Origin of the sequence: Mesorhizobium sp. M0491, from assembly GCF_040321265.1 — a bacterium.
GTDB lineage: Bacteria > Pseudomonadota > Alphaproteobacteria > Rhizobiales > Rhizobiaceae > Mesorhizobium.
Genome location: NZ_JAMYRE010000002.1, coordinates 278,757 through 335,424 on the forward strand (window position 1 = coordinate 278,757; position 56,668 = coordinate 335,424).

52 protein-coding genes, 2 tRNA genes and 2 pseudogenes (2 of these 56 only partly in view) are annotated in these 56,668 nt (G+C 63.0%); 34 read left to right on the plus strand and 22 right to left on the minus strand.

Annotation, left to right across the window (positions count from 1 at the left end; all coding sequences use genetic code 11):
- The 10 genes from NKI69_RS03340 to NKI69_RS03385 form a co-directional block, all read left to right on the plus strand.
- On the plus strand, positions 1-2,660 hold the 3' portion of the coding sequence (locus tag NKI69_RS03340) for a caspase family protein (protein WP_352720053.1). It extends 361 nt beyond the left edge of the window; the window shows 2,660 of its 3,021 coding nt (coding positions 362-3,021); the start codon falls outside the window, past its left edge; it ends in the stop codon at positions 2,658-2,660.
- A 103-nt stretch (positions 2,661-2,763) separates the two neighbouring features.
- Positions 2,764-3,312 (plus strand): histidine phosphatase family protein, encoded by a 549-nt coding sequence (locus tag NKI69_RS03345; protein ID WP_023812259.1) that lies wholly within the window; start codon positions 2,764-2,766, stop codon positions 3,310-3,312.
- A gap of 229 nt (positions 3,313-3,541) precedes the next feature.
- A tRNA-OTHER gene (locus NKI69_RS03350) sits at positions 3,542-3,615 on the plus strand.
- A 2-nt stretch (positions 3,616-3,617) separates the two neighbouring features.
- A tRNA-Asn gene (locus NKI69_RS03355) sits at positions 3,618-3,687 on the plus strand.
- A gap of 352 nt (positions 3,688-4,039) precedes the next feature.
- On the plus strand, positions 4,040-5,182 hold the full coding sequence (locus NKI69_RS03360; protein WP_023812260.1) for a slipin family protein: 1,143 nt from the start codon (positions 4,040-4,042) through the stop codon (positions 5,180-5,182).
- 231 nt (positions 5,183-5,413) lie between these two features.
- The gene (locus NKI69_RS03365; protein WP_006203389.1) at positions 5,414-5,695 is read left to right on the plus strand and encodes an acyl carrier protein; all 282 of its coding nucleotides are present in this window, start codon (positions 5,414-5,416) and stop codon (positions 5,693-5,695) included.
- A gap of 56 nt (positions 5,696-5,751) precedes the next feature.
- Entirely contained in the window at positions 5,752-6,942 is a 1,191-nt protein-coding gene (locus NKI69_RS03370) for a beta-ketoacyl-ACP synthase (protein WP_023812262.1), read from the plus strand.
- 51 nt (positions 6,943-6,993) lie between these two features.
- The gene (locus NKI69_RS03375) at positions 6,994-8,265 is read left to right on the plus strand and encodes a beta-ketoacyl-ACP synthase (RefSeq protein WP_352720055.1); all 1,272 of its coding nucleotides are present in this window, start codon (positions 6,994-6,996) and stop codon (positions 8,263-8,265) included.
- Between the two features lie 37 nt (positions 8,266-8,302).
- Positions 8,303-9,331, plus strand: coding sequence for a zinc-binding dehydrogenase (locus NKI69_RS03380; protein ID WP_352720057.1), 1,029 nt, complete (start codon positions 8,303-8,305; stop codon positions 9,329-9,331).
- A 13-nt stretch (positions 9,332-9,344) separates the two neighbouring features.
- Complete coding sequence (locus NKI69_RS03385) at positions 9,345-10,328, plus strand: lipid A biosynthesis lauroyl acyltransferase (RefSeq protein WP_352720122.1); 984 nt, start codon at positions 9,345-9,347, stop codon at positions 10,326-10,328.
- Between the two features lie 60 nt (positions 10,329-10,388).
- On the opposite strand, the gene NKI69_RS03390 is transcribed toward NKI69_RS03385, so the two are convergent.
- The gene (locus NKI69_RS03390; protein ID WP_023812266.1) at positions 10,389-10,817 is read right to left on the minus strand and encodes a L,D-transpeptidase; all 429 of its coding nucleotides are present in this window, start codon (positions 10,815-10,817) and stop codon (positions 10,389-10,391) included.
- A 222-nt stretch (positions 10,818-11,039) separates the two neighbouring features.
- Here NKI69_RS03390 and NKI69_RS03395 point away from each other — a divergent pair, with 222 nt between their 5' ends.
- The 5 genes from NKI69_RS03395 (at position 11,040) to NKI69_RS03415 (ending at position 17,660) form a co-directional block, all read left to right on the plus strand.
- Entirely contained in the window at positions 11,040-12,320 is a 1,281-nt protein-coding gene (locus NKI69_RS03395) for an acetylornithine deacetylase/succinyl-diaminopimelate desuccinylase family protein (RefSeq protein ID WP_352720059.1), read from the plus strand.
- Positions 12,321-12,483: 163 nt separating this feature from the next.
- Entirely contained in the window at positions 12,484-13,962 is a 1,479-nt protein-coding gene (locus NKI69_RS03400; RefSeq protein ID WP_352720061.1) for an ABC transporter substrate-binding protein, read from the plus strand.
- A 265-nt stretch (positions 13,963-14,227) separates the two neighbouring features.
- Positions 14,228-15,175 (plus strand): ABC transporter permease, encoded by a 948-nt coding sequence (locus tag NKI69_RS03405; protein ID WP_352720063.1) that lies wholly within the window; start codon positions 14,228-14,230, stop codon positions 15,173-15,175.
- Entirely contained in the window at positions 15,172-16,041 is an 870-nt protein-coding gene (locus NKI69_RS03410; RefSeq protein ID WP_023812270.1) for an ABC transporter permease, read from the plus strand. Before NKI69_RS03405 ends, NKI69_RS03410 begins: the two co-directional genes overlap by 4 nt.
- A complete protein-coding gene (locus tag NKI69_RS03415) occupies positions 16,038-17,660 on the plus strand; it encodes an ABC transporter ATP-binding protein (protein ID WP_352720065.1) in 1,623 nt (540 codons plus the stop codon). Before NKI69_RS03410 ends, NKI69_RS03415 begins: the two co-directional genes overlap by 4 nt.
- Before the next feature lie 21 nt (positions 17,661-17,681).
- Here the strand turns inward: NKI69_RS03415 and NKI69_RS03420 are convergent, their stop codons facing one another.
- Positions 17,682-18,113, minus strand: coding sequence for a TerB family tellurite resistance protein (locus NKI69_RS03420; RefSeq protein ID WP_352609576.1), 432 nt, complete (start codon positions 18,111-18,113; stop codon positions 17,682-17,684).
- A 148-nt stretch (positions 18,114-18,261) separates the two neighbouring features.
- Here NKI69_RS03420 and NKI69_RS03425 point away from each other — a divergent pair, with 148 nt between their 5' ends.
- The 4 genes from NKI69_RS03425 to NKI69_RS03440 all read left to right on the plus strand — a co-directional run bounded on the left by NKI69_RS03425 (position 18,262) and on the right by NKI69_RS03440 (position 20,668).
- Positions 18,262-19,047: a TSUP family transporter gene (locus NKI69_RS03425; protein ID WP_352720068.1), complete on the plus strand. Its 786-nt coding sequence runs from the start codon at positions 18,262-18,264 to the stop codon at positions 19,045-19,047.
- Between the two features lie 52 nt (positions 19,048-19,099).
- Positions 19,100-19,270, plus strand: a complete 171-nt coding sequence (locus NKI69_RS03430; protein WP_127268806.1) for a hypothetical protein — start codon at positions 19,100-19,102, stop codon at positions 19,268-19,270.
- A 102-nt stretch (positions 19,271-19,372) separates the two neighbouring features.
- Complete coding sequence (locus NKI69_RS03435; protein ID WP_352552450.1) at positions 19,373-20,203, plus strand: helix-turn-helix domain-containing protein; 831 nt, start codon at positions 19,373-19,375, stop codon at positions 20,201-20,203.
- Between the two features lie 36 nt (positions 20,204-20,239).
- Positions 20,240-20,668: a VOC family protein gene (locus tag NKI69_RS03440; RefSeq protein WP_502900146.1), complete on the plus strand. Its 429-nt coding sequence runs from the start codon at positions 20,240-20,242 to the stop codon at positions 20,666-20,668.
- Positions 20,669-20,944: 276 nt separating this feature from the next.
- Here NKI69_RS03440 and NKI69_RS03445 read toward each other — a convergent pair whose 3' ends face one another.
- Complete coding sequence (locus NKI69_RS03445) at positions 20,945-22,417, minus strand: cobyric acid synthase (protein ID WP_352720073.1); 1,473 nt, start codon at positions 22,415-22,417, stop codon at positions 20,945-20,947.
- Positions 22,417-23,031, minus strand: a complete 615-nt coding sequence (locus NKI69_RS03450; RefSeq protein WP_128303972.1) for a dimethylsulfonioproprionate lyase family protein — start codon at positions 23,029-23,031, stop codon at positions 22,417-22,419. The genes NKI69_RS03445 and NKI69_RS03450 overlap by 1 nt, the downstream gene beginning before the upstream one ends.
- A 148-nt stretch (positions 23,032-23,179) precedes the next feature.
- Here NKI69_RS03450 and NKI69_RS03455 point away from each other — a divergent pair, with 148 nt between their 5' ends.
- The 3 genes from NKI69_RS03455 (at position 23,180) to mmsB (ending at position 25,712) form a co-directional block, all read left to right on the plus strand.
- Positions 23,180-24,349: an isobutyryl-CoA dehydrogenase gene (locus tag NKI69_RS03455; RefSeq protein WP_128303971.1), complete on the plus strand. Its 1,170-nt coding sequence runs from the start codon at positions 23,180-23,182 to the stop codon at positions 24,347-24,349.
- Positions 24,350-24,371: 22 nt separating this feature from the next.
- Positions 24,372-24,740, plus strand: coding sequence for a four helix bundle protein (locus tag NKI69_RS03460; RefSeq protein WP_023812280.1), 369 nt, complete (start codon positions 24,372-24,374; stop codon positions 24,738-24,740).
- An 87-nt stretch (positions 24,741-24,827) separates the two neighbouring features.
- Positions 24,828-25,712, plus strand: coding sequence for a 3-hydroxyisobutyrate dehydrogenase (gene mmsB, locus NKI69_RS03465; protein ID WP_023812281.1), 885 nt, complete (start codon positions 24,828-24,830; stop codon positions 25,710-25,712).
- A gap of 330 nt (positions 25,713-26,042) precedes the next feature.
- Here the strand turns inward: mmsB and NKI69_RS33520 are convergent.
- The 7 genes and pseudogenes from NKI69_RS33520 to NKI69_RS03505 all read right to left on the minus strand — a co-directional run bounded on the left by NKI69_RS33520 (position 26,043) and on the right by NKI69_RS03505 (position 33,949).
- Positions 26,043-26,376 (minus strand): annotated as a pseudogene (locus NKI69_RS33520) (glycine cleavage T C-terminal barrel domain-containing protein).
- Positions 26,377-26,451: 75 nt separating this feature from the next.
- Positions 26,452-27,096 (minus strand): cytochrome c oxidase assembly factor Coa1 family protein, encoded by a 645-nt coding sequence (locus tag NKI69_RS03480; protein WP_023812283.1) that lies wholly within the window; start codon positions 27,094-27,096, stop codon positions 26,452-26,454.
- An 81-nt stretch (positions 27,097-27,177) separates the two neighbouring features.
- Positions 27,178-27,543, minus strand: coding sequence for a hypothetical protein (locus tag NKI69_RS03485; RefSeq protein ID WP_023812284.1), 366 nt, complete (start codon positions 27,541-27,543; stop codon positions 27,178-27,180).
- Positions 27,544-27,686: 143 nt separating this feature from the next.
- Positions 27,687-29,066 (minus strand): aspartate aminotransferase family protein, encoded by a 1,380-nt coding sequence (locus tag NKI69_RS03490; protein ID WP_128303967.1) that lies wholly within the window; start codon positions 29,064-29,066, stop codon positions 27,687-27,689.
- Between the two features lie 256 nt (positions 29,067-29,322).
- Positions 29,323-31,395 carry a prolyl oligopeptidase family serine peptidase gene (locus tag NKI69_RS03495; protein WP_023812285.1) on the minus strand — a complete coding sequence of 691 codons (2,073 nt, stop codon included), beginning with the start codon at positions 31,393-31,395 and terminating at the stop codon, positions 29,323-29,325.
- 61 nt (positions 31,396-31,456) lie between these two features.
- Positions 31,457-32,629, minus strand: a complete 1,173-nt coding sequence (locus tag NKI69_RS03500) for an MFS transporter (protein WP_023812286.1) — start codon at positions 32,627-32,629, stop codon at positions 31,457-31,459.
- Between the two features lie 145 nt (positions 32,630-32,774).
- Positions 32,775-33,949, minus strand: a pseudogene (locus NKI69_RS03505) (MFS transporter).
- 252 nt (positions 33,950-34,201) lie between these two features.
- Here NKI69_RS03505 and NKI69_RS03510 point away from each other — a divergent pair.
- The 3 genes from NKI69_RS03510 (at position 34,202) to NKI69_RS03520 (ending at position 39,885) form a co-directional block, all read left to right on the plus strand.
- On the plus strand, positions 34,202-35,779 hold the full coding sequence (locus tag NKI69_RS03510) for a trimethylamine methyltransferase family protein (protein ID WP_023812287.1): 1,578 nt from the start codon (positions 34,202-34,204) through the stop codon (positions 35,777-35,779).
- A 170-nt stretch (positions 35,780-35,949) separates the two neighbouring features.
- Positions 35,950-38,520, plus strand: a complete 2,571-nt coding sequence (locus tag NKI69_RS03515; RefSeq protein ID WP_023812288.1) for a GcvT family protein — start codon at positions 35,950-35,952, stop codon at positions 38,518-38,520.
- Between the two features lie 9 nt (positions 38,521-38,529).
- The gene (locus tag NKI69_RS03520; RefSeq protein ID WP_023812289.1) at positions 38,530-39,885 is read left to right on the plus strand and encodes a M24 family metallopeptidase; all 1,356 of its coding nucleotides are present in this window, start codon (positions 38,530-38,532) and stop codon (positions 39,883-39,885) included.
- Here NKI69_RS03520 and NKI69_RS03525 read toward each other — a convergent pair.
- On the minus strand, positions 39,850-40,677 hold the full coding sequence (locus tag NKI69_RS03525; protein ID WP_023812290.1) for a phosphate/phosphite/phosphonate ABC transporter substrate-binding protein: 828 nt from the start codon (positions 40,675-40,677) through the stop codon (positions 39,850-39,852). The genes NKI69_RS03520 and NKI69_RS03525 overlap by 36 nt on opposite strands.
- 91 nt (positions 40,678-40,768) lie before the next feature.
- Positions 40,769-41,779 (minus strand): fatty acid desaturase, encoded by a 1,011-nt coding sequence (locus NKI69_RS03530; RefSeq protein ID WP_031213520.1) that lies wholly within the window; start codon positions 41,777-41,779, stop codon positions 40,769-40,771.
- Positions 41,780-42,009: 230 nt separating this feature from the next.
- Between NKI69_RS03530 and NKI69_RS03535 the strand changes: the two genes are divergently transcribed.
- Entirely contained in the window at positions 42,010-42,867 is an 858-nt protein-coding gene (locus tag NKI69_RS03535) for a helix-turn-helix domain-containing protein (RefSeq protein ID WP_023812292.1), read from the plus strand.
- A gap of 134 nt (positions 42,868-43,001) precedes the next feature.
- Positions 43,002-44,024 carry a betaine--homocysteine S-methyltransferase gene (gene bmt, locus NKI69_RS03540; RefSeq protein WP_023812293.1) on the plus strand — a complete coding sequence of 341 codons (1,023 nt, stop codon included), beginning with the start codon at positions 43,002-43,004 and terminating at the stop codon, positions 44,022-44,024.
- A 15-nt stretch (positions 44,025-44,039) separates the two neighbouring features.
- On the opposite strand, the gene NKI69_RS03545 is transcribed toward bmt, so the two are convergent.
- From NKI69_RS03545 to NKI69_RS03555, 3 genes are all read right to left on the minus strand, one after another.
- Complete coding sequence (locus tag NKI69_RS03545) at positions 44,040-44,309, minus strand: hypothetical protein (protein WP_023812294.1); 270 nt, start codon at positions 44,307-44,309, stop codon at positions 44,040-44,042.
- A gap of 208 nt (positions 44,310-44,517) precedes the next feature.
- A complete protein-coding gene (locus NKI69_RS03550) occupies positions 44,518-46,632 on the minus strand; it encodes a VWA domain-containing protein (protein WP_023812295.1) in 2,115 nt (704 codons plus the stop codon).
- 2 nt (positions 46,633-46,634) lie between these two features.
- Entirely contained in the window at positions 46,635-47,195 is a 561-nt protein-coding gene (locus tag NKI69_RS03555) for an RNA polymerase sigma factor (protein WP_023812296.1), read from the minus strand.
- 155 nt (positions 47,196-47,350) lie between these two features.
- Between NKI69_RS03555 and NKI69_RS03560 the strand changes: the two genes are divergently transcribed.
- From NKI69_RS03560 to NKI69_RS03585, 6 genes are read left to right on the plus strand one after another with little or no spacing between them, the layout of a single operon-like run.
- Positions 47,351-47,674, plus strand: a complete 324-nt coding sequence (locus NKI69_RS03560; RefSeq protein WP_023812297.1) for an ArsR/SmtB family transcription factor — start codon at positions 47,351-47,353, stop codon at positions 47,672-47,674.
- Positions 47,671-48,096 (plus strand): SRPBCC family protein, encoded by a 426-nt coding sequence (locus NKI69_RS03565; RefSeq protein WP_128303959.1) that lies wholly within the window; start codon positions 47,671-47,673, stop codon positions 48,094-48,096. The genes NKI69_RS03560 and NKI69_RS03565 overlap by 4 nt, the downstream gene beginning before the upstream one ends.
- Before the next feature lie 54 nt (positions 48,097-48,150).
- Positions 48,151-48,372, plus strand: a complete 222-nt coding sequence (locus NKI69_RS03570; RefSeq protein WP_128303958.1) for a hypothetical protein — start codon at positions 48,151-48,153, stop codon at positions 48,370-48,372.
- An 11-nt stretch (positions 48,373-48,383) separates the two neighbouring features.
- Positions 48,384-48,827: a DUF1801 domain-containing protein gene (locus NKI69_RS03575; protein WP_128303957.1), complete on the plus strand. Its 444-nt coding sequence runs from the start codon at positions 48,384-48,386 to the stop codon at positions 48,825-48,827.
- A 29-nt stretch (positions 48,828-48,856) separates the two neighbouring features.
- Positions 48,857-49,249 (plus strand): VOC family protein, encoded by a 393-nt coding sequence (locus NKI69_RS03580; RefSeq protein ID WP_128303956.1) that lies wholly within the window; start codon positions 48,857-48,859, stop codon positions 49,247-49,249.
- 41 nt (positions 49,250-49,290) lie between these two features.
- A complete protein-coding gene (locus NKI69_RS03585) occupies positions 49,291-49,692 on the plus strand; it encodes a DUF1801 domain-containing protein (RefSeq protein ID WP_128303955.1) in 402 nt (133 codons plus the stop codon).
- A 2-nt stretch (positions 49,693-49,694) separates the two neighbouring features.
- Here the strand turns inward: NKI69_RS03585 and NKI69_RS03590 are convergent, their stop codons facing one another.
- From NKI69_RS03590 to NKI69_RS03615, 6 genes are all read right to left on the minus strand, one after another.
- A complete protein-coding gene (locus NKI69_RS03590) occupies positions 49,695-50,873 on the minus strand; it encodes a BaiN/RdsA family NAD(P)/FAD-dependent oxidoreductase (protein ID WP_352552477.1) in 1,179 nt (392 codons plus the stop codon).
- A 108-nt stretch (positions 50,874-50,981) separates the two neighbouring features.
- Positions 50,982-51,719, minus strand: coding sequence for a dienelactone hydrolase family protein (locus tag NKI69_RS03595; RefSeq protein WP_128303953.1), 738 nt, complete (start codon positions 51,717-51,719; stop codon positions 50,982-50,984).
- A gap of 105 nt (positions 51,720-51,824) precedes the next feature.
- Positions 51,825-53,120 carry a CynX/NimT family MFS transporter gene (locus tag NKI69_RS03600; RefSeq protein ID WP_352552480.1) on the minus strand — a complete coding sequence of 432 codons (1,296 nt, stop codon included), beginning with the start codon at positions 53,118-53,120 and terminating at the stop codon, positions 51,825-51,827.
- The gene (locus NKI69_RS03605; protein WP_128304376.1) at positions 53,117-53,794 is read right to left on the minus strand and encodes a FadR/GntR family transcriptional regulator; all 678 of its coding nucleotides are present in this window, start codon (positions 53,792-53,794) and stop codon (positions 53,117-53,119) included. Before NKI69_RS03605 ends, NKI69_RS03600 begins: the two co-directional genes overlap by 4 nt.
- Positions 53,795-53,893: 99 nt before the next feature.
- A complete protein-coding gene (locus tag NKI69_RS03610) occupies positions 53,894-54,589 on the minus strand; it encodes a 4Fe-4S dicluster domain-containing protein (protein WP_128304377.1) in 696 nt (231 codons plus the stop codon).
- Positions 54,590-54,678: 89 nt separating this feature from the next.
- A complete protein-coding gene (locus NKI69_RS03615; RefSeq protein WP_128304378.1) occupies positions 54,679-56,253 on the minus strand; it encodes a trimethylamine methyltransferase family protein in 1,575 nt (524 codons plus the stop codon).
- A gap of 274 nt (positions 56,254-56,527) precedes the next feature.
- On the opposite strand from NKI69_RS03615, the gene NKI69_RS03620 reads away from it, so the two are divergent.
- On the plus strand, positions 56,528-56,668 hold the 5' end (the start) of the coding sequence (locus NKI69_RS03620) for a cobalamin B12-binding domain-containing protein (protein WP_126069400.1). The gene runs 558 nt beyond the window's last position; only the first 141 of its 699 coding nucleotides appear in the window; it begins with the start codon at positions 56,528-56,530; its stop codon lies off the right edge, out of view.

The following is a 56,668-nucleotide window of genomic DNA, read 5'->3' on the forward strand; positions in this document are numbered from 1 at the left end:
AAAACTATCTGGTTCCGGTCGATGCCGACGTCCCGTCGCTGAAGGATGCCGGCACCAGCCTTGTGCCGATATCCGCCGTCATGGAGGCATTGAAAAAGACAGTGCCGGTGACGATCATGCTGCTCGACGCCTGCCGCACCAATCCATTCCCCGCCGATGCCATGGTCCGGCGCTCACCGACCGCTTCCGCCTCGCCCATCGGCGCCGGCGGCTTGGAGCCGGTGCGCGGCGCGAAGGCGCTCGGCAATGCGCCGGCGGCCGACGCGAGCCTGGGTACGGTGGTCGGCTTTGCCGCAGAACCGGGTCGTCCGGCGCTCGATGGCGCCGCCGGCGAAAACAGCCCTTATGCATCCGCCCTGCTGCGCCACCTCGCGGCGATGGAGGGCACCGAGTTCGGCTCGGTCATGCGCATGGTAACCGAGGAAGTCTATCTCGACACAAAGGCAAAACAGCGCCCTTGGGTCAATGAAAGCCTGCGCCGGCTGCTCTATTTCGGCGTCGCGCCAGCGGAGCCGACCGGCGACGACGGACTGATCACAGGCGAGAGGCGCCAGCTCCTGCTGACGATTTCCGACCTGCCCGACCCGAAACGGGCGCAGGTGGAACTGGCCTCGCTGCAGGAAGGCGTGCCGCTCGATGCGCTTTATGGCGTGCTGAAAGCGCTCGGCACGGAAAAGATCCCGGAAGATCCGACCGACCTGCAAAAGGTGCTCGACGCCCAGGCCGAGCGCCTGAGGAAGATGATGTCCGAGCGTGCAGCGCTTCGCACCGACGATCCGGAGATCAAACGGCTTGTCGGCTCCGCCGACAAGGCGATCGGCCAGGGCGCCATCGTGACGGCGCGTAAATTCCTCGACGATGCCGTCGGCCGGATCGAACAGACCAACGACGCGGTCGATGAAGCCGAGGATCTCGTCAAGCAGAAGCGTCTTGCCGATGCCGCGATCTATGCCAGGCGCGCCGATGCTTCGGGGCTGGTCTTCGATTACAAATCCGCTGCCGGCGACTATGCCAAGGCGTTTTCGCTGGCCGGAAAATGGGACGACAAGCTGCGCTGGAACTACAAGAACCAGGAAGCCGAGGCGCTCAACGCCTACGGCTACGCCACCGGCGACCTCGATGCGCTGCAGCACTCCATTGAGGCCTATCGCACCATCCTGAACTTCATCCCCAATGGCGAACAGAATCGCGACTGGGCCATCACCCGCAACAACATGGCGGTGGTCCTGCAGACCATCGGCGAGCGCGAGACGGAGACCGCGCGCCTTGAGGAGGCAGCCCGGATCTTTCGCGATTCGCTTGCCGTGTTCGAGCGCGAGAAGGACGATCTCAACTGGGCCGCAGCGCAGAACAATCTGGCCAATGTGCTGTTGAAGATCGGCGAACGCGAGAGCGACCCGAAACGCCTGAACGAGGCGGTGGTGGCGATGCGCGCCACACTCGAAAAACGCCCGCGCGACAAGGTCCCGCGCGACTGGGCCGCTTCGCAGAACAATCTCGGCCTGGCACTCTATGCGCTTTCCGAGCGCGAGGCCGCCGGCGAACATCTGACGCAAGCCGAGGCGGCCTACCGGCTGGCACTTGAGGAATACACACGCGAAAAGGCGCCGGTTGAATGGGCCATGGTCGAGAACAATCTCGGCAACACGCTGGTGTCGCTCGGCATTCAGCTCAACGACAAGGCGAAGATAAACGAGGCGGCCAACGCGTTCCGTGCCGCGCTTGAAGTGCGAACCCGTGAAACCTTCCCCGTCTCATGGGCGACCAGCAGGCTCAACCTCGGCAACGCGCTGAGCGGTGTCGCCCGTTTCGATATGGGCACCGGCGCGCTTGAAGAGGCCGCGGCCGCCTATGATGATGCACTGACGGTCTTTACCCGGCAGCGTTTCCCGATGGACTGGGCGTCGGCGCAGAACAATCTCGGTTCGATCTACCAGACGCTTGGCCAGCGCACCCGCGACGCGGCCAAGCTGGAGCAGTCGGCCGCGGCCTTCCGGGCGGCCCGGCAGGTCTATGTCAGACGGAAATTCCCTCTCGACTGGGCAATGAGCCACTACAATCTCGGCAACACGCTGCAGCTCCTCGGCGGCGTCACCGACAAGCCGGAACATTATGGTGAAGCCATTGCCGCCTACCGCGATGCGTTGCGCGAGTACAAGCGCGAGACGAACCCCCGCCAATGGGCGCTGGCCCAGGCCGGCCTCGGCTCGACGCTGCACTGGCTGAGCATGAGCAATGCCGACTCCAGGACGCTGCTTGAGTCCATAGCGGCCCGCCGAGCAGCCCTCGAAGTACTCACCGTCGACGCGGCACCAGTCGACTGGGCCAACGCCCAGAACGGCATCGGCATGAGCCTGCTCAACCTCGGCAATCTCGAACGCACCGGCAAATACCTCGGTGATGCCGAGGCCGCCTTCGCGGCCACGCTGAAGGTATTCACCAGGGAAAGCCTGCCCATGCAATGGGCCTTCGCGCAGAACAATCTCGGTGACGTCAGCTGGAACCGAGCCAGCTATGGCGGGGGCAAGGCCGAATATCAAAAGGCGATCGAATTCTTCGAGAACGCCAAGCAGGGCTTTACCGAAGCCGGCTACACAATCCCCATCCCGCTCACCGACCAGAAGATCGATCTGGTGAAGAAGCAGATGGCGAAGAAGTAGGTCTACGCATCCCGCCGACCGCGCCTTGTCTTTCGGCTGGCTTTACCGTCCCTATATGTCCCGTCACCGGAACCCATTGCCGGGAACCGGAGAAGGATAGCGGATGATTCGATTTGCCTTGGCGTTGTTCCTGTTTCTTATTCCCGGCGTGGCCCACGCCACGGATGCAGGCTGGGCGCTGCTGCGCGATGGCGGACATGTCGTGCTGCTGCGCCATGCCATGGTCACCGGCACCACCGACCCGGCCAATTTCGACATCGACAGTTGCGCCACCCAGATGAACCTGTCGGCCCGTGGCAAGCAACAGGCGAGCAAGATCGGCGCTCTGTTTGCCGCCCGTGCGGCACCGATCGAGCGCGTGTTGTCCAGCCGCTATTGCCGCTGCCTCGATACTGCCCGCATCGCCTTCGAGGCCGAGCCGGAGCTGTTTGCTCCGCTCGATCTCCTGAAGGGCGACGAGGCGCAGAAAGCCGCGCAGATCGCGGCGATCCTGAAAGAAATCCGCGCCTATTCCGGCTCCGACAATCTGGTCATGGTCACCCATCTGGAAGACATCGTGGCGCTGACCGGCATCTCGCCGCGCGAAGGCGAGGCCGTGGTCGTGGAGCCGCAGGGCGATAGCCTGCGCGTGCTCGGCCGCGTCACCTTCTGAGCTCCCTGCGCGCGATCGCTGACGTCGAAAGCGGTGTTGCCGAAATGCCACCGCCGCAAGAAGCCGCAAATCCGCCACGACAATGCCGCTTGCGACAACCCGTCGCAGGGGCTATAGGCGCGCTCCCGGTCACGAGAACCGAAGCGAGCACAACGGTTGGAGCTTTCGCCTCCGCCCGTGCAGGCGGCTTTGCCGCCCTGTATACGGCGCCGCTTTGGGGATTGGGATCGCGGATGTAGCTCAGCGGGAGAGCGCCGGATTTGGGTCCGGAGGTCGGGGGTTCAATTCCCTTCATCTGCACCACGGATAGCTCAGTTTGGTTAGAGCATCAGATTGTTAATCTGACTGTCGAAGGTTCGATTCCTTCTCCATTGGCCTGAAAAGCCATCCGAAAAACGGTCAGGGGACTGGAATGCGAAAGACTGAACGGATGGCCCAAGCCCTCGGGCGCGGATCATCCCAAGCGTCTTTCGCCATCGGCTCGCGGCCAGGCCCGCGGTGACGATCAAGGCGCAGTGTCGCCGGCAAAGGAAGCTCGGCCTCCGGCGCCCGCTTCGCTGCCCCGCGATCCGCTCCCGAAGGCCCGCCACGGATTGATGCCACCAGTCCCCGGATCATTCGTGCCCGGACGATGACGCAAGACGACGATGTGAAACGAGAAACGAAAGGAACGATCGACGCATGACTTGACGCCTCGCATGTGGCCATGCCCGACAGGAGTGAAACAATGACAATTCTCGACAAGGTTCTTGGACGCGAGCGCGTCCTCGTAAAGGAAAACGAACGTGCCCTCACCCTCCACAAGGGTGAGATCAAGACTGTCCTGCTGCCGGGCGAACATTGGCTCGCCAACCGGCGCGGCAGCCTTGAAGTGTCCCGGCACGATCTGAAGAACCCGGAATTCGTTTCGGCATACGAGAAGGCGTTGTTCGACAAGCTCCCGGATGTGGCCGCGCGTCATTTCACCGTCGTTCGCACCGGGCGCACGGATGTCGCCATCATCGAGCGTGACGGCAATCTGCACGCCGTTCTGGCGCCGGACCGCAAGCTCGTGCTGTGGACGGATGCCGGTCCGTGGAAGGTGACGCTGATCGACACATCGGTCGATCTCGCCATCGATGCGGCGGTCATGCGCCGGCTCGGCCAGGCCCGGAAGGCGGAATTGATGTCCGTCCACCCGGTCGTCGACGGTCAGGCCGGACTGCTGTTCATCGACGGTGTCCTGGTCAGGACGCTGACGGCGGGCGTGCATGGCTTCTGGAACGTCGGACGCATGGTGCAGATCAAGGTCGTCGACCTCAAGCGCCAGTCGCTCGACGTTGCCGGGCAGGAAGTGCTGACCAAGGATCGCGTGACGATCCGCGTCAACATCGCAGCCGAATACCGGGTCGTCGATCCTGTCAAGGCGGTGAGCATGGTGAAGGACTTCTCCGAAGCCCTTTACCGCGCCCTGCAGTACGCCTTCCGCAAGACCCTTGGCGCGCTGACACTCGATCAGATCCTTGAAAAGAAGGTGACGATCGACGAAGAAGCCGCTGGCAAGGTCCGCGCTGATATGGCCGAGATCGGGGTGGAGGTCAGCGATATCGCCCTCAAGGATGTCATCCTGCCGGGCGAGATGCGCGAGATCCTCAACCAGGTGGTGTCGGCCGAAAAGCAGGCCGAGGCCAACATCATCCGTCGCCGCGAGGAGACGAACGCGACGCGTTCCCTCCTCAACACGGCCAGGGTGATGGCGGAAAACCCGGTGATGCTGCGGTTGAAGGAGCTTGAGGCTCTGGAAACCATCGCCGGCAAGGTCGAGCGGCTGACCGTCCACAACGGAACGGGCGGGCTGCTGAACGATCTGGTCAAGCTCCGCGACAGCTGATGCATGTCGCCCAAAGTGGTTCCGGTTTGGGAAAACGGCATGCCTCGAAACAAAGGCTGACGTAGCGTCAACAAGAAGGGCCGCCGGGTAAACCGGCGGCCTTCTTGCGTTTTCCAGACACCCTACCCATCTGCGCCCGGCGTATCAGCCCTTTTCCTGCCGGGAAAAACCGATTAGACAGCGCCCAAACAAGATGCGGACAGATTCCGCCCGCAACCGAAGGAAAAGCCCTTGTCCACCACGTTCGACAAAGTCGCCAAGATCATTGCCGACACCAGCGAGATCGATATCGAAACCATCACGCCCGAGAGCCACACGATCGACGATCTCGGCATCGACAGCCTCGATTTCCTCGACATCGTCTTCGCCATCGACAAGGAATTCGGCATCAAGGTGCCGCTGGAAAAATGGACCCAGGAAGTCAATGACGGCAAGGCTTCGACCGACGATTACTTCGTCATGAAGAACCTGTGCGCCAAGATCGACGCACTGGTTGCCGCCAAGACCGCCTGACTTCGGTTGAGCGCGTGATCTTGACGCGCCCTGCCGCCTGACCCACAAAGCCGCTCATGAGCAGCCCCCGCGACGTCGTCATCACTGGTATCGGCCTTGTCTCCTCGCTGGGGGAAGGTCCGGACGCCCATTGGCAGAAGCTCGCGCAGCCGGGCCTGGAACCGGTGCTCGAAGCGGCGCGCTTTGCACCCTATACCGTCCATCCATTGCCGGAGATCGACTGGAACCTGCAGATCGCCAAACGCGGCGATCAGCGCCAGATGGAAACCTGGCAGAGGCTCGGCACCTATGCCGCAGGCCTGGCGCTGGACGACGCCGGCATCAAAGGCAATGACGAACTCTGCACGACCATGGACATGGTCGTGGCCGCAGGCGGCGGCGAACGCGACGAGGCAGTCGATGCCGCCATTCTCGCCGCTTCGGAAAACCGCAACGACCGCGATGTGCTGCTCAACGAGAAATTGACCACCGAATTGCGGCCGACATTGTTCCTGGCCCAGCTTTCCAATCTGCTCGCCGGCAACATCTCCATCGTCCACAAGGTGACGGGCTCATCCAGAACCTTCATGGGCGAGGAAGGTGCCGGTGTCGCCGCCGTCGAGACAGCAGCCGCGCGCATCCGCTCCGGCCAGTCGACGCACATCCTGGTTGGCGGCGCCTTCCAGACCGAACATTCCGACATGCTGCTCGGCTATGAACTCGCCGGCTATTTGCATCGCGGCCCGTGGAGGCCGGTCTGGCAAAGACAGGGGGCTGAGGGCGGCGGCGTCGTGACTGGATCCGGCGGTGCCTTCCTGGTGCTGGAGCAGCGCGAACACGCGATGAGCCGCGGCCGCAAGATCTATGCCGAGCTTGGGCCGGTCGTCTCCGGCCGCGCCAGGCGCCCACGGGGAGAACTCGACGCCGAGATCGCCGCACTGCTCAAGCAGGCTGCAATGCCGAACGGCAAATTGCTGGCCCTGTCGGGCGCGTCGGGCGCCCATACGGCAACCATCGCCGAGAAAGCCGCGCTCGACGCCAATCCGGCGATTGCCGCGCGCGGTTTCTCGACGCTGACCGGACACATGAAGGAAGCACAGTTTCCCTTCGCTGTGGCACTGGCGGCGCTGGCCGTCGATCGCAAGGCCGCCTACCCTGTTTTTGATGCCGCAGCCGAGAAGCCGTTCGAAGGGGTTCCCGCAACCGTCCTTGCAACGGCGATCGGCTATCACCAATTCGAGGGCATGGCGCTCGTCAACGCCGCCTGAGGCGGTGGTCCACGATCCATGCCGCAACGATAGACGATCGAGGGCTACCGCATGGCCAATTTGAACGATCATATGGGCAGGCCGATCGTTGCCGTCACCGGCATCGGCGTGGTGACCTCGCTTGGCGTCGGCAAGGCCGATAATTGGGCGGCGCTGACCTCGGGCAAGTCGGGCATCCACCCGATTACCCGTTTTCCGGTCGATCATCTCAACACCCGCATCTCCGGCATGGTCGACTTCCTGCCATCGAGCTCGAAGGGCTCCAGCCACCTCACCTATGAACTGGCGGAAACCGCCGCGCGTGAGGCCGTGGCCGAATCCGGCCTCGATTCCGGTGATTTCGGTGGTCCTCTCTTCCTCGCTTCACCGCCGGTCGAACTCGACTGGCACGACCGCTTCGCGCTCTACAATTCCAACAAACTGGACTCCGGCGGCGAACGGCTGCTGCGGGTGGCGCGCGGATTGAAGGAACTAGACATTTTCGAGACCACGCAGTTCGGCTCGATCGCCGACCGGCTTGCCGACCGTTTCGGCACACGCGGGCTGCCGATCACGCTGTCGACCGCTTGCGCTTCCGGCGCCACCGCCATCCAGCTCGGTGTCGAGGCGATCCGCCGCGGCGAATGCGACCGGGCGCTGTCGATCGGCGCCGACGGTTCGGCAACCGCCGAGGCGCTGATCCGCTTCTCGCTGCTGTCGGCGCTGTCGACCCACAACGACATTCCCGAAAAGGCGTCAAAACCCTTCTCCAAGGAGCGCGACGGCTTTGTGCTGGCCGAGGGCTCCGGCGCTCTCGTGCTGGAATCGCTGGAAGCCGCGATGGCGCGCGGCGCCACGATTCTTGGCATCCTGCGCGGCTGCGGCGAAAAGGCGGACGATTTCCACCGCACCCGCTCGAAGCCGGACGCTTCGCCGGCGATCGCGGCGGTCCGTGCTGTGCTTGCCGATGCCGGCTTGAGCGAAGACGAGGTCGACTACGTGAACGCTCACGGCACTTCGACGCCCGAAAACGACAAGATGGAGCATCTGTCGCTGTCGACCGTGTTCGGCGAGCGGATCGGCTCGATGCCGGTCTCGTCGAACAAATCGATGATCGGCCACACGCTGTCGGCGGCGGGCGCCGTCGAGGCGGCGTTCTCCCTGATGACGATGCGCGAAAGCGTCATTCCGCCGACCATCAACTATGACAATCCCGACCCCGCGATCGTGCTCGACGTGGTGCCGAACAAGAAGCGCAATGCCGAGGTCCGCACCGTTCTGTCGAACTCCTTCGGCTTCGGCGGCCAGAACACTTGCCTTGTCATGGCGCGGGAACCGGTCTAAGCGACCTTTTTCAGCCAGACCGAAACCGACAGGCCCAATGCACGCATTGCAACTTATCGAGGACCGCCGTCTTGAAACGGTGGACCTGCCGCCACCCTCACCGCCGGCACTTGGCGAAGTCACGCTGCGCATCAAGGCGGTGGCGCTGAACCATATCGACGTCTGGGGCTGGCGCGGCATGGCCTTCGCCAAGCGCAAGCTGCCTCTGGTCGTCGGCGCCGAAGCCTCCGGCGAGGTCGAGGCGGTAGGCCCCGGCGTTTCCAGCCTGCTGCCCGGACAATTGGTATCGATCTACGGCGCGCGCACCTGCGGCCTCTGCCGAGCCTGCCGCGAAGGCCGCGACAACCTCTGTGAACATGTTTCGGGTGTGCACGGTTTCCATCTCGACGGTTTCGCGCAAGAGAAGATCAACCTGCCGGCTCGCCTGCTGGTCCCTGCCCCGCCCGGCGTGACCGACATCGGCGCGGCGGTCGCGCCCGTCACCTTCGGCACGGTCGAGCACATGCTATTCGACAACGCCAGGCTACAGCCCGGCGAGACGATCCTTATCCATGCCGGCGGATCCGGCATCGGCTCGGCGGCCATCCAGCTGGCCAAGCGGATGGGCTGCACCATCATCACCACGGTCGGCTCCAACGACAAGATCGACAAGGCCAAGGCGCTCGGCGCCGACCATGTCATCAACTACCGCGACGAGCGTTTCGAGGGCGTCGTGCGCAAGCTGACCAAGAAGAAGGGCGTCGATGTCGTCTTCGAACATGTCGGCGCCGACACTTTTGCCGCCTCGATGTTGTGCCTGAAGCGTGGCGGCCGCCTGGTGACCTGCGGTTCGACTTCCGGCGTGTCGACGCAGATCAACCTCATGCAGCTGTTCCAGCAGCAATTGAAACTGCTTGGCTCCTTTGGCTGCCGCATGGAGAACATGGCAAACGCCATGCAGAAAATGGCGGCGGGACAGGTCGCACCTGTCATCGACACCGAAGTCGACTTCGACGGTATAGATGCCGCGCTGAAGCGCATGGAAGGCCGCGACGTGTTCGGCAAGATCATCCTGCGCGTCGGCTAGAGCCTTGACCTCTGTGTTCAAGAAGTTCCGCCGGGATCTAAAATTTCGTTACGGCAGGCAACTGCGCCAGCTCAATTACTGGCTGGTGGCGCGGGCGGCGATGATGATCATCTCGGTCCTGCGTCTGCTGCCGGCCGACAGTGCGCTGAATTTCGCCGACCGCGTCGCACGCCTGGTCGGCCCCCGGGTGGGACGCCATCAGGTCGCCGTCGACAATCTGCGCAAGGCCTATCCGGAAAAGAGCGAGGCCGAGATCCAGGCGATCGCCTCCGACATGTGGGGCAACATGGCCCGTCTTGCCGCGGAATACATCTTTCTCGACGCCCTCTTCGACTATGACCCCACGGCCAGCAAGCCCGGCCGCATCGAGGTCAAGGGAGCGGACCACTTCCTCGAAATCGCTGCCGAACAGAAGCCGCATATCGTCTTTACCGGCCATCTCGGCAATTTCGAATTGCTGCCTGTAGCGGCGGCGACCTTCGGCATGAACATCACGGCGCTGTTTCGGCCGCCCAACAATCCTTATCTTGCCGACTACATCCTCTCGACGCGCCGCTCGACCATGGGCTCGTTGCTGCCATCGATGGCCGGTGCCTCATTCGCCTTGGCCGGGGTCCTGGAGAACGGCGGCAACATCGGCATACTTGTCGACCAGAAATTCTCCAATGGACTTGATACAACGTTCTTCGGCCGTCCGTGCCAGAGCAATCGGGTGCTGGCCACCCTTGCCCGACACTACGACTGCGATGTCTATCCGGCGCGCTGCATCAGGCTGCCAGGCAACCGCTTCCGGCTCGAAATCGAGGACAAGCTGACATTGCCGCGCACCGCTGACGGCAGCGTCGATGTCCACGCCACCACCCAGCGTCTCAACGATGTCGTCGAACGCTGGGTGCGAGAAGATCCCGGCCAGTGGATGTGGTTCCACAAAAGGTGGGAGATCAGCGGCGGGCGTCGAAAGCGGCCCTCGCAGGCAAAAGCGGTCCCAAACGCTTAAACAGAACTGCTGGCGAGGGTGTTAGCCCTGCGCCAGCCGAAACAGCGAACCTGAATCTCTTCAGTTCGTCACGACAATCCGCGTATTGCCGAAGCCGGCTTGCCGAACCATCGCATAGAAGGCGGCGGCGTTGGTCGGGTGCAAGCGCACACAGCCATGCGATGCCGGGCGCCCGAGCTGCCTCACCGCGCCGGTGCCGTGAATGGCATAGCCGCCGCGGAAGAACACGGAATGAGGCATCGGCGACATGTCGTATTTGCGCGAATACCACATCCGCGCCGTCCGTTGCGGCCGATAGCTGCCGCGCGGGGTAATGTAGCCTTTGCGCGCGGTGGAGACGCTCCACCGGTAAACCGACGCACCATATCTGACGGTCATCGTCTGCGACGACACGTCAATATTTGCAACGAGGCTGGCTGCCCAGCCCTGCCCCGAAGCACCGAACAGCATCGCAACAAACACGGCTGCCATGAGAACTGTCTTTTTCATGCGATCAAACCCCTTTGATTGCCCCTAACCTGTCTGCCCTCAAATTGTCTTTCATCTTTTTAATGGCAGATGAACGGGCTAACACACACACCTTGACCAATTCGCCAATCCAAAGCAGCGAATTTGAACGATTTCCCGCAATAGTTGCCGCAACGACACGCCGCCCAGGCTCGATCACCAACGGGCTTGCAAAACCGCTGAGATCGCTGCTCAACTCTGGGCATGAACGAGCGACTCCTCCGGGCAATCGATGACAGGCGCGACGATGTCGTCGCGCTGACCACTGAGCTGATCCGTTTTCCGACCATCAATCCACCCGGCGAGGCCTATCGGCCATGCGCCGAATATCTCGGCGCGCGGCTGAAGAAGAGCGGTTTCGAGACCGAATTCATCCGCGCCGAAGGCACGCCCGGCGACACCGACCGCTACCCGCGCGTCAATGTCGTTGCCCGTTTCGACGGAAGATCGTCAGGCGCCTGCGTCCACTTCAACTCGCACATCGACGTGGTCGAAGCTGGCGACGGCTGGACCGTCGATCCTTTTGCCGGCATCGTCAGGGACGGCAAGGTCTATGGCCGAGGCGCCTGCGACATGAAGGGCGGACTTGCCGCCTCGATCATCGCCGCCGAAGCCTTCCTGGAAGTGTTTCCCGACTTTCCCGGCGCCATCGAAATATCCGGCACCGTCGACGAGGAGTCCGGCGGCTTCGGCGGCGTCGCCCATCTGGCCAGCCTCGGCTATTTCTCAAAACCCAGGGTCGACCACGTCATCATTCCCGAGCCGCTGAACAAGGACCGCATCTGCCTCGGTCATCGCGGCGTCTGGTGGGCGGAGATCGAGACCAAGGGCGAGATCGCGCATGGCTCGATGCCGTTCCTCGGCGACAATGCGGTGCGCCACATGGGCGCCGTGCTAAGGGCATTCGAGGACGAACTGTTCCCCGCACTCGACCGCAAGATGACGCGCATGCCGGTCGTGCCCGAAGGAGCAAAACGCTCGACCATGAACATCAATTCGATCCATGGCGGCCAGACCGAGGATTTCCGGCCAGGCCTGCCCTCGCCCAACGTGCCCGATTCCTGCCGGCTGACCATCGATCGTCGCTTCCTGCTCGAGGAAGATCTCGACACCGTCAAAGGTGAAGTGACCGGCATTCTCGACCGGTTAAAGCGCGAGCGGAACAAATTCGACTATGAAATCCGCGACCTGATGGAAGTGCTGCCGCTGATGACCGAGCGCGACGCGCCGGTGGTCAAGGCGGTGGCGCAAGGCATCATGGCGATCTTCGACCGCGAACCCGACTACGTCATTTCGCCGGGCACCTACGACCAGAAACACATTGCCCGCATCGGCCATATCTACGATTGCATCGCTTATGGTCCCGGCATTCTCGACCTCGCCCACCGGCCCGACGAATGGGTCGGGATATCGGACATGGTGGAATCGGCCAAGGTGATGGCGATCGGGCTCAACGTGCTGTTGCGCGGCACAGCCACGGGATAAGGAGCGTGTCGCGACAAGCTTCGACCTGCCGATAAGGCCGCCAGGACAAAAACATTCCCAACGACACCAACGAGCAGAACGAAACGCAATTTACTCCTTGGCAAAATCACGCTTCTATCGCCCGGGTTTGAGCACCTGTCTGAAACGCATGGGGAGTTGCACGATGAAATTGTGGAAAACCATCCTGGCCGCCGCAGTGCTGTCACTGGCCGCCGGCACCTCCGCGTTTGCCGCGCGAACCGACCTGGTCATCGGCATCGCGCTCGAACCGCCGCATCTCGATCCGACCGCCGGTGCCGCCGCGGCGATCGACGAGGTGCTTTACGCCAATGTGTTCGAGGGCCTGACCCGCATCGGGCCGAATGGCGAGGTGCTGCCGGATCTGGCCGAAAGCTGGACCATTTCCGATGATGGCAAGGTCTACACTTTCAAGCTGCACACCGGTGTAAAATTCCACGACGGCACCGACTTCGACGCCGGTGACGTGAAATTCTCGCTCGACCGCGCCCGCACCGACAATTCGGTCAATGCGCAAAAGAGCCTGTTCGCGGCCATCGACACGGTCGAAATCGTCGACCCCGCAACGGTCAAGGTCACGCTGAAGAACCCGCAGGGGTCCTTCCTCTACAATATGGGCTGGGGCGACGCAGTGATCGTGGCGCCGGAATCCGCCGACACCAACAAGGAGAAGCCGATCGGCACCGGCCCGTTCAAATTCCAGAGCTGGGCCAAGGGATCCTCGATCACCCTGGTCAAATCGGACAATTACTGGGGCACGCCAGCGTCGCTCGACAAGGCCGAGTTCCGCATCGTGCCCGATGCCGCGGCCTATGTGCCGGCACTGCTCTCGGGCGACATCCAGGCTTTCCCGTTCTTCGACGCCGACAGCGTCGCGCAGGTCAAGGACGACCCGCGTTTCAAGGTGGTGATCGGCGCGACCGAAGGCGAAACCATCCTGTCGATCAACAACAAGAAGCCGCCCTTCGACAAGCTGCAGGTGAGACAGGCGATCTCCTATGCGCTCGACCGCAAGGCGATCATCGACGGCGCCTCGGCCGGCCTCGGCGTGCCGATCGGCTCGCATATGTCGCCCGCCAACAAGGACTATGTCGACCTCACCGGCCGCTATCCGCATGATGTCGCCAAGGCCAAGGAATTGCTGAAGGAAGCGGGGCTGGAGAACGGCTTCAAGGCGACGCTGAAATTGCCGCCGCCCTCTTACGCGCGGCTTGGCGGCGAGATCATCGCCTCCGAGCTTCGCGACGTCGGCATCGACCTCGAAATCATCCCTGTCGAATGGGCGCAGTGGCTGGATCAAGTGTTCACCAAGAAGGACTACGACCTGACCATCGTCTCCCACACCGAACCCAACGACATCGATATCTATTCGCGCAAGGATTATTACTTCAACTACGACAACCCGGCCTTCGACAAGGTGATCGCCGATCTGAACCTCACTTCCGACGAAGCCAAGCGCAAGGAGTTGCTGGGGCAGGCGCAGAAAATCCTGGCCGACGATGCCGTGGTCGGCTTCCTCTACGAATTGCCGAAGGTCGGAGTCTGGGACGCCAAGCTGCAAGGGCTGTGGGAAAACGCGCCGATCCAGGCCAATGATTTGACCAAGGTGAAGTGGTCGGATTGAAGACTCAGGCTGCCTGGCGGAACTTGCGCTCCGTCACACCCCCCTCTGCCCTGCCGGGCATCTCCCCCGCAAGGGGGGAGATCGGCAGTTTGGCCGATGGTGCACCCTTTGCAACCTTCTTGGTCTGCGCACCGTCAACGATTGGCGAAAGCCTCGATGAGAGCACAATCTCCCCCCTTGCGGGGGAGATGTCCGGCAGGACAGAGGGGGGTGTGCGGGAACGCAACCTTTGCCCGGTGGACAAAATAACAGTGCCTCCGCTTCCATGACCGCCTATCTCCTAAAACGCATCGCCGTCGCCATCGCCACGCTGCTGCTGGCTTCCATGGTGGTGTTCGCCGTGCTGGAGATCCTGCCCGGCGATCCGGCACGGCTGATGCTGGGCATGAACGCAAGCGCCGACCAGATCGAACTTCTCCGCAACCAGATGGGCCTCAACGCGCCACTGGCCTTGCGATATCTGCACTGGGCCGACGGCCTGCTCAGCCTCGATTTCGGCCGTTCCTACACCTATTCGGTGCCGGTCATCGACCTGGTGAGCGAGCGGCTTGCCGTCTCGCTGCCGCTGGCGCTGATTGCACTTGCGCTCTCCACCATCATCGCGATTCCCGTTGGCCTGTTTTCCGCCAGCCGGCGTGGACGCGCCGGTGATACGATTTCGATGGGTGCCGCACAGCTTGGCGTCGCCGTGCCCAATTTCTGGTTCGCGCTGATGCTGATCTATGTGTTCGCCGTCTGGCTGCGGCTGGTCCCGGCCGGTGGGTTTCCCGGCTGGAGTGCCGGCGTCTGGCCAGCCCTGAAATCGCTGCTGCTGCCGGCGGTCGCACTTGCCTTGCCGCAAGCCGCGATCCTGGCGCGCGTCACCCGCTCGGCGCTGATCGAGGTGCTGAGCGAAGACTACATCCGCACCGCCCGCGCCAAGGGCCTGCCCTATCGCGCAGTCTTGTGGCGGCATGCACTGCGCAACGCCATGATCCCGGTCCTGACCATTCTGGGCCTGCAATTCGCCTTCCTGCTTGCCGGCACCATCATCATCGAGAATGTTTTCTATCTGCCCGGCCTCGGCCGGCTGGTATTCCAGGCGATCACCCAGCGCGATCTGATCGTCGTCGAAAGCGTCGTCATGCTGCTGGTCGCCGCCGTCATCGCCGTCAACCTTCTCGTCGATCTTTCCTATGCGGTTGTCGATCCGCGCCTGAGAAGCCGGCAATGACACTGCACATCGACATCCCAGAGGAGACGTTCGGCAGCATCCTGGCCAAGGCATTCAGGAACACCGCCTTCGTGGCCGGTTTCGTCATCACCCTGCTGATCCTGGCAATGGCAATCGTCTCCTATGCGTGGACGCCCTACGACGTCACCAAACTGGTGATATCGGACAAGACGCAAGCCCCCTCTCTGACGCACTGGTTCGGCACCGATCATTTCGGCCGCGACATCCTGTCCATGGTCATGGTCGGCGCCCGCAATTCGATTGCCGTGGCGCTGGTCGCGGTTGGCATCGGCATGGGGGTCGGCGTGCCGCTCGGCGCCTTTGCCGCGGCACGCGGCGGCCTCGTCGACGAGGCACTGATGCGGCTGAACGATCTCGTCTTCGCCTTCCCGGCTTTGCTGTCGGCGATCATGATCACCGCCATCTTCGGGCCGGGCGCGATCAACGCCATCATCGCCATCGGCATCTTCAACATTCCGGTCTTTGCCCGTGTCGCCCGCGCCGGCGCGCTGGCGATCTGGCCGCGCGAGTTCATTCTGGCCGCGCGCGCCGCCGGCAAGAGCAGCACGCAGATCACAATCGAACATGTGCTGCCCAACATCGCCACGCTGCTCCTGGTGCAGGGCACCATCCAGTTCGCGCTGGGCATCCTGGCCGAGGCCGGGCTTTCCTATCTGGGCCTGGGTGCCCAGCCGCCGATGCCGAGCTGGGGCCGCATGCTGTTCGACGCGCAGACCCGCATGGTGGTGGCGCCATGGATGGCGATCTTTCCGGGCATGGCGATCGTCGTCGCCGTGCTGGGACTGAACCTGCTGGGCGACGGCATTGCCGACATCCTCGATCCGAAATCGCGGCGGCAGCGATGAGCCTGCTCGACATTGAGAACCTGTCGCTGACTATCGGCGACACGCAGATCCTCAGGGGTATGGAGCTTTCCGTCGCGCCCGGTGAGGTAATGGGGCTGGTCGGCGAATCCGGTTCGGGCAAATCGATGACCGCGCTGACGGTGATGCGGCTTCTGCCCCATGCCGCGCGCGCCACCGGACATGTCACATTCGACGGCATCGACATCCTGGCAGCAACCGAGGACCAGATGTGCGCGCTGCGCGGCGACGACATCGGCATGGTCTTCCAGGAGCCGATGACGGCGCTCAACCCGGTCAAGACCATCGGCGAACAGGTTGCCGAAGGCATACGCTGGCACACCAAGGCCAGCCGCGCCGAGGCCGAAGACCGGGCGCGAAAAATGCTCGACCGTGTCGGCTTGCCCTCGGCGAAATTCCCGATGTCGCGCTATCCGCATGAACTGTCCGGCGGCCAGCGCCAGCGCGTCGTCATCGCCATCGCCTGCGCGCTGAAGCCGAAGCTGCTGATCGCCGACGAGCCGACGACGGCGCTCGACGTGGTGCTGCAGGCGCAGATCCTCGACCTCTTGCGCGACCTCGTCGCCGAAAGCCGCATGGGCCTGCTCCTGATCTCGCATGACCTCGCCGTGGTCACCGAGATGGCCGACCGCATCACCATCCTGCGCGGCGGCAAGGTGATGGAAGCCGGCGACACGGCGCGCACGCTGTCCGAACAGCTCCATCCCTATACGCGCCAGCTGGCGCAGGCCTCGATGCATGTGCCGGCGCGCGCCAGGCCGCATGGCATCGAGGCGGGCCATCCCCTGCTTCTGGTCGAGGGCGTGACGCGCGACTATCCCGGCCGGCGCACTTCGCTGTTCAAGCGTGCGCCTGGTATCCGAGCCGTCGACGACGTGTCCCTGTCGATGGCGCCGGGTCAGTCAGTGGCGCTGGTCGGCCGCTCCGGTTGCGGCAAGTCAACGCTCGCCCGCATGATCCTGGCGCTGGACCAGCCAAGCTCGGGCACGATCCGGTTCCGAGGCGAGACCGTCACCGGCAAGAGCGAAGCCGAGCTGAAGCCGGCCCGCCGTGACATGCAGGTCGTCTTCCAGGATCCCTACGGCTCCTTCGACCCGCGCCAGAAGGTCGAAAAACTGGTCGCCGAACCCCTGCATGTGCTGGAGAAAAAGCCGACGCGCGCCGAACGCCGCGAGATGGTGGCGCATGCGCTGCACGAAGTCGGTCTCGGCATCAGCGACATGGACAAATACCCGCACGAATTTTCCGGCGGCCAGCGCCAGCGCCTGTCGATCGCCCGCGCCATCATCACCCGCCCCAAGCTGGTCGTCGCCGACGAGCCGGTCTCGGCGCTCGACGTCTCGATCCGCGCCCAGATCCTCGATTTGTTCGCCGAGCTCAACCAGAAGCTCGGCATCGCCTACCTCTTCATCACCCACGACCTGACCGTCGCCCGCGCCATCACGGACGAGGTGCTGGTCATGCATGACGGCAAGGTCGTCGAGCGCGGCAAGACGAGCGAGGTGCTCGACGACCCGCAATCCGAGGCTGCCAAGGCGCTTGTCACCGCCGCCCCTGACTTGCACCGGGCAATCGCGAAGCGGCTGCGAGAGCAAGGCTGATCAGGAGAGAAGGCGGCCCAATCACTCCTGCGGCTTCACCACATCGACCGGGCTGATATCGAGCAGGTCGAGCGTGCGGCGCAGCAGGCGTATCTCGCTCTCGGCCAGTTGCGAATCCGCCTTGGCGATCTCCGCCATATGTTTGGCCAATTGCCGGCGCCGCTCGACATCGAGGTCGCGGAACAGTGCGATCGCCTGCGAACCATTGGTCTCGTAGCCGAACTCGTTGAGATATTCGATGACGCTGTCGATACTGCTTTCCGCAATGCCGAAGGCGTCCTTGCAGATGCGCCGGAAGGCAACCATCTCGCTCTCGCTGACAGACCCGTCGGCCAGGATCATGCGAAACAACATCAGCAGTTCCGCCGACAGGACCGGATCGTCCGCCACCTTGCGCACACCCGGGTCGCCGTCGAATATTTGACGTATCTGGTCCAGCAATGCGAATGCCATCAGGAGCCTCTTTCCGGGTTAACCACACAAATACAAATCCAAGCGCGATGCGCTTGGATAGAGGTAGCGCGGAATGGACCTTGCGCAAACAGGGCGGCCGTGGTCGAACGCCCGATATTTCAGCCGGCCGGACACCCCCATACATCAGATGATCGACCTTAGCATCCAGACCGTCGCCCTGCTCGCCTTCGCCGCCTTTGCCGCGGGCTTTGTTGATTCGATCGCCGGCGGTGGCGGGCTGATCACGGTGCCGGTGCTGCTGCTTGCCGGCTTCACGCCGGTCCAGGCGCTCGCCACCAACAAACTGCAGGGCATGTTCGGTTCGGGCTCGGCGACCATCCACTACGCATCGAAGGGTCATGTCGACCTCCGCCGGCAATTGCCGTCGGCGCTTCTGGCCCTTGTCGGAAGCGCCATCGGCGCCTTGCTGGCAACGATCGTGCCGGGTGACATTCTGCGGGCTGCCCTGCCTATTGTGCTGATCGCCATCGCGCTCTACTTCGCGTTTAAGCCCAACATGAACGACATCGACCGCGCCGAGCGGCTGTCGCCCTTCCTGTTCGGACTGATCCTTGTGCCCGCCATCGGCTTCTACGATGGCCTGTTTGGACCGGGCGCAGGCTCCTTCTACATGCTGGCGTTCGTGGCGCTTGCCGGCTATGGCGTGCTCAAGGCGACGGCGCATACCAAGCTGCTCAACTTCGCCTCCAACATCGGCGGCTTCATCGTCTTCGCGGCCTTCGGCGTCGTCTACTGGAAGATCGGCCTGATGATGGGCGTTGCCCAGTTCCTCGGCGCCCGCGTCGGCGCCAGCCTGGCCATGCGCATCGGCGCAAAACTGATCAAGCCGCTGCTGGTAATCGTGTGCCTGGCGCTTGCTGTGAAGCTGCTGGCCGACCCGGCGAACCGACTGCGCGCCCTGATTGGTGTGTGATCACGCGCCCTGATAGAATGCCGCTGTTCGAATCATGTTGGAGGAGCCACACATGAATCTTAGCGCACCTACGCAGATCGTTTTTATCATTTCCGTTGTTATCGCCATCATCGGCGCACTCGCCGCGCTTGGCGTTCTTGCGTTCATTCCACTCGCATCGGTGTGGATTGTTCTTATCGCTTTCATCGTGCTTGCCGGCGGCTGCTTGATGCGCGGCGCCTGACCATTTCCCTTGAAGTGGGGACGAGGAGCGCCCGGCCAAAAGCCGGGCGCTTTTGATTCCGGCCTCGAGTCTGCTAGATTTGACTTGGCGCAAGGATGGCCAATGCCCGTCGATATGCAACCCCAGCAAGAGCAGGACCGATCCGTCGCCGGGCGGTTCGAGATGCGCCGGCGCCTGCCCGACCCTCGACTTGAGGGCATTGTGTCAGACATTTGCGGCTATCGCGAAATGGCGCCCGGCCATATGCGCAACGTCGAATACGCGTCGCTCACCGTACCGCTGGTCATCAGCTTCGCCGAACCCTTCGCCATCGGCCTCGGCAAGGCGCCCGGCGACAATGACCGCTTCGCCAGTTTCGCCGCCGGTCTCTATGCCGGACCGGTGGTGATCGAATCCTTCGGCGGCGCCTGCTGCGTCCAGGTCAACTTCACGCCGCTTGGCGCACGCCGTTTCTTCCGCCTGCCGATGAGCGAGCTGGCTGACAGCATGGTCGCCCTCGACGACGTGCTTGGCGCGCAAGGCATGGCGCTGCGTGAACGGCTTGGCAACGCGCCGGACTGGGCCACGCGTTTCGACGTGGCCGAAGCCTTCGTCACCGCCCGTCTCGAGAATGCCGCAGAGACGCCGCTCGAAATCGCCTGGGCCTTTGACCGTATCATCACGTCCGGAGGCCGGACCCGCATTTCATCGATTGCAGAAAGACTGGGCTGGAGCCGCAAGCATCTCGCCAGCGGTTTTTCCAACGCCATCGGCATCGGCCCCAAGACGCTGTCGCGCATCGTGCGCTTCAACCGCGCGCTCGGTCTGTCGAGGCAGCAGACCGCCGACTGGGCGGATATCGCCGCCGATTGCGGTTATGCCGACCAGGCGCATCTCGTGCGCGAGTTTCGTGATCTTGCCGGCGAGACGCCAACCTCGCTTTCAGTCAGGTAACATTTCTTCAAGACGCTGGAACGGCCTTTGAGCAGGGTGGGTTATCGACCAACCACCACTGAAGCGCCGCGGCTTTACCCCGCTTTGCGCTACAAGAACGCGGCAAAAATGATCGACTGGCTGGGCGAGGCTTTCGGCTTCAGCGTCCGGGCCCGCCATGGCGAAGGCGATGTCGTGCACCATGCCGAACTGGTCTTCGGCTCCTCAATGATCATGCTGGGCACGGTGCGCGACGACGACTACGGCAAGATGGTCGGCGAGCCCGGCTCAGGCGGCGGCAAGTCGATCTACATTGCAGTCGATGATGCCGATGCCGCCTATGCCAAGGCCAAGAAGGCCGGCGCCACGATCATCCAGGAATTGACCAACCGCGACTATGGCAGCCGCGAATTCATCTGCCGCGACCCGGAAGGCAATGTCTGGTCCTTCGGCACCTACTGGCCGAAGGGAAGCGAAAGGGCCTGAACGACCATCGCCAGCGCTTGAAGTCGGCGAAAGCGTCCGAACTTCGTCATACCAAGGCGAAGCAGGAGCGAAGCTCCGTCGCGGAGACCCTGGTATCCATGCCGTGACCTCAACCAAAGAGTGCAACGGAGCAGAATTCTGCACCGAAGCAACGCTTCGAAGTCGCGGCATGGATCCTCGGGTCTGCGGCGCGTCGCTACGCTCCTTGCTCCGCCCGTGGATGACGACGTGATGGGCGTTTATCGCTAGTTGCCAAGGTGGTTCGCCAAACGGGCTCTATCGAGCCAGCGCAAAGATCGCGTCGCAGTCGAGATGGGTCTCCAGCTCGGCTGCGACCTCGTCCAAGGCCCGCTCGACCTCGGCCCGATAGTCGATGCCACCGCCCTTGATGCCGAGGCTTTCGAGGAATTTCCCGCGAAAGCCATCGGCGCCAAACAGACCGTGCATATAGGTGCCGATCACCTTGCCATCGGCAGACACTGCGCCGTCATCGACACCATTGATGACTGCCGACGGCCGCAGCGTATCCGGTCCGGTGGTGCGGCCGAGATGGATTTCGTAGCCCTCGAGCGGCAGGTCGAACGGCACCGAGCGGGCGCTGACGTTGCGCACCGTCTTTTCCGGTTCCATCACCGTTTCGACGTCGAGCAGGCCGAGCCCTTCGGCCTCGGTGACGCTGCCTTCGATGCCGTCAGGATCGCGCACCATGCGGCCGAGCATCTGGAAGCCGCCGCAGATACCGACGACATGACCGCCGCGCTTCCGGTGTGCGAGAAGGTCGCGATCCCAACCGTTCTCGCGGAATTTCAGGAGATCGCCGATCGTCGACTTCGAGCCAGGAATGACCACCAGCCCGGCATCGGCGGGCAGCGGCTTTCCCGGCGGCACGAACACCACCTCGACCTGCGGTTCGGCCTTGAGCGGGTCGAGATCGTCGAAATTGGCGATGCGGCCAAGCATCGGCACCGCCACCTTCAGCGCGCGCGCTTCGCCGGACGCCAGCCGTTCCAGCACCACCGAATCTTCCGAAGGCAGGCGTGCCGCCGCCTTCAGCCACGGAACGACACCGAAACAGCGCCATCCCGTGAATGTCTCGATCGACTTCAGACCGTCGTCGAACAGCGAAACGTCGCCGCGAAACTTGTTGATGAGGTAGCCGACGATCATGCGCCGGTCCTCTTCCGGCAGGATCAGATGCGTGCCGACGACCGAAGCGATGACGCCGCCGCGATCGATGTCGCCGACCAGCACCACCGGCACGTCGGCGCGCGTGGCAAAGCCCATATTGGCGATGTCGCGGCTGCGCAGGTTGATCTCGGCCGGCGAGCCGGCGCCCTCGACGATGACCAGATCGGCGCCCTCGCCGACCTTGCCCCAGGAGTCCAGAACGGCATCCATCAGCCGGCCTTTCAGTGCCTGGTAGTCGCGCGCCCGCGCTTCGCCGAACACCTTGCCCTGCACGATGACCTGCGCGCCGACATCGGTCTGCGGCTTGAGCAGCACCGGGTTCATGTGGACCGATGGCGCGACGCCGCAAGCGATCGCCTGCAGCCATTGCGCGCGGCCGATCTCACCGCCGCCGGCTTTATCGCCGGGGATATCGGCAACGGCGGCGTTGTTTGACATGTTCTGCGGCTTGAACGGCCGCACCTTCAGACCACGGTTCTTTGCCGCGCGGCAGAGGCCGGCGACCAGCACCGTCTTGCCGACATCGGAACCCGTGCCTTGCAGCATGATCGCTCTGGCCATCAGCCCCTGCCCTGCGCCACGGTTCCAGTGATGTTCGATTTTGCCGCCAGCGGCCCGCCGCGCCAGATGTAGAGCGCTAGCAATGGCTCCTTGCCGGTGCGCATGGCATGATTGACGTTGGACGCGTGGTGGACGACCTCGCCGGCCGTGCGCATGCAAAAGCCGCTCTCGCCCATGCGCCATTCGGTGCCGCCGGTCAGCGGAATGTAGATTTCCTCGGCAACGTGATGGTGGTCGGGATAGACGATATCCGGCCCAAGGATCAGCAGGCCGGCGGCGACCGCGTCATTGGCGAAATGGCCTCGGGTGCCAAACACTTCCAGCCAGCCGTAATTGTCGATGAACTCTTTTCCGAAATCGGCCTCGCCATAAGTCTGCCCCCAGCGAAAATCATTGCGACGCTCGGCAAGCAGTTGCACCAGCGGCTTGGCATCCGGCGGCGCCAGCTCGGCCGCGCGCTCGAGATGGCGCTGGCAGGCAAGCGGATGTGGCTCCAGCGTGCGGGCCGGCATGTCCCAGCCAATGCGCGCCACGGCTTCGCGCACCAAGGCGTGATCCACGGACGCAAGGTATGCGTGGAACCGGCCCAGCAGTTCATCGAATTTTGTCGTCACATTGTGCTCCGGACATGCATTGATGCACAGCCGCTCCCCAAATGGCCGGTTGATAGGCTCGGGTTGCGCGGCGGCATCATTGGTCTAGATTGGTGCGCGCGCAAAGCCAAAAACGACAGGCCAACAGGTCGAAGATTAGGAGCACGCCATGGACGCCGCGGTCGATGCGAGCACCAGCCAGTTCGAACTTAACGAGGAGCAGCGCGCCATCCAGGAGATGGCGCAGGCCTTCGCCGCAGACCGTGTCGCGCCGAATGCGTTAGACTGGGACCGCAACAAGCATTTCCCGGCCGACGTGATCCGCGAGACCGGGCCGCTCGGCCTTGGTGGCATCTATATCAGCGATGACGTCGGTGGTTCCGCGCTCGGCCGGCTCGATGCCGTACTGATCTTCGAGGCGCTTGCGCACGCCGATCCGGCCTTCTCGTCCTTCATCTCGATCCACAACATGGTGGCCTCGATGATCGACCGTTTCGGCAATGACGAGCAGCGCCAGCGCTTCCTGCCCAAGCTCACGTCGATGGAATGGCTGGCGAGCTACTGCCTGACCGAGCCCGGCTCCGGCTCCGATGCCGCGGCGCTCAAGACCCGTGCGGTCAGGAGCGGCGACGACTATGTCCTCAACGGCACCAAGCAGTTCATCTCCGGCGCTGGCGACAGCGATGTCTACGCCGTCATGGTGCGCACCGGTGCCGAGGGGCCGAAAGGCGTTTCCACCATCATCGTGCCGAAAGACGCGCCAGGCCTCTCCTTCGGCGCCAACGAGCACAAGATGGGCTGGCACATGCAGTCGACCCGCCAGGTGATTTTCGAGGATTGCAAGGTGCCGGCGGAAAACCTTTTGTCCGGCGAAGGCGCGGGCTTCGGCATCGCCATGGCCGGGCTCGACGGCGGCCGGCTGAACATATCAGCCTGTTCGCTGGGCGGCGCGCAGTCGGCGCTCGACAAGGCGCTTTCCTACACCGCCGAGCGCAAGGCCTTCGGCTCGAAGATCAACCAGTTCCAGGCGCTGCAGTTCAGACTGGCCGACATGGAGACCGAGCTGCAGGCGGCGCGTATTTTCCTTTATGCCGCCGCCTCGAAGCTCGACAGCAAGGCGCCGGATGCCGGCAAATGGTCGGCGATGGCCAAGCGCTTCGTCACCGATACCGGCTTCAACGTCGCCAACGACGCACTGCAGCTGCTCGGCGGCTATGGCTACCTGCATGACTACGGCATCGAGAAGCTGGTGCGGGACCTGCGGGTACACCAGATCCTGGAAGGCACGAACGAGATCATGCGCGTCATCATCGCGCGGGCGCTGATTGGTAGGCAGTAGGCAGTAGGCAGTAGGCAGTGAGATGACCGGCAAGATCAGTTCGTACAAGGATCTTATCGTGTGGCAGCAGGCGATGGATCTGGCTGTCGCCACCTATTCTTTGACCAAGGCATGGCCCAAGGAAGAATTGTACGGGTTGACCAGCCAAATCCGCCGTTCAGCGACCTCTATCCCTGCAAACATCGCCGAAGGTTATGGTCGAGACAACAGAGGCTCTTATCAGCAATTTCTCCGGATCGCCCAAGGCTCGCTGAAGGAGTTCGAGACACACCTCCAGATCGCCGAACGCATTGGCCTTGCCACGCATGATCAAGCTGATCACTTGCTGATATCGACCGAGGGCATCGGCAAAATGCTTCGCCAACTCATTGTCAGACTTACACCGGAATAGACATGCCTACTGCCTACTGCCTACTGCCTACTGCCTACTGCCTACTGCCTACTGCCTACTGCCTAGCCCAAATCACGGAGCACCATTATGAGCACCATTGCCTTCATCGGCCTAGGGAACATGGGTAATCCGATGGCCGCTAACCTGGTCAAGGCGGGGCATGCGGTGAATGGTTTCGACCTTGTGCCGGAAAGCCTCACCGTCGCCCGAGAGCATGGCGTGACTGTGATGGCCAATGCCGTTGCCGCAGCGAAGGATGCCGATGTGGTGATTACGATGCTTCCCGCTGGCAAGCATGTGCTCTCCGTCTACGAAGACATCGCGCCCAAGGCGAAAAAGGGGGCGCTGTTCATCGATTCCTCCACCATCGATGTGGAGTCGGCGCGCAAGGTGCACGCCATAGCCGCCAAACACGGCCTGCTATCCATCGATGCGCCCGTCTCAGGCGGCACCGGCGGTGCCGCAGCCGGCACGCTGACCTTCATGGCCGGAGGCTCCGATGACGCCTTTGCAACCGCGGAGCCGATCCTGAAGCCGATGGCCGGCCGCATCGTCCATTGCGGCGGCGACGGCGCCGGCCAGGCGGCAAAGATCTGCAACAACATGATCCTCGGCATTTCGATGATCGGTGTCGCCGAAGCCTTCGTGCTGGCGGAAAAGCTCGGCCTGTCACACCAGGCGCTGTTCGACGTCGCCTCAACCTCGTCGGGGCAATGCTGGTCCTTGACCACCTATTGCCCGGTGCCCGGCCCGGTGCCGACTTCGCCCGCAAACAGGGACTACAACCCAGGATTTGCAGCAGCACTGATGCTGAAAGACCTGGAATTGTCCCAGGAAGCCGCGCAAAGTGCGGGTGCTGTAACGCCGCTTGGTGCCGAAGCAGCCCAGCTCTATGCCTTGTTCAACGCCCAGGGACATGGCGGCGTCGATTTCTCCGGCATAATTAATTTTCTCAGGGGTAACCCAGCGTAACCCTTGGATTTGGCGGGTTTTTCCGGTTTCCTTCGGTGGAAAAAATGCAAATTTAGATTTGCTTAAGCTCTCGATAACTCCGCGGTAACGATGTCCCTATAAAACGGACTGCGAGGCGGACATATCTCATCCGCCCGGCGCTCCGGATCAGGTCTCGCGTACCGGAGCCCGTAAGTTTCGACAAGTGCCATAAGTTTCGCAAAGTGTTTGCGTAGCGAAGCGCCATGCGTATCTGGCAAAGCCGCGTTCCTGATGGAGCGCGGTTTTTGCGTTTTGCCCTGCAGCACGTTTTGAGACATCGATAACCCGGAAACTGTACTCCGGGATGCCTCACATGCGCCCGCGGGCACCTTCCGGATCATAGGGCGAGTCCGCGATCACCTTGGCCGCGCGGCGCTCGCCGAGGATGGACACCTCGAGCTCGATACCGGGCGACACAAGTTCCAGGGGCAACAGCGCAAGTGCGATGTCGACCGAAAGTGTAGGAGTAGCCCGCAGAGGTGATGTGGCCGACGAGCTCGCCTTCGCGGTAGACGCCCTCGAAGGCGAACGCGCTCGCACCGTCCGTATCGATCGACAGCGTGGCGATCCGGCGTGCCGCCCCCTGCTTCTGTTTTGCGACCAGTGCCGCGCGGCCGATGAAGTCCCCTTTGTCGAGGCTCATGAATCGGTCGAGGCCGCTCTCCCAGGCTGACAATTCGCGCCCGTGTTTAGGCTGCTTTTTTTGCGTTTTGCCCAGCTATATTCCGATTGCAGCATTCGGGATCGGGACATGATCTTCGTTGATCAGCACGATCGGCGCATTGGTTCCCTCGACCCTGACGACCAGCAGGCGCAAGCTCCATGTGCCGGCTGTCCGGACAGCGGTCGAATAGGCCGTGCCCTTGCCCTTGGCGCCGTGGACCGGAATGCCGAACTGGGCGTCGCCGGCCCCATTTGCATTGACGTTGAGATGGCCGCCGACCCAGAAACTGTCGGTCAAATCATCACCCAACGCCGCCTTGACGCGGTCGTCGGCGCGAAGCCTGTCCATCGTCATGTGATAGGCATCGCTGCCTTTCAGGACGTAGGGAATGCTGCCCACCATCGTCGCGCAGCCGCCAATCCCGACAACCCAGACGGCAAGGCCGGCGATTGCCCAGTTGCGCTGCGTCTTGCGAAACTGTTCCGCGTCACGCCAGGCGCGGTTCTGCCAAGCCCAGCGGCTGCCGCGCGCGCCCAGGACGATGATCATGATGATGTTGACGACAGGGATCAGCGCCAGCAACGCGATGAAAGTGCTGTTGCCGATGCCCCAGATCCAGTTGAGGAAGAAGGCGCCCCAGTTCCAGCGGTCGAGTTCGGCTGGAATTTCAGCCGGCTGGTTGAGCGGTTGTCCGGCCATCGTGTCCCCCATCGGTGACGTACCGACTGATTCTAGCGCATGCGCCCGTCAATGCGCAAAATCAAAGTTCTGCAACTTCTGTCAGGTCTTGTTGGACAGCCGGCGAAAATTCGCTTTCACGGCACGGCTTGCCGGCTTCAGCGCGGCGCTGATCGAGCGCTCCGCCGCGACCCCGTTGAACAGCGACGGCGTGCGGCCGGAAAAGATTTCCGGCCAGAACCGCGATGCCGATTGCAGGAAGGACATTTGCGCCGCAAACACGCCTTCGGCCATAGCGGCGGTCTTCTCGTTTACCGCACGCGCGGTCTCCGTGCTCCATGGCTGGCTGCTCCCGCCATCCATGGTCATCAACGGCAGCCGCATCATCGCCACCAGCGGCGCCAGCATCAGGTCGCCGCCGATGCTGGCCGCTTCTTGCGTCCGTCGGCTCTTGCCGGTCTTTCTCATGGAAACAAAACCCCTTGTCGCGGCCGAATCAGCCGCAGCCCCACACACTACGCGCTTGTGGTGGAATTCGTTCGCTCCCCGCGTCAGCATGGCCTCAAGGCTGGGCGCTCCCGCCGAGGAGCGCCCAGCCGAGGGGTCGAGTTCTACCGCTTGCGCAGATCGGCTTGCGCCAGATCCAGCGCCTTCGAGATGCGATCGCAGGCCATATCGATCGTATCGCGGGTCCAGATCAGCGGCGGCGACAGGATCATCGTGTCGCCGGTAGCGCGCAGCATCATGCCGTGCGCGATGGCATGATCGCGCACGGTCACCGCCGCACTTCCAGCCGGCAGGAACCGCTCCTTGGTCGCCTTGTCCTTGACGATCTCGATCGCGCCCATCAGTCCGATCGAACGCACCTCGCCGACCAGATCATGTCCGGCAATGCGCTCCTGCAACGCCTTGGCGAAATAAGGACCGGTGTCGTTCCTGACGCGGTCGACCAGCCCTTCGCGCTCGATGATCTCGAGGTTCTTCAGCGCCACGGCGCAGGCCACCGGGTGGCCGGAATAGGTGTAGCCATGGTTGAACTCGCCGCCCTTCTCGACCAGCGTCGAGGCGATGCGGTCGCCAACCAGCAATGCCGACAGCGGTTGATAGCCCGAGGTCAGAGCCTTGGCGGTGGTGATCGTGTCGGGCTCGATGCCGAGCGTCTGGGCGGCGAACCATTCGCCGGTGCGGCCATAACCGGTGATGACTTCGTCCAGCATCAACAGGACATCGTATTTGCGGCAGATGCGCTGCACTTCCGGCCAGTAGCTTGCCGGCGGTATCTTCACGCCGCCCGCCCCCATGACCGGCTCGCCGATAAACGCGGCAACCTTGTCGGCGCCGGCTTCGAGGATCGCCTCCTCGACAGCCCCGGCCGCGCGCAGGCCGAAATCATGATCGCTCTCGCCAGGCAGCGCCAGTTCATAGGCGTAGGGCATCATCACATGGACGATGTTGGGCACCGCACCGTTGAGCTGCTTGTGCATACCATCCATGCCACCGAGCGAGGTGCCGGCAACGGTCGAGCCGTGATAGGCCATCTTGCGCGAGATGATGCGGTTCTTCTCCGGCTGGCCTTCCAGCACCCAATAGTGGCGCACGAGGCGCAGGGCCGTGTCGTTGGCCTCCGAGCCCGACGAGCCATAGAACACCTGGTTGACGTGCTTCGGCGCGATCTCCGCCAGCTTCTTGGACAGCAGCACTGGCGTCGGCGTCGAGCATTTGAAGAAGGAGTTGTAATAAGGCAGTTCCTTCATCTGGGCATAGGCGGCGTCGGCCAGCTCGTCACGGCCATAGCCGATGTTGACGCACCACAGCCCGGCCATGCCGTCGAGGATTTCAGCCCCTTCGGAATCGTAGATGAAAGGGCCGTTGGCATGGGTGATGATGCGCGACCCGGCCCCGCGCATTTCCTTGTGGTCGGTGAACGGATGCAGATGATGCGCGGCGTCGATCTGCTGAAGCTGCTTCAGCGAATAATTCTGATAGGTCATGTCTGATCTTTCCTCTGGATTCTATCCGGCAAGCCGGGGCGAATGCTTCAGAGGCAGAGAGGTGGCGAATAGCCGATGCGGGCGCACAGCCGCAAAAGCTCGGCGCGCAGCGTACGCGGTGACGGCGTCACCGCGACCCGCAATGCGCGAGCCTCAAATGCGTCAATCAACATCCTGACGAGAGCCATGGAAGCCATCTTAGAGCAAAGGCTGGTCGAGGAGAACCACCCTTTGCTTGGCCCATAACGGAATGAGTCTAGGCCTTGGCTGTCAGCGCCCTCTGCAGGAAGACATATTTCATCGCCGTCTGCGCCGCCTGCGGCCGGCGGTCGCCACGCCCGCCATGGCCGCCCTCGGTCTCCTCGAAGAACAGCGTCCTGGCATGGCCGGCTTCCTGCAGGCGGGCGGCCATCTTGCGCGCATGGCCGGGATGGACCCGATCGTCAGCGGTCGATGTGGTCAGCAGCACCGGCGGATAGGCGGCAGCGGCGTCGACATGCTGGTAGGGCGAGTAGGCTGAAAGCCACTTCGCGTCTTCGGGTTTCGACGGATCGCCGTATTCGGCCATCCACGAGGCGCCGGGCGGCAATTCGGCGTAACGCAGCATGTCGAGCAGCGGCACCTCGATAATGACGGCGCCGAAAAGCTCGGGATGCTGCGTCAAGGAAACGCCGGTCAGCAAGCCGCCATTCGAACCACCCTGGATGCCGAGTGAGCTTGCTGTCGCGATGCCGCGCTTGACGACGTCCTGCGCGACCGCTGCGAAATCATCGAATCCGTTTTGGCGATTGCCCTTGAGCGCCGCTTGATGCCAGGCCGGGCCGAACTCGCCGCCGCCACGGATGCAGGCCTGCACATAGGCATTGCCCTTTTCCAGCCATAGCCTGCCGCGCACGCCGGCATAGCCGGGCAGCAGCGGCACTTCGAAACCGCCATAGCCGTAAAGCAGCGTCGGCACCGGCCCCTTCTGATCGCGCCGCCTGACGACGAAATAAGGGATCATCGTGCCGTCCTTGGAGCGCGCCTCGAACTGTTCCGAGATCAGCGGCGAGGCATCGAAACGCGCCGGCTGCGACTTCACGGTTTCTAGCGTCTCGCCATTGTCGTCAGACCAGATGATCGAACTCGGCGTCAGGAAATCGGTGAAGGAGAAGGACACGCTCGAGCCGAACTGCTCGGCATGGCTGATGCCGACATTGCCATTTTCGGGCAGCGCCACCGGTTTCAGCGACCAGTTGCCATCCTTGCGCTCGCAGACGACGACCTTGCCGCGCACATTGTCCATCAGGCTGATGAACAGCCGGTCCCGCGTGCGGGCAACGCCGGCTATGGAAACGCGATATGCCGGCTCGAACAAGGTTTCGACAGGTCCGAGCGCGCCGATCTTGACCCAGTGCGCGAGATCCAGCGAATAGAGGCCGTCGGGCTTGCAAACCGTGCCGTCGGGCGCCGTCCATGGACTGCGTACGCCGAACACGAGCTGATCCCTGAATATTGCCGTATCGGTCATGTCGTCCGGTAGCGGCAGTTGTTTGTTTTCGCCGGAAGGCAGCCGAAGGAAGATGTGCGAAGCGAAGAAATTCAGCGTTCGAGCCAGGACCAGATAACGTCTGTCACCGTCGTACTCGACAGCGGCACCAACGGCGAGATCCTCTTTCTGCGCCTCGAAGATCGGCGTCGCGTCTTCCAGCTTGGTACCGCGCTTCCACAGCTTTATGACTCGCGGATAGCCGGACTCGGTCTTGTCGGCCTCGTCGAAAGCGGCCGAAACAATCAAGGTGTCCTTATCCAGCCAGCTGAAGCCCGACTTGGAAGCGGGTGCACGAAACCCACCCTCGACAAACGACTTGGTCGCGATGTCGAATTCGCGCATCTCGCTGGCGTCGCCGCCATCCGGCGACATACTCACCAGGCAACGGTTGAAGTCCGGATAGAGTCGGCTTGCGCCGCCAAAAACCCATTTTACCCCCTCCTTCGCCGCAAGCTGGTCGAAGTCGATGATCGTTTCCCAGTCGGGCTTCTCGGTCTTGTAGGAAGCGACGGTCGTGCGGCGCCAGAGGCCGAGCACATTGGTCTTGTCCTGCCAGAAATTGTAGACATGGCCGGCTTTTGCCGCGCCGACCGCGATGTTGTCCTCGGCCGTCATCAGGTCGAGCGCGGTCTGGAACGACGCCTGATAGGACGGATCGCCCTGCAATTCGCCAACCGTGACCTCGTTCTGGCGATGTACCCAGTCCAGTGACTGCTTGGCCGTCCTGTCCTCCAGCCAGAGGAAGGGATCGTCGGTCGAGGGGGTGGAATTCGGCGTCTGGGTGGCAGGCTTGGTCATGAGGTCTCCGATAAACGCGTTGCTTTGAAAAGGCCAACGCCGACAGGCTGTATCGATATTCTCAGCGCACGATTGAGGCTTTCCGCCGACCAGCGAGGCTAGCAATAGCCAGCGCCAGGCACAGCAGCCCAAGCGTGATCGGCAGCCCGCCGGCACCCAAAATATCCATCGCGCCGCCCGCCAGCGGCGGCACGGCGATACCGCCGACGCCCCACATCAAGGAAAAGGCCGCATTACCGGCAACCAGTGCGGAGCCGGTGAAGCGTTCGCCGAGCTCAATGATCGACATCGTGTAGATGCCGTAGGAAACCGCGCCCCAGACAAAGATCATTGGCCAGATGAGCGGCGATTCGATGAGAAGCGGAAGCAGGACGCAGCCGAGCACCGTGATCGCGACGCAGGCGAGCCGCACCAGGCGCGCGGAAAGCCTTTCCGCCAGCAGGCCTAGCGGTACCTGCATAGCGATATTGCCGGCAATCATCACCGACAGCAGCGCCGACATGCGGATCTCGGTAATGCCGTGATGGGTGCCATAGACAGGCAGCAACGCCAGCGCGCCCTGTTCGAAACCGGCGGCGACTATGACGGCAAACAAAAGCAGCCACGCCAGCGGCACGAAACCCAGGACGGAAACTTGATGCCCGGCCTCGTCGACCTTGGGCAAGCGCGGCAGCACCAAGCCCAGGCAGATGCCGCACAGCACGAAGGCGGAGATGCCGACGAGGAAGGGCGGCCAGCCCTCGGTGCCGACTGCAAGCAGGCATAGCGGCCCGGCCGCGAAACCGGCCGAGATGATCGTCGAATAGACACCCATGACGCGCCCTCGCCGCGCCGGCGGCGCCAGCGCGATGACCCAGATTTCGCTCAGCACATAGAGCGGGTTGGTCACCACGCCGATCAGGAAGCGCAGCGGAAACCACAAATAAACATTTTGCGTCCAGCCGATCAGCGCCAGCACGACAGCCGAAAGGGCCGCACAGGTAAGCGCCGTGCGCCCTGCCCCGAACCGCCGCGCCAGCGCCGGGATCAATGGCGACGACAGGATGAAACCAATCGGCGTCATGGCTGCCGACAAGCCGATCATCGCGGGCGAAACGCCTTGGCGCTGCAGGATGAAACTCAGCAGCGGATAGGACAACCCTTGCGCGATGGCGAACACCGAGACGGTCGCGATCACACCGGTGATCGCTGCCCATTGCATCGTCTCGTCCTTGTTCGATTCAACCAAATTCATGTGCGCACCGCTATCGAGGCTGCAGGATTAGCGATTGAGCAACGTGGTGGTAAGCCCCTGGCAGGGGAAAACGGCTTTCTCCGGACAATGCCTGTCAGGAGGTTGGGCCTGTCAGGAGGTTGGGCCTGTCAGGAGGTTGGGCTCGTCAGGAAGCTCGGCGCACGGACGACCGGTACAGCGCGAACATCACCAGCACCGCGTCGAGGCCGGCGATCACGACCGGCAGCCCGAGCGGGCCGATGCCTTGCATGAGCAGGCCGGCACCGGGTGGGCCGACGATGCCACCGATGCCCCACATCAGTGCAAAGGCAGCGTTGCCGGCGACCAGCACAGAGCCCTTGAACCGGCTGCCGAGTTCGACCAATGCCATGGTGTAGACGCCGTAACCGACCGCGCCCATCACCAGCAGCACGACCCAGATCAACGGCGTTGTGATCAGCAGAGGCAGCAAAAGCGCGCAAACGGTTGTTGCCAGCGCGCAGACGATGATCATGGCGCGTGCGCCAAAACGCTCCGCCAGAAGACCGAGTGGTATCTGCAGCAGGATGTTTCCGAGGGAAAGCGCCATCACCAGCGAGGCCAGAACGGCTTCGGCCAGGCCGTAGCTGGCGCCGAAGACGGGGACCAGCGCATAGGTGCTCTGCTGGACCGCCGCCGAGACAAGCACGGCAAGCAGCAGCGCCGGCGCCATCCTGGCAAAGCCGACGAGGCCGCTGGCAGGCTGGCCGTCATCCTCGAAACCGGTGAGCTTAGACGAGACCGCGTGCAGGATCACCGCGCAGAGCGCGAAACCGGCGACGCCGACCATGAAGGGCGCCCAGCCCGACGTACCGAGCAGGGTCAGCGCGAATGGTCCGGCGGCGTAACCGGCGCCCATCAGCGTGTTGAACACGCCCATCACCCTGCCGCGCCGCGATGGCGGCGCCAGCGACAGTGCCCACACCTCGCCGAGAATGTAGAGCGGGTTGATGACGACGCCGATGATAAAGCGGATGACGAACCAGGCCACCCAGTCCTGCAGATAGCCGATGCCCAGGAAGCAGAGCGCGCCGATCAGCGAGCAGCCGACCGCCAGGTTGCGCCCACCGACCAGCCGCACCGCGGCCGGCACGAAGGAAGCCGAAAGGATCAGCCCGAGCGGTATCATCGCCGCCGACAAGCCGATCAGCGCCGGCGACATGCCCTGTTTCCGCATCAGCGCGTGAACAGCGGCGAGCTCAACCCCTGCGCAGCGCCGAACATGGCAAGTGCCGCGGTGACGCCGGCAAGCGCTGCCCATTGCGTTCCTGCTTCGCCTTCGCTCGAGCCGGTCGCGACCATGCTGCCATCCAAATGAACTGCTGGCCATCCGGCCGGCAAGCCGAGTAGCTATCGGTTCGATCCCGGGAAAGGAAGGGCCGGCCGCCGAAATCCGCTTAAGCCAACGAGGCGGCGGGATCAGGCCGATGTCGTGGCCGCGCAACTGCCGTTCCGACATGTCGCTTCCCTCGCCCTAGTGGTCGCCGCCTCCGCAATGGCTGGGCAGCCGCCGGTCCATTATGCCGCCCGCTATCGCATCCTACGAGGACCATCATGACCGCCGCCCTACAACCCTTGGAACCGGCATTGGCCACTGACCGCGCCCGTCGCGGCGGCCGCGCCGGAAAGCGCGCCGGCGGCTCGGCCGCGTTCGAGCAGCCGGCTTTTCGCCAGCTGAAGAACCCGCTGGCGCCAACCAGGCTGGTCTCCGACGACGAGCTGGAATCGATCCACCTCGCTTCCCTGCGCGTGCTGCGGGAAATCGGCGTCGACGTGCTGCACGACGAGGCCCGCAGCATCATGAAGGCGCATGGCGCCGATGTGCGCGACGGCAGCGAACGGGTGCGCTTCGACAGCGACATGATCCTGGAACTGGTGTCGCACTGCCCGTCGGAGTTCACCATCCATGCCCGCAATCCCGCTCACAATGTGCGCTTTGGCGGCAACAATGTGATCATCTCGATGATGGCGTCAGCGCCCAATTGCTCCGACATCGATCGCGGCCGCCGGCCCGGCAACCAGCAGGACTACCGCAACTTCCTCAAGCTTGCGCAGATGCACAACATCCTGAACTGCACGGGCGGCTACCCGGTCGAGCCGACCGATATCCATCCGTCCGTCCGCCACCTCGAATGTATCCGCGATCTCAGCGTGCTGACCGACAAGGTGTTCCACATCTATTCGCTCGGCAAGGAGCGCAATGTCGACGGCATCGAGATCGCCAGGATCGCGCGCGGCATCAGCCACGAGCAGATGCTGGAAGAGCCGTCCGTCTTCACCATCATCAACACCAATTCGCCGCTCAAGCTCGATGTGCCGATGATGGAAGGCATCATCCAGATGTCGAGCAAGGGCCAGGTCGTCGTCGTCACGCCGTTCACCCTGTCGGGGGCCATGGCGCCTGTCACCATCGCCGGCGCACTGGTGCAGCAGAACGCCGAGGCGCTTGCCGGCATCGCCTTCGCCCAGATGGTGCGCAAGGGCGCGCCCGTCGGCTATGGCGGCTTCACCTCCAATGTCGACATGAAGTCCGGTTCGCCGGCGTTCGGCACGCCGGAATACATGAAGGCGCAGCTTGTCGGCGGCCAGCTTGCCCGCCGCTACAACATCCCCTACCGCACCTCCAACACTTGCGCCGCCAACACGGTCGACGCGCAGGCGGCTTATGAAAGCGTGTTCTCGCTGTGGGGCGCCATCCAGGGCGGCGGCAATCTGATGATGCATGCCGCCGGCTGGCTCGAGGGCGGCCTGCGCTGCTCCTACGAGAAGACCATCCTGGACATCGACCTGCTGCAGATGGTCGCCGAATTCCTGACCCCCCTCGATCTTTCCGAAGAGGCACTCGGCTTCGACGCCATCCAGTCGGTCGGCCCTGGCGGCCATTTCTTCGGCACGCAGCACACGCAGGACCGCTACAAGACCGCCTTCTACTCGCCGATCCTCTCCGACTGGCGCAATTACGAGACCTGGGCGGAAGCCGGCTCGCCGACGGCGCTCGAAAAGGCCAACAAGGTCTGGAAGGAGCGGCTGGCGTCCTATGAGGAGCCTTACATGGACCCGGCCATCCGCGAGGAACTCAACGCCTTCGTCGCCAAGCGGCGGTCCGAAGGCGGCGCGCCGACCGATTTTTGATCGGCCGTGTTGTTGATGAACAGTCGACCCCCACTCCGTCGAGCTGCGCTCGACACCTCTCCTCCAATCGACGGCGGAGAGGGAAGGCGCGAGCTTATGCCGGCTGGCGCCCTTCCTCTCCCCCCGGAGGGGTCATCCGATTCAATCTCTTCAAAAACGGACTTATCTAGATGAAATCTCACGTAAAAGCGGTTGTCATCGGCGGCGGCGTCGTCGGCTGCTCGGTTCTCTACCATCTGGCCAAGGCCGGCTGGACCGACATCATGCTGATCGAGCGCTCGGAGCTCACCTCCGGCTCGTCCTGGCATGCGGCGGGAGGCTTCCACACGCTGAACGGCGACCCCAACGTCGCCAAGCTGCAGGCCTATACGGTGCAGCTCTACAAGGAGATCGAGGAGATATCCGGCCAGTCCTGCTCGCTGCACCTGACCGGCGGCGTGATGATGGCTGATACGCCAGAGCGCATGGATTTCCTGCGGCTGGCTCACGCCAAGGGCCGCTATCTCGGCATGGACACAGAGCTGATCACCCCGTCCGAAGCCAAGGCGATGTTTCCGCTGATGGACGAGACCAATTTCGTCGGCGCCATGTGGGATCCGGTGGAAGGCCATCTCGATCCGTCGGGCACCACCATCGCCTACTCCAAGGCGGCAAAAAAACTCGGCGCCGAGATCGTGCTGCGCAATCGCGTTGTGGAACTGACACAGGAGGTCGACGGCACCTGGAACGTCGTCACCGAACAGGGCACGGTGAAGGCCGAGCATGTCGTCAACTGCGGCGGCCTGTGGGCGCGCGAGATCGGCCGCATGGTCGGCGTCGAGCTGCCGGTTCTGGCCATGGAGCACATGTATCTCTTGACCGAGCCGATGCCGGAGGTCGAGGAGTTCAACAAGTCGACCGGCCGCGAAATGATCGGCGTGCTCGACTTCAAGGGCGAGATTTACACCCGCCAGGAGCGCAACGGCATCCTGCTCGGCACCTATGAGAAGGCCTGCAAGCCGTGGTCGCCGGTCAACACGCCGTGGGATTTCGGCCATGAATTGCTGCCGCCGGACCTCGATCGCATCGCGCCGTCGCTGGAAATCGGCTTCAAGCATTTCCCCGGCATCGAGAAGGCCGGCATCAAGCAGATCATCAACGGCCCCTTCACCTTCGCGCTCGACGGCAACCCACTGGTCGGCCCGGTGCAGGGCCTGACCAATTTCTGGTGCGCCTGCGCCGTGATGGCCGGCTTCAGCCAGGGCGGCGGCGTCGGCTTGGCGCTGTCGAACTGGATGGTCCATGGCGATCCCGGCTTCGACGTCTGGGGCATGGATGTCACCCGTTTCGGCGAATGGGCAGGCCTGCGCTACACCAACGCCAAGGTGCGCGAAAACTATTCGCGCCGCTTCTCCATCCGCTTCCCCAATGAGGAACTCCCGGCGGCACGCCCGGCGCAGACGACCCCGCTCTACGACACGATGCTGGCCAACAACGCCGTCATGGGCGACAGCTGGGGACTTGAGACACCGCTCTGGTTCGCACCTGAAGGCAAGGAACCCAGGGATATCGTCTCCTTCCACCGCTCCAACGATTTTGGGCCGATCGGCGAGGAAGTGCGCGCCACGCGTGAGCGTGTCGGTGTCACCGAGATCGCCAATTTTGCCAAATACGAAGTCTCGGGACCCGCGGCCGAGGATTTCCTCAACCGGCTGATGACCAACCGCATGCCGAAGACCCGCCGCATCGTGTTGACGCCGATGCTCAACGAATTCGGCAAGCTGATCGGCGACTTCACCATCGCCAAGGCGGCAGAAGACCGCTTCATGATCTGGGGCTCGTCGGCGGCGCAGAAATACCACATGCGCTGGTTCGAGAAGCACCTGCCGAAGGACGGAACGGTGCGCATCCACCGCTTCGACCAGACCCTGGTCGGCCTGTCGATCGCCGGGCCGAAATCACGGGACTTGCTGCAGAAACTGGTCGATGTCGACGTCTCGACAAAAGCCTTCCGCTTCATGGATTTCCGCGAGATGGCGGTTGGCGGGGCGCCCTGCATGGTCAACCGCATCACCTACACCGGCGACCTCGGCTATGAAATCTGGATGGTGCCGGCCTACGAGCGCCTGGTTTACAAAGCGATCAAGGACGCCGGCGAGGAATTCGGCCTTGTCGATTTCGGCATGCGCGCGCTGCTCTCCATGCGCCTCGAAAAGAATTTTCCGACCTGGTTCCGCGAGTTGCGGCCGATCTACGGCCCGTTCGAAGGGGCGATGGACCGCTTCATCAAACTGGAGAAGAACGACTTCATCGGCCGCGAGGCTGCCGCCAAGGAACAGGTCGAGGGTCCGAAGCTGCGCCGCGTCTCCTTCATCGTCGATGCCGCCGACGCCGACGTCATGGGCGACGAACCGATCTGGGCCAAGGTCAGCAAGGACTACGGCACGGTGGAAAAGCCGCATGGCTATGGCGCGCCACGCTTCGACAAGGGCGGCAAGGAAATACGCGGCTCCAAGGCTGCCGAAGGCGCGTCCGCCGTGCGCGGCATCGTCGACGGCGACTGGCGCGTGGTTGGCTGGGTCACGTCGGGCGGCTATGCGCATTATGTGCAGAAGTCGATGGCGCAAGGCTATGTGCCGGCGGCTCTTGCCGAGGACGAAAGCGCGGGCCTGTTCGAGATCGAGATCCTCGGACACCGCCGGCCGGCCCGCATCAACGTCGAAGCGCCTTTCGACCCGAGCGGCGAGAAGATGCGGACCTGAGGTTCGACCATGGACAGCGCGGGGCCGAAGGGCAGCTTTGGCCGCCATCGCAAGATCATGCCGTTCGAGCCAGGCTCGATCGAGGCCCTCCGCGACGCCTCCCGCCGGAAGGCGGCTTCGCTCAACCAGCATGTGCTGGGCTATGGCGCGCAGGCCGAAGCTGAATGGGCCGCGGCAGGCATTGCCGCGCCCGATCTGCCTGCCATGCGTCAATACCGGCTGGAGCGTATCCGCGCCGAGCTGAAGCGGCGCGGCTATGCCGGCGCCCTGCTCTACGACCCCGTCAACATCCGCTACGCCACCGACTCGACCAACATGCAGCTGTGGGTGGCGCACAACCCGACGCGGCATTGCTTTGTCGCCACCGACGGCCCGGTGGTGCTGTTCGACTATTTTTCCTGCGAGCACCTGTCCGATCATTCCGGCGTCGTCGACGAGGTGCGGCCGGCGGTGTCGTGGATGTACCTCTATAGCGGCGAGTTGACCGAGCAAAAAGTCCGCCGCTGGGCCGCCGGGATCGCCGATCTGGTGAAAGAGCATGGCGGCGGCAACAGCCGCATCGCCGTCGATCACATCAACCCGGAAGGCGTCGAGGAACTGGCGCGGCTTGGTATCTCCATCGGCAATGGCGAAGCGGTGATGGAAAATGCGCGGCTGATCAAGTCGCCTGACGAAATCCTCGCCATGCGCCGCGCCATCGTCGCCTGCGAGGCGGCGATGGGCGAAATGGAACAGGCGCTGAAGCCTGGCATTTCCGAAAATGAGTTGTGGGCGGAACTGCATCGCGGCAACATCGCGCGCGGCGGCGAATGGATCGAGACCCGGCTGCTGACGTCAGGTCCGCGCACCAACCCATGGTTCCAGGAATGCTCGTCACGCAAGATTGTATCAGGCGACCTCGTCGCCTTCGACACCGACCTTATCGGCCCCTACGGCTTCTGCGCCGACCTGTCGCGGACATGGCTGTGCGGCGATGCAAAGCCGACCAATGAACAGCGCGACCTGTTCCGTATCGCCGCCGATCAGATCGAGCACAACACGGCACTGATGCAGCCGGGCATCTCGTTTCGCGACCTCGTCGAGCGCTCGGCCGTGCCACCGGGAGACTGCTTCCCGACGCGATACGGCGTGCTCTATCATGGCGTCGGCCTGGCCGACGAGTATCCGACACTACCGCATGCCAGCGACTGGACATCGGACACGCCGGACGGCGTGCTGGAACCGGGCATGGTGCTGTGCGTGGAAAGCTATATCGGCCGGCTTGGCGGGCGCGAAGGCGTCAAGATCGAGGAACAGATCCTGATTACCGAGACCGGCAACGAACAGCTCTCAACCTACCCGTTGGATGCGAGGCTGCTCGGCTAGCCCGGCAAGGGCCTCGCGCAACGCCCCAACCGTCTTTTCCGGTGTCACCGCGGCGGTGATGTAAGGCAGGCCTTTGCGCCGCCCGGTCCAGCCGATGACCACCACCTTTTTCGCCGCCGGCTCGAAACGCTGCGCCAGTGCCCAGCTCTCGCAGTCGATGGCCGCTATATCGGCCTTGCCCTCGGCAATTGCCACGATCGAGGAACGGTGCCCACCGCTTTCGCTGCGCGAGGCAAAGAGGTCAAGGCTCTCGCCCATCGCCTCCAGGTCGCGCGTCAAACCGAGGAACCCCGACATCGAATCGAGGCTGTTGAAGGTGAAGCGCTTGCCACGGATGCGATCGAGTGGGACCAGCGGGCTGCCGTCATTGGGCGAGGCAACCGACGGCGCGCCATCCGCCAGCATGACGATAGCGCTGGAATAGAGCTCGCCCTGCCCGCCTTCGTAGGCGTCGTAGCTTGGCTGGGCGACCACCTGCACATGCCTGGACAGGCCGAGTTCCATCGGCCCCCAGCAGGTCTGCGCGAACAGCAGCGCCGGGTGCAGCCACAGTCTGTGAAAATCGAGTTCGTCCGGCGGCAATGTCGCTGGATCGGGTGCGATCAATGCACCGGCAGCATCACGAATTCCGCCCGGCACCGGCGGCAGGTCACCATTGCGACGCGCGATGGTTTCCGGCGCGTCAATGCCCTTTCCCCGGAAAGCATCGCGCAGCAGCACCCATTGCGCGTCGACCTCGCCGCGCACTTCGGGCCAATCATACATCGGCAACGCCGCAACCAATTCACTCATGCCGATATCAAATCATCATGTCGGGAAAAAGGATCGCAAAAACGCGGCGTCCAATCAGAATTGGCCGACACGGACCCCCGGATAGGCCGGATTATTCCTTGGGCGGCTCGGCGGGAACCGGCGCACTGCCAAGCCCGCTGATGCTGCGCGCCCTGATGCGCGGCTTGAAGGCCCTGCCCGGCTCGGCTTGACGCCGCAGCACCGGGTGCACGATCGGCTCTTTTGCCTTGAAGGCGTAAGCCTTGATCAGCGCGAAATAGTTCGGATAGGCATAGCCATTGTTCATCCGCAGCCATTCCTCACGGCGGTCACGAAACAGCTTGGGTAGCTTGTACCAGGCCACGGTCGGGGTCTTGTGGTGGACGAAGTGCAGATTGTTGTTGAGGAACAGGAACGACAGCGGCGAACGCTCGACGATCACCGTGCGACCTTCCGGATGTTCCGACCATTGATGCTCGGCGAACGTGCGGATCGAGATCAGCGACTGGCCGAGCCAGACCGGCACGAGAATGTAAAGCCACAGCGGGATGCCGAAGCCGAACTGGACGATCGGCAGCACGACGGCAAGGCCGATCGCGTGCAGCAGCCACGCCTTGCGGATCGCCTTGTCGCCGGCGAACATCTGCTTGGCGTCGTCGATGAAGAAGCCGACGCAGGACAGCCACGGGCCGAGCACGAAGCGGCCGGCCATGGTGTTGTTGATCTTGAGCAGGAATTTCATCGTCGGCGGCAGCTCGTCATGCTGCCAGAGCGCCTGGTAATAACTCTCTGGATCGTCCAACGGGTCGGTCAGCCGCTCGTCGGCGTGGTGGCGCAGATGGATGGTCTTGAAGCGGCGGAATGGCCAGACCAGACCGATCGGCAGGAACACGAAGGCTTCGTTGACCCGTGCATTGCGTGTCGGATGCCCGTGCAGCACTTCGTGCATGATCGACGATTGCAGTGCGGCGGTCAAAGCCAGGATGGCGAGCGCCAGGACGGGGTAGGATGGCCAGAGCAGGAAACCGGTGGCGAGCCAAGTTGCGTAACAGAAAAAGGCGAGTACCACGGTCGGCCACTCGATGGCCGGTGCGCTGTGTCGCCTGATGCTCTTGCTCGTCATGCTATCGACCACTGTCCCTCAGTCGCCGGAAACCCCAATTGGCTCCTGACAGCATAGTGTCAGGAGAAATGATTCCACTCAACGAGACAAAGTGCACAAACTGTTGCGATTGCGCATTTTCGGCCGCACATGTTATACATTGTAAACAAACTTAGGGATTCATTTACGCCTGAGGCGCGCTCGGAAGCGATTCGGCGCAAATTTTTCCTCAATCGAGGTGGAGCCCGCACATGGACAAGCGCGACCTGTCGACGATCTTCCGCGAACGCCTGAAAATGCTCTTGACACGCTCCGACCTGAACCAGTCGGCCTTCGCGACCGCGGTCGGCATCGACCGCTCGGCGCTATCGCAGCTGCTGTCCGGCGCCTCGACCCGCCTGCCCCGCGCCGAAACGCTGCTCAACATCGCCGCCGAGTTCAAAGTGTCGCTGGACTGGCTACTCGGTCTCAGCCAGGACGAGGGCCTCACCGGCGAAATCCGCGAGAGCCTGGAGATCGAGGAGGCACCCGACGGCTTCGACCGCACCCTGCTGGCCAAATGGCATGCCGAGGCGGCCGGCACCAAGATCCGCTACGTGCCTGCCGGCATTCCCGATCTTCTGCGCACCGAAGCGCTGGTCGACTACGAAGCCGGCATCACCAACAAGAGCCGCCTGGCGCAGGCCGGAGAAACGCAATACCGCATCGACTACAACAGGCGCCCGGAAACCGACATGGAAGTCTGCATGCCGCGCCACACGCTGGAGATCTTCGCCCGCGGGCTGGGTGTCTGGGACCGTTTCCCCGAAGCCGACCGGCGCGCCCAGTTGCTGCACATGGCGACGCTGCTCGACGACCTCTACCCGACCTTCCGGCTGTTTCTCTATGATGGGCGGATGCGCTATTCGATCCCCTACACCATCTTCGGCCCCTATCGTGCCGCCATCTATGTCGGCGACATGTATCTGGTGCTCAACGCCACCCAGCCGATCCAGACGCTGATCCAGCATTTCGACAATCTGATCCGGGCTGCCGACATCAATGCGCACGAGGCGTCCGGCTTTGCGCACAGGCTGGCCGGCATGTCGTTCCCAACAGGCACTGTCTGATTTTCGGCAGCCAAGATCACCACCGCGCCATGGCTCAAGGCGCCGCATGGGCGAACTCCGTCCTAGCTATTCATTGACTACACATAAAGACTTCTTTATATCCTTATCCGACTTCGAACATGAAAGCCAATCCGATGACGACCACCAACCCGATCGATGCGCTGCTGGCTGAAAAGGGCGTGCTGCTGGCCGATGGCGCCACCGGCACCAATCTATTCGCCATGGGTCTGGAGGCCGGCGAGGCGCCCGAACTGCTGAACGAGACGGCGCCCGACACCATCACCAGCCTGCACCAGAATTTCGTCGATGCCGGCGCAGACATCATCCTCACCAATTCGTTCGGCGGCACCCGTCACCGTTTGAAGCTTCACCATGCGCAGGACCGCGCGCATGCGCTGAACAAGCGCGCCGCCGAGCTTGCTCGTGCCGTCGCCGACAGAGCCGGCCGCAAGGTGATCGTCGCCGGTTCGGTCGGCCCGACCGGCGAATTGCTGGTGCCGCTGGGCGCCATGACCTATCACGAGGCGGTCGACGCCTTCGCCGAACAGATCGAGGGTCTCAAGGCCGGCGGCGCCGAAGTTGCCTGGATCGAGACGATGTCGGCTCCCGACGAGATCCGCGCCGCCGCCGAGGCGGCCATCCGCGTCGGCTTGCCCTACACCTACACCGGTTCCTTCGACACCGCCGGCCGCACCATGATGGGTCTGCTGCCGAAGGATATCCACGGCGTCACCGACGGGCTGTCGCAGGCGCCGCTCGGCGTTGGCGCCAATTGCGGCGTCGGCGCCTCCGACATCCTGGCCTCGCTGCTCGACATGACCGAGGCGAAGCCGGAAGCGACGGTGATCGTCAAGGGGAATTGCGGCATTCCCGAATTCCGCGGCACCGAGATCCATTATTCCGGCACACCCGAACTGATGGCCGACTATGTCAGGCTCGCCGTCGATGGCGGCGCCAAAATTATCGGCGGCTGCTGCGGCACCTCGTTCCAGCACCTCGCCGCCATGCGCAAGGCGCTCGACGCGCACACCAGGGCGGATCGTCCGACGGTTGCCGCGATCGTCGAACGCATCGGTCCGATGCGCAACAAGGTGGCGACGGAAAACACCGCCGAGACCAGCGAAGCCCGCCGCGAGCGCCGCCGCAGCCGGGCCTGACCCATCGGTTTTCGACTATTCGCTGTTGTCGGCGTAGCTCGACTGCGCCGACTTGAAGTCGACCACATTGTCGCCGCGCATCGTCATCAGCGCGCCTGAAGCGCTGGGGTCGGTGATCTGTTCCAGCATGATGCGGAACCGGTCGTTGGTCAGTGCCGACAGGGCGGTATGGCGCGCCTGCGCGACATCGTCACTGATACGCCTGGATTCCGATGATGGGGCCGATGAAACCGCCGAGGCGTCTGGCGCTGGGGGTATCGAGTTGGCGATAGTCCTGATCTGCAATTTCGGCTCCCTCAAGCCCAGTACACCTGTCCTGCGTAACAAGGAGAGGGTTGCCATCCAGTACCGGAAATGCCGCGCAATTTAACGACCCGGAAAATCCGCGAAAAAAGGCCGGCAAGATTTCCCTCGCCGGCCTGCCTCACCCGCCCGTAGGTCGGTTTCCCCTGTCAGAACGATCCCATCTGAAAGAAACCGGCCGTCATCACCACTACCGGTTACCGCCCAGCGCCGAGGCAAGGCGCACAAGTGAAAGGAACTCGGACCTGTACCCAAACGGGTCGGCTCCTCGAGCGGCAGTGGCGATCTCCATGATCTTGTCGTAGCCAAACTTCGCGGTCGCATCCTCGTCGCGCAGCTTCTGGCCGAAGGCGGCAACCGCGACGGAGAAGCGCTGATCGGCGCTGGCCTGGTCGAAGGACGAAATCTCGTTGGCCGAGGTCACCGGCGTGGTGATCAGCTTCGAGACGTCTTCATTCGGCAGCTTGTAGCGGATCTTGACGAAGGCATATTCGTCCGCGTTGGCGACGCCGCCATTGTCCACCGACGCCTGGCCGTAGCGCAGCGGATCGATCTGCTCGCCGCCGCTGCCCTTTGGCGTGATTTCATAGATCGCGGTAACGGAATGGCCCGAACCAATGTCGCCGGCATCGACGCGGTCATTGTTGAAATCCTCGCGGTTCAAGGCGCGGGTCTCGTAGCCGATCAGGCGATATTCCGAGACCTTGTTCGGGTTGAACTCGACCTGGATCTTCACGTCCTTTGCGATAGTGAACAACGTCGACGAAGCATCCTCGACCAGCACCTTTTCGGCCTCGGCCAGCGTATCGATATAGGCGGCGGTGCCGTTGCCGTTCTGCGCGATGGTCTGCATCATCTGGTCGTTCAGATTGCCGCGGCCGAAGCCGAACACCGACAGGAAGACACCGCTCTTGCGCTCGCTTTCGATCAGCCGCTTAAGGTCGTCGTCATCGGTCTGGCCGACATTGAAGTCGCCGTCGGTGGCGAGCATCACCCGGTTGACGCCGTCCTTGACGAAGGATTTTTGCGCCAGCCTGTAGGCTTCCTTGATGCCCGCCTCACCGGCCGTGCTGCCGCCGGGCGTCAGATTGTCGATGGCGCTGAGGATCTTGTCCTTTTCGGACGCCTTGGTCGGCTCCAGGACTGTGCCGGCGTCACCGGCATAGGTGACGATCGAAATGGTGTCGTCGGCCTTCAGCTTGCTGACCAGCAGCCGGAAGGCCGATTTGAGCAGCGGCAGCTTGTCCGGCTCGTCCATCGAGCCCGAGACATCGATCAGGAACACCAGATTGGCCTTCGGCTGCTCGGTCGGCTTGACGTCAAAACCCTTGATGGCGACATGCATCAGCCTGGTCTGCGTGTTCCACGGCGTCGGCATGACGCTGACGGTCGAGTTGAACGGCGTCGCGGCGGAGTCCGGCCCCTTCCAGTCATAGGGGAAGTAATTGATCATCTCCTCGACGCGAACAGTATCGGCTTGCGGCAGAGTGCCTTGCTTCAGCGAACTGCGCACGAAGGAATAGGACGCCGTGTCGACGTCGATCGAGAAGGTCGAGACCGGGTCCTCGAGTGCCGCATGCACCGGATTGGTCTTGAAATCCTCGATACGGTCGCGATTTTCCTCCTGCGGCAGCATCTGGTCGGCCGGCGCCATAGCCGGCTGCTGCGGCGCCATCAGCTTCGACTCCGCCGCCATGCGGGCTCGCGAGGTGCTGGGTACACTTGCAGCGCCATCCAGTGCGAATTCACCTGTCGGTGCCGGTGGCGCAGGCTCGGCCAGCACACCGCGCTCCAGCGCATTTTGTTGTGCAGCGCCCCCAGCAACGGTCGATTCGGATTTCTGCGGCGAGGCCGGCGCCACAAGCGCATCGGTGGCGTCGCGGCTTTCCACATCGGCGTCCGCCTTCTTGTCCTTCTCCAACTCGCCGCGAGCCGGCTTCGGCTCGGCGGTCGTCGGCTTCACCGTCGTCGGCTTGTCGGCCAGCGTCTCGCTGATCTTCTCGTCGCCGCCGAATTTGGGCGGCTGTTCCCTCAGCAAATGGAAGGTGGCGTATCCGGCGATCGGCAGGGCGACGAGCCCGGCAAGGGCCGGCGTGGCAATAAGTTTCTTTTGCATGATCTCGCTCCAGAGCTTTTGTGCTCGCTCTGTGAGACGAAGCCCGCCAACCGATCCTTGGGAGACAGCAGAAATATTTTCCTGATCATAGGCGCGCAGGGCGGCCTCGAAGGCACGTGCCTTGGCATCCTTGGCGGGCGCCGGTGCTGCGATATCGCGCAGTCTGTTGAGTTCATTGTCGTCGACCATGGTCACACTTCCCCGGCCGCGCGCATCAGCGTCTTCAGCCGTTTCTTCGCTTCATGGATGTGCCAGGAAACCGTCGTCTCCGAGATCGCCATCGCCTCGGCGGCGGCCGCGTGGCTCAATCCTTCGCCATAGACCAAAAGCACGGCGTCGCGCTGCTTGTCCGGCAATTGCCGCACCGCGGCCCATAGCGCTTCGGCGGGGTCTTCCGGTTCGATCGACGCCTCGCCCGAGATCAGTGCATGGACGCAATAGGCCTCTGTCTTGACTGTCTCGCGGGCGGATTTGCGCATCATGTCGCGCGCGGCGTTCAGGGTCACGGAATAGAGCCATGTGGTGAAGGCGCCGCCGCCGCGATAGTCGCGGATCGCCTTGCCCAGCCTGACGCAGACTTCCTGGGCTATGTCTTCGGCATCGGCCTTCCTGCCGCACCAGCGATAGGCAGCGCGATAGACGAAGTCATAGTGCCTTTCCAGCAATGTGCTGAAGGCCCCCCTGTCTCCGCCCTTCGCCCGCCCGATCAGTTCGGCGTCGGAGGCTTCGCTCTCATCCAGCATCATCGCCATCATTTGCCTGTTGGACGAAGGCTAATGGCTAATCCTTGGGGCAATGGAAAGATTTTTTTGGAAACCGCCGGATCGTGACCGCCGGCACCCCGCTTGACACATCCATATCTCGGCGGTTATACGTCAATCAATAGCCACCGGGTTATCGATCCAAAATGAACAACGCTCACGACGTCCTCTTCAGAACGCTCTCCGATCCGACGCGTCGTGCGATCTTCGAGCGCCTGTGCCGGCAAGGCGAGCAGACGGTCGGTGCCCTGACGGCTCAGTCGGGGGTCTCGCAGCCGGCGGTGTCGAAGCATCTCGGCGTGCTCAGGCAGGCCGGGCTCGTGCGTGACCGCCATCAAGGACGGCAGACCCATTACAGCGCCCAGCTCGCAGCACTTTCCCCGCTGACCGACTGGACGAACCAGATGAATGCGTTCTGGCAGAGCCGGTTCGATGATCTCGAAAATTTGCTCAAAAGAATGGACCAATGACCAACATCGCGACCGAAACGCGCTCCGTCATCGTCGAACGTGAGATCCCCTATCCGCCGGAGAAAATCTGGCGCGCGCTGACCCAGCCGCATCTCATCGAGGAATGGCTGATGAAGAACGACTTCCAGCCAGTCGTGGACCACCGTTTCAAGCTGCGAAAGGAACCGCAACCTGACGTGAGCATCGTTGTCGACTGTCAGGTAACAGCCGTCGAGCTGAACAAGACACTGTCCTACACGTGGCAGGCCTATGGCCTTGAGAGTGTCGTCACCTGGACTCTCCTGCCGACCAGCACGGGCACCCGGTTGCGCATGGAACAGTCCGGCTTCCGGCCGGATCAGGAGCAGGCGTATCGGGGCGCGACGAGCGGGTGGCGGCAGTACTTTACGAATCTGAGTCAAGTCCTGGCGCGGATAGATTGAAACCTGCCGGTGCGGATCGGTGGTCCGCGTCGGCTGTTTTGACAGGAGGAACTATTGGACTGGAACATGTGGGTTCGGCAAATTCATCGCTGGCTGTCGATCATCTTTACGCTGACCGTCATCGCCAACTTCGCCACCATGGCATTCGGGCAGCCTCCCGCCTGGGTGGTCTACTCGCCGCTCTTGCCGCTCCTCCTGCTGCTGTCCAGCGGTCTGTACATGTTCGTGCTGCCCTATGCCGCCAAGGGACGCGGCGCGCAGCGTGCGCGCGGATAGGAGTAGGCAGAATGGTCAAGACACAGGGTCAGTCGACCAAGGCCAAGGCTGCGCCAGTGCTGCTCTCGGGCGGCAACCCGCAAATCGCCAAGGGCGATGGTGACGCCCCGGTGCAGGCCTATATCGCTGCGATGCCGGGTTGGAAGCGCGGCCTGGGCGAACGCCTCGACGCGCTCATCGAGCGCAACGTGCCGGACGTCCGCAAAGCCGTGCGATGGAACTCGCCCTTCTACGGCATCGAAGGCCAGGGCTGGTTCGTGAGTTTCCATGTCTTCACCCACTATTTGAAGGTAACTTTCTTCAGTGGCATCTCATTGCAGCCGATCCCACCTGGCGGCACGGCCAAGAGCAAGGATGTGCGCTGGATCGACATCCGCGAAGACGATCAGTTCGATGAGGCGAGGATGGTGGAATGGATCAAGCAGGCCGCGGCCCTGCCCGGCTGGATCCCGTAATGACCGACTATGACAGAGGAAAATGAGCGATGAAGATCAAGCTGACCAGCGTGTATGTGGACAACCAGGAAAACGCACTGCGCTTCTACACCGACGTGCTGGGCTTCACCAAAAAGGCCGATTTCAGCAATGGGCCTTATCGCTGGCTGACCGTGGCCTCGGCCGAAGAGCCTGATGGGACCGAACTGCAGCTCGCGCTCAACGACAACCCGGCCGCCAAGGCCTATCAAGAAGCCATTTTCAAGCAGGGTCAGCCCGCGATCATGTTCTTCACCGACGACGTCAAGGGCGACTACGAGCGCATCAAGGCGAAGGGCGGCGCGTTCACCATGCCGCCGACCGAAGTGACCGGTTCGACCATCGTCCAGATGAACGACAGCTGCGGCAATCTCGTTCAGATCACCCAACTGACGCGCTGGTGACAGGCAGCGGTTGAACGTATCGAGGCACAGGAAGGCACCCAATGACCCCCTCGCAACAAATCGACCAATTGATCGCCGGCCTCTCGGACTGGCGCGGCGAGACGCTCGCCCGCATCCGCAAGACCATCCTTGCAGCCGACCCGGACATCGTCGAGGAGTGGAAGTGGATGGGCAGCCCGGTATGGTGTCTCGACGGCAACATCGTGGTCGGCAACGCCCACAAGGACAAGGTGAAGCTGACCTTTTCCCATGGCGCCAGCCTGCCGGACCCCGACAAGCTGTTCAACAACGGTTTCGGCGGCAAGGTGTGGCGGGCAATCGATATCCTTGAGGGCGATAGGCTCGATGAGCGTGCTTTGAAAGACCTCGTCCGCGCAGCGATCGATTACAACCAGGCCAAAAAGAAGAAGAAGGCGACTGCTGGGACGAAGCCACGGACGTAAGTCTAGGCCGCCTGCCCCGCCACCCAGCCCGATGACCATGCCCACTGGAAATTATAGCCGCCCAGCCAACCCGTGACATCGACGACTTCGCCGATGAAAAACAGGCCCGGCACGGATTTCGCCTGCATCGTCTTCTGGTCCAGCCCGTTGGTGTCGACTCCGCCCAGCGTCACTTCGGCGGTGCGGTAGCCCTCCGAGCCGGCAGGCTTGATGCGCCAGTCATTGACTGCGGCAGTTATGGTTTTCATCTGGGCGTCGGAAAGATCGGCAAGGTTGCCGTCGATCCCGGTGCGCTCGGCGATCGACTGCGCAAGCCGCTTCGGCAGATGATTTGCCAGCACCGTCTGTACCGCTTGCCGCCCATTGCTTCGCTTGGCCACCCGAATGAGGTCCGCCACGTCAACTCCCGGCAGCATGGCGATGCGGATTTCATCGCCCTCGCGCCAATAGGAAGAGATCTGCAGGATGGACGGTCCGCTGACGCCGCGATGCGTAAACAGCATCGCTTCGGAAAACCGCGTCTTGCCGCAGGCGACTTCCGCGTCGACGGCGTTGCCGGCCAGCGGCGCCAGCCGTTCGAGCGTGTTTGCGTCGAAGGTCAGCGGAACCAGCGCCGGCCGCGTTTCGACAACAGCAAGGCCGAACCGCTCGGCAAGCTCATAGCCGAAGCCGGTCGCCCCCATCTTGGGGATCGACTTGCCGCCGCAGGCCACGACCAGCGACTGGCAAGTGACCAAGCCTGTGGAGAGGGTGAGCGCAAACCCCTCCACGGTTTTGCGGACATCCTCAACGCTGGCCGAGAGCGCCAGCTCCACGCCCCTGCCCTGCATTTCCGAGACCAGCATGTCGATGATCTGGCGTGCGGAGCCATCGCAGAACAGCTGCCCAAGTGTCTTCTCGTGATAGGCAATGCGGTGGCGTTCGACGAGGGCGATGAAATCGCGCTGCGTGTAGCGGCTGAGCGCCGAAATGCAGAAATGCGGATTGCCCGACAGAAAATTCTTCGGGCTGGCATGGATGTTGGTGAAATTGCACCGGCCGCCGCCGGAGATGCGGATCTTTTCGCCAGGCATTGCCGCATGATCGAGGATCAGCACCGAACGGCCGCGCTTGGCCGCCTCCACGGCGCACATCATTCCAGCGGCACCCGCGCCGATGATCACGACATCATAGGATTGCATCAGGCTATTCGTTCCCGCTCGACCCACTCACATGGGGCCGCGCCACTTGTGCTGCCTGATACCGCGAACGGGACGGGCAGCCAACAGGCAAGAACAGCCGCGGAAGGCTTAGATCAGCGTCTCGGCGAACAACGTCGTCAGCCGCTTCCAGTGGCGTTCGGCGCCGGCGGCATTGAAAACGCTATGATCGGGTACGCACCAGCCATGCGCCATCCCGGCATAGTTCTCGATGACATGATCGACTTCAGCGACCCGCAGCGCTTCGGCCAGCCGCGCCGACTGTTCCGGCGGGAAACTCCTGTCGACGCCGGATGTGCCGACATAGACGCGCCCCTTGATTGAGGCTGCCTTGCGATGCGGGCTGTCGGCGGCGTCGCTGGCCAGATTGCCGCCATGGAAGCTTGCGGCCGCTTTTATCCGTTCGGGATAGGTTGCAGCCGCATTCAATGATCGACCGCCGCCCATGCAATAGCCGACGGTGCCGATCGGCCCGGTGATGCCCTCGGCAGCAAGCGCATCGAGGAACGCACCGCTGTCGCTGATGGTCATGTCCTGCGTCGTGCCGGTGACCAGCGCCATCAGCGGGATTTTGGTCTTTTCCTCGGCGAAGGCGGTCTTGGCGTCGAACGGCCCGTAGGGCGCATTGCGGTAGAATAGGTCGGGCACCAGTACCGCATAGCCTTCATTCGCCAGCCGGTTGGCCATACTGTCGAGCGCCGGCCGCGGACCGAAGGCGTCCTGATAGAGAATGACGCCGGCCTTGGCAGGAGATGCGTTTGCCGAGCGGAAAAGCCCAGCATTGGCAACACCATCCCTGGTCTTGATCTGAAGGTCGTGTTTCGTCATCGCCCGCTCCGTTCGACTGATGCGCGATACATATCCGCGCGAGGCCATACGGCAAGGCATTCCCCCGGGCATGGCAGTCAACATTTCGTGCAGGATTGCGTGACGCTATTGCTCGCCCTCGCGCACGGTCCGCGCGCCGACATGCAGCGCACGGCCGGCACCGAGCCCCATGATGGCTACGCCAAGCCCGAGCGCGACGAACAGGAACGCCGTCCCCGAAAAACTGCCGGTCCAATCGCGGATCAGGCCCACCAGCAGCGGGCCGAATGCCGCCAGTACATAACCGACGCCTTGCGCCATGCCTGAAAGATGCGCGGCGACATGCGAATCCGGCGAACGCAGCACGATCAAGCTCATGGCAGCCGCGATCAGGCCACCCTGCCCGATGCCTTGCAGGACCGCCCAGAACAGCACCGTCGACGTCGGCGCAAAGAGAATGCCGAGCAGCGCGATCACCGCTATGGCAACGAGCGCCACATTGATGCCGCGCTGGTCCTTCAGCCGCATCGCAAAGGATGGCACGGCGAGGCACGTGATGACCTGCGCCATCACCGACACCGAAACCATCGCGCCGGCGGTGGCCGCGTCAAAGCCGCGCTCGCGCAGGATCGGCGCCAGCCAGCCGAAGATGCAATAGGCAAGTGCCGACTGCAGCCCCATGAACAGCGTCACCTGCCAAGCCAGGCGATCGCGCCAAAGCCCGACGACGTGAAAGCCGCGATGACTGACCTGCCGACGGCTGCCCAGCGCCTGCGGGATCCAGATCAGCAGCACGACCAGCGTCGGCACCGCCCAGGCAGCGAGCGCTCCCGACCATGAACCGGTGACAAAATGCTCGATCGGCAGCGTGAAGCCGGCAGCGGCAGCCGAGCCGGCGCAGAGCGCCATGGTGTAGAACCCGGTCATGATAGCGGCCCTGTCGGCGAAATCGCGCTTCACCAGGCCCGGCAGCAGCACATTGCCGATGGCAATCGCGCCACCGGCCAGGAATGTGGCGACAAACAGCAGGGGAACCGTACCGAACCAGCGCAGGCCGGTTCCCAGCACCAGCAAGGCGAGCGCCCCGAGCAAAGTGCGCTCGGCTCCATAGCGCTGCGCAAGCCTTGGCGCGAAGGGCGCGAACAGGCCGAGGCACAGGACGGGCAGCGTCGTCAGCAGGCTGGCGCCCGTCGTCGAAAGACCGGTTGCCTGCATCACCTCGGGCAACAGCACCGACAGGCTGGAAAACAGCGGCCTCAAGCTGAAGGCGATCAGCACAAGGCTTGCGCCAAGCATGATGCGCGCCGCACGGCTGCGCAGTTCAGGCGGCTGCGGCATGGGCAGGCTGTCGGCCTCGGCATCGACGAGTTCCAGACCCTCGACCTCGGCCTTCGGATCAGGCTGACGAAAACTCTGGTTCATTGCGAAAGCAGTCTTTCAAGTTGGGCAAGCACCGGCGCCATGAAGGCTCGGACGGCGGCAACGGCGCGCTCGGGATCGCTCGCGGCAATGGCGTCGACGATTGCCGCATGCGCCTGGTGGTCCGGTTCGGGCAGATCGCCGTCGATGGTGGCATGGATGGTCTCGGTGATGGCGGCGGTGAAGAAGTCATAAAGCTCCATCATCGCCCTGTTGCCGGACGCCGCGACGACGGATTTGTGGAAAGCAAGATCGCGCCGGATGAAGGCTTCGCTTCCGCCGTCGGCGACGGTGCCGCGCGCGGCAAGCAATTGCCGCATCCGCTCGAGGTCGGCTGGCGTGTGACGCAAGGCGGCGAGCCTCGCGGCCTCGAGGTCCAGCGCCGCCCGCGCCTCCCACTGATCGCGCAAGCCGCTGCGTTTGACCCGGTCAAGCGCGGCAGAAGTATCGACGGCGGAGCGCACATAGGTGCCCGAGCCCTGACGCGTATTCAGCAACCCCTGCGAGACCAGCACCCGCACCGCCTCGCGGACGGTGCCCCGACTGACCGACAGAAGGTCGGTCAGAGCTGCCTCGTTGGGGATACGCTCGCCGACACCCCAGCGGCCGCTGACGATTTCAGCCCGCAGGCTCTCGGTAGCGCTGTCGGTGAGATTGGTTCGGATAGCAGGTTGCATCGGCCTATTCATCAAGTCATCAGATGACTTGTGAATAGGCTTGGTTCTAACTGCCGTCAAGATGCTCGAAGCGAACGAGCACCACGCAATGGGAATGGATCAGTTGGTGGCGCGTGCGAAGCTCGCCATGTGGTAGGCCTGAACCTCCGGCGGATAGCGATACTCCGTGCCATAGGGGCACGCATTGCGATCAAGGCAGCCGCCGCTGCGGCAAGGCGAGCCGCCGGCTCCACGCACATGCGCCAGGCAGGATTGATAAGCAAATCCTTGCGCGGAATAGGCGTCGGCCGGACAAGATTTCAGGCAAGGTTTCTCGACGCAGCTATCGCAAAGGTGAGGCGCCGTTTCGCCGGCTTGAATCGGAAGCTCGTCCTCGAACAGCAGCGCACCGCGATAGGCATGCCATAGCCCGTATTGCGGATGCATGAGGATGCCGAGCGGCGACGGCTTCAGTCCCTCCGCCCGCATCGCCCATTGCTGAAACGGCAGATAAGGTCTGTCGGAAGGGGAAACGGCTCGCGCCCCGAATGCCTCGGCCACGGCTCCGATCACTTCGCGCGACCACGTGTCGAGCGGATTGGCGATGGTCTGCGATTGCTTGTCGATCCAGCGCAGGAAATGCGGCCAAGGCGCTGCACCCGCCTGCCCGACCAGCAGGACGGATTTGACGGGAGCACCTGAGAGGTCGGCAAACGGGGTTTCGCTCGCTCCGCACTTGAAGCCGCCGCGCAGGATGAGGCCATGGGCCGAAAGCACGGTCGCGATGTCCTCAACCCGGCGCCCCGCGGCAATCATTCCTTCTTGACCGGATCGGAGAACGCGCTCCGCCAGACTTCCTTGTGGATGATGTTGGCGACTTTAGCCCCGCCTGACTCGGGCTCCTTTCAAGTGAAGGCGTCGGGCATCGACCCCTTCTTCTTGGCGATGAAGTCCTGCAACGCTTCGTCGATGCTCGGATCGAGATACGGCGCCTCGTAGCTCTCCAGCCAGCGGCGGGCGAGTTCGTTGGCACGTTGGGGCGCGGTCTTCTCGCCTTCGGCCAGCCACTGCTCGTAGGAATTGTTGTCGGCGATGTTGGAGCGGTAGAAGGCGGTCTGGAAATTGGCCTGGGTGTGGTCGCAGCCGAGATAGTGGCTGCCGGGGCCGACCTGGCGGATGGCGTCCATCGCCTGGCCGTTTTCCGACAGGTCGACGCCCTCTGAGAATTTCTGCGTCATGCCGAGCTGATCGATGTCCATCATGAATTTCTCGTAGCAGGACGCCAACCCGCCCTCGAGCCAGCCGGCCGAATGCAGCACGAAATTGGTGCCGGCCAGGATGGTCGAGTTCAGCGTGTTGGCGCTCTCATAGGCGGCCTGCGCATCCGGAACCTTGGACGCGCAGAGCGAACCGCCGGTGCGGAACGGCAGGCCCAGCCGACGCGCCAGCTGCGCGGCGCCATAAGACACCAGCGACGGCTCCGGCGTGCCGAAGGTCGGCGCTCCCGACTGCATCGAAATCGACGAGGCGAAGGTGCCGAACAGCACCGGCGCGCCGGGACGGATCAGCTGCGTGAACGAGGCGCCGGCCAGCACTTCGGCCAGGACCTGCGTCAGCGTGCCGGCCACCGTCACCGGGCTCATCGCGCCGGCAAGGATGAACGGCGTGACGATGCAGGCCTGGTTGTGGCGCGCATAGACTTTCAGCGCGCCGAGCATGGTCTCGTCGAACACCATCGGCGAGTTGGCGTTGATCAGGCTGGTCAGCACCGTGTTGTTCTCGACGAAATCGTCGCCGAACACGATCTTGGCCATGGCGACGGTGTCTTCGGCGCGTTCCGGCGCGGTCACCGAGCCCATGAACGGCTTGTCGGAATATTTGATGTGGCTGTAGATCATGTCGAGGTGGCGCTTGTTGACCGGCACGTCGACTGGCTCGCACACCGTGCCGCCCGAATGGTGGATCGACGGCGCCATATAGGCGAGCTTCACGAAATTCTGGAAATCCTCGATCGTCGCATAACGCCTGACGCCATCGAGGTCACGCACGAAGGGCGGACCGTAGACTGGCGCAAAGACGGTGGCATTGCCGCCGATCTGCACCGAACGCTCGGAATTGCGCGCATGCTGAGTGTAGACGGACGGCGCGGTCTTGAGCAGCGAACGGCACAGCCCCTTCGGAAAGTGCACGCGCTCGCCCTTGACGTCGGCACCGGCCTCTTTCCAGAGTTGCAGCGCTTCGGCGTCATCGCGAAAAATGATGCCGATCTCTTCGAGCACCGTGTCGGTGTTCTTTTCGATAATCGCCAGGCCTTCCTCGTCCAGCACCTCGTAAACGTTGATCTTGCGTTTGATGTAGGTGAGCTGCGTACCCGGGCCACCGCCCGAACGTGCTGCCCGCCGGGCTGCAGCCCCGCCGCTGGCGCCACGCCCACGTCGCGCGTTTGACGCTTCCTGATCGACTGCCGCGTGTTCGCTCATGGTGGTTCTTCCCTGAATCTGTTCTTGTCTGGAATCCATAGCGGCTGCATCTCGCCGCTTCTTGCCAGATCGTAGCCATGCACCCTATTCGAAACGGCCCGCCAGCGCCAACGCCTGTCGCAAAATCGACAAGAATTCCAAGAGAGTTACGGTCGCTTTCCTTTTGCGGGAAGTCGCAAATCAGCTATGGATACATGCCCTCAGCGGGTTAGGTATGAACGCGAAGATGTGTGCCTTGCGACATGGTCGCGATGCCGGCAGGAGCTCGATACAAATGTCCGACGACGAGATCATCCTTTCCGAACTTTCCGACGACGAGTTGGTGCAGCAGATGCACGACGATCTCTATGACGGGCTGAAGGAAGAGATCGAGGAAGGCACCAACATCCTGCTCGAGCGCGGCTGGGTGCCCTAC

Coding starts and splice junctions, on each gene's coding strand:
- NKI69_RS03515 (WP_023812288.1), top strand. CDS start 35,950: ATGAAATCTCACGTAAAAGCGGTTGTCATCGGCGGCGGCGTCGTCGGC.
- NKI69_RS03560 (WP_023812297.1), top strand. CDS start 47,351: ATGAACAACGCTCACGACGTCCTCTTCAGAACGCTCTCCGATCCGACG.
- NKI69_RS03425 (WP_352720068.1), top strand. CDS start 18,262: ATGATCGACCTTAGCATCCAGACCGTCGCCCTGCTCGCCTTCGCCGCC.
- NKI69_RS03575 (WP_128303957.1), top strand. CDS start 48,384: ATGGTCAAGACACAGGGTCAGTCGACCAAGGCCAAGGCTGCGCCAGTG.
- NKI69_RS03550 (WP_023812295.1), bottom strand. CDS start 46,632: ATGGTCGACGACAATGAACTCAACAGACTGCGCGATATCGCAGCACCG.
- NKI69_RS03370 (WP_023812262.1), top strand. CDS start 5,752: ATGAGCAGCCCCCGCGACGTCGTCATCACTGGTATCGGCCTTGTCTCC.
- NKI69_RS03460 (WP_023812280.1), top strand. CDS start 24,372: ATGACCGGCAAGATCAGTTCGTACAAGGATCTTATCGTGTGGCAGCAG.
- NKI69_RS03520 (WP_023812289.1), top strand. CDS start 38,530: ATGGACAGCGCGGGGCCGAAGGGCAGCTTTGGCCGCCATCGCAAGATC.
- NKI69_RS03420 (WP_352609576.1), bottom strand. CDS start 18,113: ATGGCATTCGCATTGCTGGACCAGATACGTCAAATATTCGACGGCGAC.
- NKI69_RS03445 (WP_352720073.1), bottom strand. CDS start 22,417: ATGGCCAGAGCGATCATGCTGCAAGGCACGGGTTCCGATGTCGGCAAG.
- NKI69_RS03590 (WP_352552477.1), bottom strand. CDS start 50,873: ATGCAATCCTATGATGTCGTGATCATCGGCGCGGGTGCCGCTGGAATG.
- NKI69_RS03360 (WP_023812260.1), top strand. CDS start 4,040: ATGACAATTCTCGACAAGGTTCTTGGACGCGAGCGCGTCCTCGTAAAG.
- NKI69_RS03500 (WP_023812286.1), bottom strand. CDS start 32,629: ATGAATTTGGTTGAATCGAACAAGGACGAGACGATGCAATGGGCAGCG.
- NKI69_RS03555 (WP_023812296.1), bottom strand. CDS start 47,195: ATGGCGATGATGCTGGATGAGAGCGAAGCCTCCGACGCCGAACTGATC.
- NKI69_RS03380 (WP_352720057.1), top strand. CDS start 8,303: ATGCACGCATTGCAACTTATCGAGGACCGCCGTCTTGAAACGGTGGAC.
- NKI69_RS03535 (WP_023812292.1), top strand. CDS start 42,010: ATGGACAAGCGCGACCTGTCGACGATCTTCCGCGAACGCCTGAAAATG.
- NKI69_RS03480 (WP_023812283.1), bottom strand. CDS start 27,096: ATGGCCGGACAACCGCTCAACCAGCCGGCTGAAATTCCAGCCGAACTC.
- NKI69_RS03530 (WP_031213520.1), bottom strand. CDS start 41,779: ATGACGAGCAAGAGCATCAGGCGACACAGCGCACCGGCCATCGAGTGG.
- NKI69_RS03525 (WP_023812290.1), bottom strand. CDS start 40,677: ATGAGTGAATTGGTTGCGGCGTTGCCGATGTATGATTGGCCCGAAGTG.
- NKI69_RS03490 (WP_128303967.1), bottom strand. CDS start 29,066: ATGACCTATCAGAATTATTCGCTGAAGCAGCTTCAGCAGATCGACGCC.
- NKI69_RS03435 (WP_352552450.1), top strand. CDS start 19,373: ATGCCCGTCGATATGCAACCCCAGCAAGAGCAGGACCGATCCGTCGCC.
- NKI69_RS03455 (WP_128303971.1), top strand. CDS start 23,180: ATGGACGCCGCGGTCGATGCGAGCACCAGCCAGTTCGAACTTAACGAG.
- NKI69_RS03510 (WP_023812287.1), top strand. CDS start 34,202: ATGACCGCCGCCCTACAACCCTTGGAACCGGCATTGGCCACTGACCGC.
- NKI69_RS03410 (WP_023812270.1), top strand. CDS start 15,172: ATGACACTGCACATCGACATCCCAGAGGAGACGTTCGGCAGCATCCTG.
- NKI69_RS03485 (WP_023812284.1), bottom strand. CDS start 27,543: ATGAGAAAGACCGGCAAGAGCCGACGGACGCAAGAAGCGGCCAGCATC.
- NKI69_RS03405 (WP_352720063.1), top strand. CDS start 14,228: ATGACCGCCTATCTCCTAAAACGCATCGCCGTCGCCATCGCCACGCTG.
- NKI69_RS03610 (WP_128304377.1), bottom strand. CDS start 54,589: ATGATTGCCGCGGGGCGCCGGGTTGAGGACATCGCGACCGTGCTTTCG.
- mmsB (WP_023812281.1), top strand. CDS start 24,828: ATGAGCACCATTGCCTTCATCGGCCTAGGGAACATGGGTAATCCGATG.
- NKI69_RS03605 (WP_128304376.1), bottom strand. CDS start 53,794: ATGCAACCTGCTATCCGAACCAATCTCACCGACAGCGCTACCGAGAGC.
- NKI69_RS03495 (WP_023812285.1), bottom strand. CDS start 31,395: ATGACCAAGCCTGCCACCCAGACGCCGAATTCCACCCCCTCGACCGAC.
- NKI69_RS03415 (WP_352720065.1), top strand. CDS start 16,038: ATGAGCCTGCTCGACATTGAGAACCTGTCGCTGACTATCGGCGACACG.
- NKI69_RS03400 (WP_352720061.1), top strand. CDS start 12,484: ATGAAATTGTGGAAAACCATCCTGGCCGCCGCAGTGCTGTCACTGGCC.
- NKI69_RS03390 (WP_023812266.1), bottom strand. CDS start 10,817: ATGAAAAAGACAGTTCTCATGGCAGCCGTGTTTGTTGCGATGCTGTTC.
- NKI69_RS03395 (WP_352720059.1), top strand. CDS start 11,040: ATGAACGAGCGACTCCTCCGGGCAATCGATGACAGGCGCGACGATGTC.
- NKI69_RS03375 (WP_352720055.1), top strand. CDS start 6,994: ATGGCCAATTTGAACGATCATATGGGCAGGCCGATCGTTGCCGTCACC.
- NKI69_RS03585 (WP_128303955.1), top strand. CDS start 49,291: ATGACCCCCTCGCAACAAATCGACCAATTGATCGCCGGCCTCTCGGAC.
- NKI69_RS03580 (WP_128303956.1), top strand. CDS start 48,857: ATGAAGATCAAGCTGACCAGCGTGTATGTGGACAACCAGGAAAACGCA.
- bmt (WP_023812293.1), top strand. CDS start 43,002: ATGACGACCACCAACCCGATCGATGCGCTGCTGGCTGAAAAGGGCGTG.
- NKI69_RS03430 (WP_127268806.1), top strand. CDS start 19,100: ATGAATCTTAGCGCACCTACGCAGATCGTTTTTATCATTTCCGTTGTT.
- NKI69_RS03565 (WP_128303959.1), top strand. CDS start 47,671: ATGACCAACATCGCGACCGAAACGCGCTCCGTCATCGTCGAACGTGAG.
- NKI69_RS03595 (WP_128303953.1), bottom strand. CDS start 51,719: ATGACGAAACACGACCTTCAGATCAAGACCAGGGATGGTGTTGCCAAT.
- NKI69_RS03615 (WP_128304378.1), bottom strand. CDS start 56,253: ATGAGCGAACACGCGGCAGTCGATCAGGAAGCGTCAAACGCGCGACGT.
- NKI69_RS03600 (WP_352552480.1), bottom strand. CDS start 53,120: ATGAACCAGAGTTTTCGTCAGCCTGATCCGAAGGCCGAGGTCGAGGGT.
- NKI69_RS03345 (WP_023812259.1), top strand. CDS start 2,764: ATGATTCGATTTGCCTTGGCGTTGTTCCTGTTTCTTATTCCCGGCGTG.